This is a genomic window from Ralstonia pickettii (assembly GCF_016466415.2).
GTDB classification, from domain to species: domain Bacteria; phylum Pseudomonadota; class Gammaproteobacteria; order Burkholderiales; family Burkholderiaceae; genus Ralstonia; species Ralstonia pickettii.
Map to the genome: position 1 here is coordinate 452,214 of NZ_CP066771.1, position 56,221 is coordinate 508,434.

The following is a 56,221-nucleotide window of genomic DNA, read 5'->3' on the forward strand; positions in this document are numbered from 1 at the left end:
CGACGTTAAATGTTGTCACGACTGCGCCCGCTGCACGTTTCGCAAGGCACCATGCGATCCACGTGTGCCGGACCAGTACGTCTGACCCTCCATGACGTCACCCCCGTAAGCGTTGCAGTGCTTCCCCCCGGTGCGCTGCGATGTGTCTGGCACATGCGACCCTTGGGTGTTTCTGATCCCGTCACACTGTTGTGGGAAGCACCGCCGCCCGGACATCATCGTCCGGGCTTTTTTTTTTGCCGATTCACGAATGCTTGTCGCACGGTGTTTAACGGCCTTCACAAATTAGGACTCTTCTCATGGTTCGTAGCAAACCTCGCCATGAAAATTGCTGCCACGTAACACATGCAACGGAATGCGCCGAACGCGCTTGAATAAGCGCCATCAATTCCGCACCCGCCGCGACGCATGTGCGAATTTTCATGGAGTCGAACATGCGTATCGCCTTGCTTGAAGACGATCCCTTCCAAAGCGAAGTCATCGTCCAGATCCTGTCCCAGTCCGGCCACGACGTGGTGACCTACACCGACGGTGCGACCTTGCTGCGCATGCTGGGCCGATCGTCGTACGACATGCTGATCCTCGACTGGCATACGCCTGGCATGCTCGGGATCGACGTACTGAGCGTCGTGCGCAGCCGCCATAAAGAAGTATTGCCGGTGCTCTTTGTCACGGCCGAAGAAGGCGAGAAAAGCCTTGTGCGCGCCCTCACGCACGGCGCGGATGACTACATCGCCAAGCCGTTCCGCATTGCCGAGCTGCGTGCGCGCGTCGACGCGCTGCTGCGCCGTGCCTATCCCATTCCGTATGGTCGTCTGCCATTCGCCGTAGGGCCGTACCACTTCAACACGCAGCGCCAACAGATCACCCTGCACGGCGAACCCGTTACGCTGACGGGCATCGAGTTCCAGCTGGCGCTGCTGTTGTTCTCGAACGTGGGCCGCACGCTGTCGCGCGACCACATCTTCGGGCAGGTGTGGGGCCGCAATTCATCGGAATACACGCGCACGATCGATAGCCATGTGTCGCGCATCCGCATGAAACTGAATATCGAGCCGGTGAACGAGGTGCGCCTGGTGGCGGTGTACAAGCACGGCTATCGCGTCGACCATCTCAAACCGGCGGACGACATGAATGCGCTGTCCGAGATGGATATCGCATCGTATGACGCTTAAGCCCGAGCCCATCGGCGCGCAGTGAGGGTGCCCCTCCAGCAATGGAATGGGGCGCCCTTATTGTTATTCATCGGCTGTTATGCTCGGGGTTTCTCTTTCTCTGGGCGAGGCCGGCGTGCCGTTTTTCAATCTCAATGCAGAGGCCGAAGCGCTGCCGCGCGCATGGTCGTCTCGCGTGCTGGAGCGTTTTGGTAGCGCCAATTTCAAGGTGCTGCGCATGGATGGCACGTCGTATCCCAACGAGGTGCACGACTATGCCGAAGGGCTGCTGGTCATCGATGGGCAACTGCGCCTGCGCACCGGCGACGAAGCGGTGACGGTCTCGCGCGGCGAGCTGTATGTGGTGCCTGCCGGCGTGCCGCACAGCGTAGATGCCGGCAGCGCCGGCACGCTGGTTATTCTGGACGTGTAAGCGGAGCGTCTTCCGCCTCTGCAAGCTGCTTGATCCGCTGCAGCATCATCCGGCATCGCGCGCGGGCGGCTCTGCCAAGCTCCGTTTCATCAGCCAGGCGACACCGGGTATGCGCAAGCCGGTGGCAAACACCACGTCTCGCATCCAACCGCTGTATTGCGCCTGGAAGCATGGCGTGAGCGCTCGGCTCAGTGTCTGATAGGCCTGCACGGTGCGCAGGCGACGGGCGTGGTAGGCGAGCGCGCCATCGGCGGCACCATGGACTTGCACGCATGCCGCTAGTGCGAGTGCATCTTGCGCGGCCAGCGTGGTCCCCAGGCCGAGTTGCGGGCTCATGGCGTGCGCGGCATCGCCGATGATGCAGTAGGGCGGTTTGGCCAACGCGCGCGGCCATGTGTGTCGATAGACGGCAAACGGCATATCGTCGTGCGAGCCGATCTGCTCGACCATGGGCGCGGCTTGCGGCCATAGGCTGAGGACATGCGCCTTCCACTGTGTGATGTCGGTCTGGCGCCAGGCATCGACGGCATCGCTGGGCAGGCTCCAGAACATCGATAGGCGCGTGCGGCTGCCATCCACGTCGGTGGGTAGCAGGCCCATCATCTCGCGCGTGCCGCGAAAGCGCTGCTGCAGCACGCGCGGGTTCCAGCCCTCCACCCATCCTTGGAACCACAGCGTGCCCCATCGATAGGTACTTGACGGGCCGGCCAGGCCTGCGGACTCACGCAGGGCTGACGCCGCGCCATCGGCAATTACAAACAGATCGAAGACTGATTCGCCCTGCGTGTGCACGACTTGCGCGCGTGGTCCATCAACAAGCAACTGCTGGATCGCGCAACCAAAGTGGAATGTTGCGCCCGCATGCAAGGCGGCGTCGTACAGCATGGACGACAGCGCATGCCGCGTGACGGCGCGGCCGGGCGTCTCGGCGTAGTCAATGTCGAGCAGACGCCAGCCGCGATGGCTCAGGCCGATCAGTCGATCGATCGGCGCGCCGATGCCCTCAAGCTCGCGGCCCACACCGAGCGCTTCCAGCGCGCGGATGCCCTGCGGCTGGATCAGCAGGCCCGCGCCCATGGCGGTCAACTGCGGGTGCTTTTCGAAAACGTGCACGTCGTGCCCCTGGCGGGCAAACGCGATGGCGGCGGCGAGGCCGGCGTTACCGGCGCCGGCAATGCCGATGGACAGCGGGCGGGGTGCGGTCATGAAGGCGTGGCGGATCCTTTGCTCAAGATGATAACGATACGGCACGCACGTGAAGGCTGTTCGCGCAGGCTGCGGAGATAATGCGCAGACCTCCCGCCCACCCCACAAGACCGGACGCGCCATGCAGATCAAATGGCTGGAAGACTTCAAGGAACTGGCCAAGACGCGCAGCTTCAGCCGCGCCGCCGAGAACCGCAACGTCACGCACCCCGCATTCGGCCGCCGGATCAAGGCACTGGAGGAATGGGTGGGCACCGCACTGGTCGAGCGCAGCGAGCATCCCGTCACGCTTACCGCGGCAGGGCGCTTGTTTCTGGATGCGGCCGCCAATGCCGTCGACGGCCTGAACGATGCGCGCTTGCTGCTGCGGGAGGCGCAACTGCCCGTGGCGCTCAGGATCGGCACCGGGCGCACGCTGGCGCGCACGTTCGTCCCCGGCTGGTACGAAACGCTGGCGCGTCAGCGCGGTGTGTTTCCGCTTAGCGTGACGACGGGTGGCACGCAGGAAGGCGTGCTGGCCCTTGCCGATGGCACGGTCGATTTGCTGATCGCCTACGCCAGCCCACAGGCCGATGCGCTGCTCGATCCGCGCAAGTACGACCATTGCCTGCTGGGCAGCGAGACGCTCGTGCCGGTGAGTGCGCCCGACAAGCGCGGCCGCCCGCGCTTCACGCTGCCGGGCTCGGCTGCCGCACCGCTTCCATGGCTGGCCTTTGCGCGTGGGCTGACATTGCGGCAGATGCTCGACAGCCATCTGGCTGCCGCCGATCGGAAGGCGCATCTGCAGCCCGTGTTCCAGGCGGATTTTTACGAAGCGGTGGAAGAGATGGCCCTGCGCGGATTCGGCATGGCGTGGCTGCCGTATCGCCTGGCCAGGCCGCACCTGAACGCGGGTGAACTGCGCCCCGCTGGTGACGACGCCTGGCACATCCACGTCAACATCCGCATGATGCGCGTGCGCAGCAACCAGAGCGCGCTGCTCGACGAGGTGTGGCAACGGGCGGTCGACAACGCCAGCGGTAACGGCCGTAACGATCTCACCTGAGGCGCGTCGCAAAAAGCCCAACCTTGTGCCGAAACGGCACAAGCCGCCTCGGCGCGGCACCTAGACTCCTCCGCAACCTTCGCCCGCCAGCGCCGTTCGGCAAAACAGGCGGATCGGCACAGACCACGGGGAGACAACCATGCCAGCCCACACCCTCAACGCGAGCAGCGCAGGCGCGCGCGCCGCCGACGCACATCGACATCCCGCACCCTGGCGAGCCGTTCTGGCCGCCAGCGTCGGTAACGCGCTCGAATACTACGATTTGCTGATCTACGGCTATTTCGCCATCACCATCGGCAAGCTGTTCTTCCCCACGGGCGATGCGTGGAGTTCGCTGATGCTCTCCGTCGGGACGTTTGGCGTGTCGTTCATCATGCGCCCGCTCGGCTCGATGGTGCTTGGCAGTTATGCAGACCGCGTGGGGCGCAAGGCCGCGCTGACCTGGTCGATCCTGCTGATGATGCTGGGCACGGCGATGATCGCGTTTGCACCGACCTACGCGTCGATCGGTCTGTGGTCGCCGGCCATCGTGATCGTGGCGCGACTGCTGCAGGGCTTTTCGGCCGGCGGAGAATTTGGGTCGGCCACGGCGTTCATGATCGAACACGCCAACGGCAAGCGCATGGGCTACAACGCGAGCTGGCAGGCCGCCACGCAGGGTCTTGCCACATTGCTGGCAGCGGGCTTGAGCGCGTGGATCACCTACGCGCTGCCCACCGCGCAGGTGGAGTCATGGGGCTGGCGCGTGGCGTTTCTGTTCGGCTTGCTGATCGGCCCGATTGGCGTCTACATCCGCCGCCATACGCCTGAAACGCCGGAGTTTTTAACCATGCAGGCGGAAGCGCCGGCTGCGCTGCAAGCGCGCTCGCCGCTGCGTGACACGCTCACGCAAGGTTTGCCAGGGCTGCTGCTGGGCGCGGGCGTGGTCGTGGCTGTCACCGCATTCAACTACGTGCAGAAGGTCTATATGCCGACCTATGCCATCAATCAACTCCACATCGCGACCAGTGCGTCGCTTGTCTGCCCGATGATCACGGGCGCGATGCTGATGGTGATGGCACCGGCGTTCGGCCTGATGGCGGATCGTTTCGGCAGCATCCGCGTGGTGTCGATTGCGATGGTGGTGATTGCGCTGTCGACGTATCCGATGTTTGCCACGCTGGTCGCACAACCGACGTTCTGGACGTTGCTGGTCATGCAGGCGATTGTGGGCGTGCTGTTGGCCGCCATCCTGGCGCCGCTGCCTGCGCTGCTCGCCGATATCTTTCCGACGCGTACGCGCGGCACGGGCCTGGCGCTGAGCTACAACCTGTCGGTGACGATCTTCGGCGGTTTCTCACCGCTGATCGTCACCTGGCTGATCGGTGTCACGCACATCAAGACGTCGCCAAGTTTCTATGTGTTTGCGACCACGCTGATCAGCCTGGCCTCGCTGTGGATGCTGCGCGGGCACGCGCGAGCGCACTTAACCTGAACAGACTTCTCGTCACACCGAAGGATTTCGCATGATGACCCTGGAGGCGCTGCGCGCCACGCTGCCGGTCTACCCGATCGAGTTGCACAAGCCTGATATCCGCCGTTGGAAGACCGGCACACACGGCATTGACTACGTCCATACGTCCGACAGCGGCGTGCCGGGCCCGCACGTCATGATCAACGCGCTCACGCATGGCAATGAGCTGTGCGGCGCGATTGCGGTGGATGCGCTGCTGGCGGCCGGCGTGCGCCCGGCACGTGGCCGGCTCACGCTGTCATTTGCCAACGTCGAGGCGTATGAGCGCTTCGATATCAACGACCCGGATGCCACGCGCTTCATCGACGAAGACCTGAATCGCGTGTGGTCTGCAGACAAGCTTGGTAGCCCCGGCAACTCGCTGGAACTGCGCCGCGCGCGTGAGCTGCGGCCAGTGATCGACACGGTCGATTACCTGCTCGATATTCACTCGATGCATGAGAAGGCCGAGCCGCTGATGCTGACCGGACCGCACGCCAAAGGCGTCGCATTGGGCCGCCTCGTTGGTGCGGCTTCGCATCTGATGATCGATGCCGGCCATGCTGCCGGTCGCCGCTTGCGCGACTACGGCGGCTTCGGCGATGCCGCCAGCCCGAAGAACGCGCTGCTGATCGAATGCGGTCAGCACTTCGAGCGCGTGAGCCGCGATGTGGCGCTGGATGCGTGTGCGCGATTTCTACTGGCGCTGGGTACCGTCGATGCATCCGCAGTATCGGACTGGCTGGCCATGGCGCCTGCGCTGGACGTGCGTTGCATTCGCGTGACGGACCCTGTGGTCGCCCGATCCACGGCGTTCCGTTTTGCGGACGACTATCGCGGCATGGAGATCATCGCGCGCGCCGGCACCGTCATCGCCACCGATGGAGCGCTGCAAATCGTCACGCCGTACGACAACTGCGTGCTGCTGCAGCCATCGCTGCGGCATCTGGCCCCCGGCGTGACCGTGGTTCGACTGGGCAGGCTGGAAGGATCGGCCTAATCGCCCAGCATGGCGCGCAACGTGCCGAGCACGACTTGCCGGCAGTTGCGCACCATTTTCTCTTCAGGATCTCGATAGCCGGTCAGAAGCCACGCCGCCCCCACGTTGGTCAGGGCACCCACGAGTGCCAACCCGAGGATGCGTTGGTCGGCGCGCAGTTCGGCGTCGTCCTCAAGGGGGGCGCCGGGCAGTTCGGCATTCGCCATGATCTGCTTGCCGAACTCCAGCAGGTTGCGCTGGTAGGTCGCGTCGGTCTCCGGGCTCACGCCCATCACTTCCAGCAGCAGTACGCGCGCCGCGCACGGGTCACGCAAGAACGCGAAAAACGCGTGCAGGCCGGCGTCGACACGCGCTTCCAGCGTATTGCCAGCGGCGGCGGTGGCCTCTGAAACCTGCGCGCGCAAGTCTTCGGCATGTTGCTGGTAGGTCGCGCGGAGCAGGGCTTCGGTGCTGTCGAACGCGGCGTAAAAGTACCGGTCGTTGAGCTTCGCTTCCTGACAGATCGCGCGCACGGTGGCCTTGCGAAAGCCCACCGTGCCGAACACGCGCGTCCCAGCGCGAATGAGTGCATCGCGGCGTTCTGCCGCGCGTGCCTCCGGCGCCACACCGCCATACGGGCGGCCTTTCTTCGCGGGCGCGTGTGCTGTTTCAAGTGTTTTCTCCATTTCGCTATTTGACGTCAGGACGCTCGAAAATTAAAGTGGTGACGAATCACACCACATTTAATGCGAAATTTGCCGATCCCGCCCCCGGGGCTGCAACCAGGAGACCGCATGGACACGACGATGGAGCGAAGCGCCAACCCGGGCGTGCCCCGCAATCGGGCAGCCGCACCGGATACCGACGTCGACGTGCTGATCGTCGGTGCGGGCCTCTCGGGCATTGGCGCGGCGTATCACCTGCGCGAGCGCTGCCCGTCGGCGCGTTTCACCATCCTCGAAGGGCGCGAAGCCATCGGCGGCACGTGGGACTTGTTCCGCTATCCGGGCATCCGCTCCGATTCCGACATGTTCACGCTCGGCTACAGCTTCCGACCGTGGCACAGCAGCAAGGCCATCTCCGACGGTCAGACGATCCTCGATTACATCCGAGACACCGCGCGGGTGTTCGGCATCGACAAATCCATCCGTTTCCGCCACAAGGTGACAGGTGCGAGCTGGGATTCCGCCGCCGCGCGCTGGACCGTGCAGGCGCTGCGCAGCGATGGCACGCGCGAGGAACCGGTGCAGTTCACCTGCAAGTTCCTCTACATGTGCAGCGGCTATTACGACTACGAAGAGGGCCACGCCCCGACGTGGCCCGAGATGGACAGGTTCCAGGGCCGCATCGTCCATCCGCAGCATTGGCCGAACGATCTTTCGTATGCGGGAAAGCGTGTGGTGGTGATCGGTAGCGGGGCCACGGCCGTCACGCTTGTGCCCGCGATGGCGGGGGCCGCGCAGCACGTGACGATGCTGCAGCGCTCGCCTACGTACATCGTCTCGCGGCCGGAACGGGATGCCGTGGCCAACACGTTGCGTCGCTGGCTGCCGTCCGGTCTCGCTCACCGGCTGGTGCGCACGAAGAACGTGCTGCTGACGATGTACTTCTACAGCCTCGCGCGTCGCAAGCCGAAGGCATTCAAAGACTTCATCATCCGCATGGCCGGCAAGCAGATCGGCCCCGGGTTCGACGTGCGCAAACACCTCACGCCGCGCTATAACCCGTGGGACCAGCGCCTGTGCCTCGTGCCGGACGGCGATCTGTTCAAGACGATCCGCGCGGGCAAGGCGTCGATTGCGACCGACGAAATCGAACGCTTCACCGCCACCGGCCTGCAGCTCAAGAGCGGCGAGCATCTTGATGCCGACGTGATCGTCACGGCCACGGGGCTCAAGCTGAAGGTATTGGGCGGGGCGGCCATCACCGTCGACGGACGTGCCGTGAATCTGGCAGAAACCGTGTCGTACAAGGGGATGATGTACAGCGGCGTGCCGAACCTGGCGTCGTCATTCGGCTATACGAATGCATCGTGGACGCTCAAGGCTGAGTTGATCGCGCAGTACGTCTGCCGGCTGCTCAACCACATGCAGTCCAACGGCTTCGATACCTGCGTGCCGCGTCTCGATGACGAAGCCATGAGCCGCGAGCCCGCCGTCGATCTGACGTCAGGCTACATCCAGCGCGCGTCGGCCATCCTGCCCAAGCAGGGCGACAAGCAGCCGTGGAAGTCATATCAGAACTACGCGCGCGATCTGATGATGCTCAAGTTCGGCACACTGGCCGACAGTGCCATGCAGTTCGAACGCCGTGCCCAGCCGATCGGCGCGGCGCAGCCCACCTAACCGCCTCCCGCTTTGGGGACACTATGACCAGCATCGTTCTTGGCGTCATCGCGCTTGCCATCCTCGCGCCTGTTGCGTTCACGTTTTTCATCGCTCGCCGCGTCACCAAGGGGTTCCCGCCCGAAGGTCAGTTCATTGATATCGGCGGCGATCGCCTGCACTACATCGATCGGGGCCAAGGCCCTGCCATCGTATTTGTGCACGGCCTGTGCGGAAATCTGCGCAACTTTGCGTACCTGGATATGGACCGGCTGGCGCGCTCGCACCGCGTGATCGTGATCGACCGACCGGGGGCAGGGCGATCCGTGCGCGCTGCGGATTCGCCGGCTAACATCTACGCGCAGGCCCACACGGTCGCGCAGTGCATCGAGCAGCTTGGGCTCGACAAGCCCGTGCTGGTGGGACATTCGCTTGGTGGGGCGATTTCGCTTGCGGTGGGGCTGAACCATCCGCACGTTATCCGCCGGCTCGCGTTGATTGCGCCGCTCACGCACGCAGAAAGCACGCCGCCGGGTGCGTTCAGGGGCTTGGTGTTGACGTCGCCGCTGGTTCGCAGGCTGGTGTCATGGACACTGGCGATCCCGCTGTCGATCATCAATTCCCGCAAGGCCATCGCTGCGGTGTTCGCGCCCGAGGCCATGCCGAAGGATTTCCCGTTCAAGGGAGGCGGCTTGCTGGGGCTGCGTCCGCACGTGTTCTATGCGGCATCGTCGGATCTCGTCGCTGCGCCGGAAGATCTGCCCGACATGGAGCGCCGCTATGCCTCGATGACGGTGCCTGTCGATGTGTTGTACGGCCGCGGAGACCGCATCCTGAACGTCAAGCGCCAGGGCGAAGCGCTCAAGCAGAAGCTCGACCGAGTGAACCTGCGCATCATCGACGGCGGCCATATGCTGCCCGTGACGCAACCGGCGTTGACGACCGATTGGGTGTTGGCGGTGGCCGCTGCGGCGCCGGCGCAAGCAGAATTGCTTGCGTAACGCGACTGCCCTGGCGATGGGCGGGGCGCAGCAGAAAAGCAAAAAGCCCTGCCGAAGCAGGGCTTTTTGGTATTTGGTGGCGAATCAGGGACTCGAACCCCGGACCTGCGGATTATGATTCCGTCGCTCTAACCGACTGAGCTAATTCGCCGAAGAAGCGGGATTCTACCGTCTTCGGCGAATATGTCAACCCCCTGCGTCAGTCGTTGCGATAAATATCCACATCCTTGGTTTCGCGCACGAAGAGCACTCCGATCACGAAGGTGATGGCCGCGATCCAGATCGGGTACCACAAACCGTGATAGATATTGCCGTTCTGGGCCACGAGGGCGAACGAAATGGTCGGCAGCAGGCCCCCAAACCAGCCGTTGCCGATGTGATACGGCAGCGACATCGACGAGTACCGGATGCGCGTCGGGAACATCTCCACCAGCATTGCCGCGATCGGGCCGTAGACCATGGTCACGTAGATCACCAGGATCACCAGGATCACCAGCACCATGATCGTGTTCATCTGGGCGGGATCGGCCTTGGCCGGGTAGTTGGCCGCCTTGAGCGACTCGCTCACCTGCTTCTTGAAGTCGGCGATCTTGGCCTTGCTGTCGGCGTCGAAGTTCTGGCCGTCTGCCGTGCGGGTGGCGTTGAGCGAGGTGATCTGCTTACCCGCGATCGACACCGATGCGACCGTGCCGGCCGGGCCTTCGACCGTCTCGTAGCTGGCCGACGACTGCGCCAGCGTGCGCTTGGCGATGTCGCAAGACGAGCGGAAGTCCACCTCGCGGGCGATCGGGCTGCCCTGGAACGAGCACTCCTTCGGATCGACCGTGATGGTGATCTGCGCGGTCTGCTGGGCGCGTTCCAGCGCCGGGTTGGCGTAGTGCGTGAGCGCCTTGAACAGCGGGAAGTAGGTCACCACCGCCAGCAGGCAGCCGGCCATGATGATCTTCTTGCGACCGATGCGGTCAGAGAGCGAGCCGAAGAACACGAAGAACGGCGTACCGATGGCAAGCGCTACCGCAATCAGCACGTTGGCCGTGAATGCGTCGACCTTCAGCACCTGCGTGAGGAAGAACAGTGCGTAGAACTGGCCCGTGTACCACACCACAGCCTGGCCGGCGGTCAGGCCGAGCAGCGCCAGGATGACGATCTTCAGGTTGCGCCATTGGCCGAACGCTTCTGTCAACGGGGCCTTGGAGGTCTTGCCCTCGGCCTTCATCTTCTGGAATGCCGGCGATTCGCTCATCGACAGGCGGATGTACACCGACGTGGCGAGCAGCAGGATCGAGACCAGGAACGGGATGCGCCAGCCCCAGTCGTCGAACGCCTTGCCGGTCAGTTCGCGCACGGCCAGGATGACGACCAGCGAGAGGAACAGGCCCAACGTAGCCGTCGTCTGGATCCACGATGTGTAGGCACCGCGGCGGCCGTGCGGGGCGTGCTCGGCGACATACGTGGCGGCGCCGCCGTACTCACCGCCCAGCGCCAGACCTTGCAGCATGCGCAGGGCGATCAGGATGACCGGCGCAGCAACGCCAATCGTGCCATACGACGGAAGCAGGCCGACGATGAACGTCGACGTACCCATGATGACGATGGTCACCAGGAACGTGTACTTGCGCCCGATCATGTCGCCCAGGCGGCCGAACACCAGCGCGCCGAACGGGCGCACCAGGAAGCCGGCGGCAAAGGCCAGCAGGGCAAAGATGAAGCCCGCCGTGGGGTCCAGACCCGAGAAGAACTGCTTGGCGATGATGGCCGCCAACGAGCCGTAAAGATAAAAGTCGTACCACTCGAACACCGTCCCCAGCGACGAGGCAAAGATGACCTTCTTCTCCTCCCTCGTCATGGGCGCGGGCTGTACACGCCCGACGGGCGCGTTCGGTGCACTCTGCACGGTTGCCATGTTGTCTCCTGTTTTTTTCGTAGGTCGTCCCGCTGGGCACCGACATGACAACGCAAACGCTTTTCGCCCGCGGAAGTGTCAACAATTGTGGAAGCCGAAACTTACGGCGTTCTGACAGGCATGTGCCTTCCGATGCACGCGATTGGCGGTGACGATTTCAACGAAATCAAGCCCTTGGGTGCGCGCGGGCTGGCGCGCGGCGCATTGATTCGGCCGTCGCCGGGCTGCGTGCGCTGCATCATCCAACCGCCCGTTTGTATATGCAGTGCCAGACGGCATGCGCACCTTCTGCGAATGTGCATACGCACAAGAGGCACGCGGTTACCGACGTCGTTTTGGGCGATGGCTGTCGCTCCACGGCCGATTTGCCGCTGGATGTCGCGCACCGTTTCTTACGTTGTTGTGCGGCGCTAGGGAAAACCACTATCGCAGTAAACCGCCGCGGACGGCCTCAGTAAGAGTTCAGTCAGTTTCGCTATCCAGAATCGCCGCACACATTCCAAGAGCAAACCAGGAGACAGGCGATGCAGGATGGATTGGTAGGAAAAATCGAAGCGCATCCGAAATATGCGCAGCTCAAACAGAGACGCAACAGGCTTGGCCTCGTTCTGACAGTGCTGATGCTGGCCGTGTACTACGGCTACATTGCGCTGATCGCCTTCGATAAGGCATTTCTTGCCAAGCCCGTGGGTACAGGCGTGATGAGCGTGGGCATGCCCGTCGGTATGGCGGTCATCATCTTCACCGTCGTCATTACCGGCATCTACGTGCGCCGCGCCAACAGCGAATACGATCAACTGACGCAGGACATCCTGAAGGACGTCGCCAAATGAAGAAGATGCTTTCGATCCTGCTGGTGGCGCTACTGGCCGCTGGCGCCTGCGGAGCGGCTCTGGCTGCCGGCGGCGATGTCGGACAGACCGCCAAGCAGGAAACCAACACCACGGCCATCGTTCTGTTTGCTCTGTTTGTGGCCGGCACGCTGTGGATCACGAAGTGGGCGGCCAAGCGTACGCGCTCCGCGGCCGATTTCTACACGGCGGGCGGCGGCATCACCGGCTTTCAGAATGGCCTGGCCATTTCGGGCGACTACATGTCGGCAGCGTCCTTCCTCGGTATTTCCGCGGCCGTGATGACCTCCGGCTACGACGGCCTGATCTACTCCATCGGCTTTCTGGTCGGCTGGCCGATCATCACGTTTCTGATGGCCGAGCGGCTGCGCAATCTTGGCAAGTTCACCTTTGCAGACGTGGCAGGCTACCGGTTCGAGCAAGGCCCGATCCGCAGCTTTGCCGCCGTTGGCACGCTGGTGGTGGTGGCGTTCTATCTGATCGCTCAGATGGTGGGTGCAGGCCAGCTCATCAAACTGCTGTTCGGGCTGGATTACTGGATCGCGGTGGTCATCGTCGGTGCGTTGATGATGGTCTACGTGCTCTTCGGCGGTATGACCGCAACCACCTGGGTGCAGATCATCAAGGCGTGCATGCTGCTGGCTGGCGTGACGTTCATGGCCATCATGGTGCTGGCGCAGTACGGTTTCAGTCTGGAGGCGTTGTTCGCCAAGGCTGTGCAGGTCAAGACCGCCATTGCAGCCAATGCCGGCAAATCGCCCGATGAGGCCGCCAAGATCGGTCTGTCGGTGATGGCGCCGGGTGGCTTCATCAAGGATCCGATCTCGGCCATCTCGTTCGGCATGGCGCTGATGTTCGGCACCGCCGGTCTGCCTCACATCCTGATGCGTTTCTTCACGGTGCCCGATGCCAAGGAAGCACGCAAATCGGTCTTCTGGGCAACTACCTGGATCGGCTACTTCTACATCCTGATCTTTATCATCGGCTTTGGTGCGATCACGCTGGTGTTGACGAACCCCGAACTGTCCGACGTGGCCAAGGGTGTCATCAAGGGCGGCGCGGGCACGGCCAACATGGCTGCGGTACTGGTGGCCAAGACGGTGGGCGGCGACGTGTTCTACGGCTTCATCTCGGCCGTGGCGTTTGCCACGATTCTCGCGGTGGTAGCAGGGCTCACGCTGTCGGGTGCATCGGCGGTGTCGCATGACCTTTACGCCACGGTTTTCAAGCACGGCAAGGCCAACAGCGCCGACGAGCTGAAGGTCTCGCGCATCACCACGCTGGTGCTGGGCGTGATCGCCGTGCTGCTGGGCATCGCTTTCGAGAAGCAGAACATCGCGTTCATGGTGTCGCTGGCGTTTGCGGTGGCGGCATCGGCCAACTTTCCGGTGTTGTTCCTCTCGATGCTGTGGAAGGGCTGTACCACGCGTGGTGCGGTTATCGGCGGGTTCCTGGGGCTGATCTCGTCAGTGGGTCTGACGATCGTTTCGCCGTCGGTGTGGGAGGCCACGCTCGGCTATCCGAAGGGCTCGGCGTGGTTCCCGTACACGTCGCCCGCGCTGTTCTCGATGACGATCGGCTTCGTGGGCGTGTGGCTGTTCTCGGTGCTGGACAGCAGCGTTCGCGCCAAGAACGAAAAGGCGTCGTTTGCCGCGCAACAGGTCCGCTCGGAAACGGGCCTCGGTGCGGCTGGCGCATCGGGCCACTGATCGGCCACTGCCCACGCTGACCGGAGGCGGGTGACGCATTGCATCGCCCGCCTTCAGGCAACCATGCCCAGCGCTTTCAACTTCGCCGTCTGGCCGTTCGATTGCCTCAATCAGGACGAGCAGCGCCTGGTGCGCGACGCGGTCGACATCGGCTATTACCCAGAAGGGCAGACCATCCTCGACGCAGGTGCCGCACCGCTGCACCTGTTCGTGATCATCAAAGGCCGTGTCGGCCAGTACGACGGCGACGAGCTGATCGCTACCTTTGGCCCCGACGATTGCTTTGACGGCCGGGCGCTGGTGGCCGGCAAGGCAAGCAGCCGCTTCGTCGCTGCTGAAGAAGTGGTGGCTTATCAGGTGGCACGTCAGGCGGTGCGCGACCTTATTGCCGCCAACGCCACCTTCGGTGCGCTGCTTTTTTCCGATCTCGGCAGCAAGCTCAGCGCCATTGCTCAGCGGCAGAGCATGGAGACGATGCAGTCGCTGGCTGTCTCGCACGTGAGCGATGCCTTCATCCGGCCTGCCCATTTCGTTGATGCCGGCACAGACGTGGTCTCCGTGGTGAAGCTGTTTCAGGCACAGAACACCTCGAATGTGCTCGTGCGCGATGGCACCGCCAGCCCGCCGCGCGTGGGCATCTTCACACGCAGTTCGTTGCAGCGCGCCGTCCTGCAAGGCACTCCGCTGGATCGTCTGCCGGTTGGGCAGATGAGCCAATTCTCGCTGATCACCGTGCCGGCCTCTGCGCAGATCGGCGACGCGCTGACATTGATGCTGCGCCATCGCGTGCACCGGCTGGTCGTCACGCGCGGGGATGAGATTCTCGGTTTGCTCGAATCACTGGATGTGTTCAGCTTCCTGGCCAACCACTCGTATCTGCTGACAGTGCAGATCAACCTGGCCCAGAGTTTGGACGCGCTCGCGCAGGTGGCCGCCCAGATCACGCGGATGGTCACGCTGCTCACGCGTGGCGGCTCGCGCATTGACCACGTCGCCAGCCTCGTACGCGAAATCAACGCGCGCCTGTTCGAACGCGCTTGGCAGATGATCGCACCCCCGGAACTGGTGGAAAACAGTTGCCTGTTCGTCATGGGCAGCGAAGGGCGCGGCGAGCAACTGCTCAAGACCGATCAGGACAACGCGCTGGTGCTGCGCGATGGTTACGTGCCACCCGCGGACCTGCAGCGTATCGTCACGCGCTTCTCCGATGCGCTCGCCGCATTCGGCTACCCGCCTTGCCCCGGCGGCATCATGCTCAGCCGGCCCGAGTGGTGCATGACCGCGAGCGACTTCGCGCGGCGCATTCGCGAATGGCTAATTCTGCCGAGCCCCGAGGGCCTGATGCATCTGGCGATTTTCTTCGACGCCCATGCGGTGTGCGGCGATGTCGCCTTGCTCAAGCAACTGCGGCGCGCGCTGCTGGAATTGACGGTCGACAATGATGCCGTCCTCGGCCGCTTTGCCGCTGCTGTTGAAGCTTTCAGTGCCGCGCCGGGCTGGCGCGATCGCCTGCTCGGGTTTGGCGATTCCGACCCCGTACTCGACGTGAAGAAGGAGGGCATCTTCCCGATCGTTCACGGGGTGCGCAGCCTTGCGCTCGCCCACCGGATACTCGACGAGACAGGCACCGTGCCGCGCCTGGAAGCTCTGGTGCGCGCCGGGGCGCTCGACGCGCACATGGCCGCCGAGCTGGGCGATAGCCTGCACTTCCTGATGATGCTGCGGCTTAAGGCCGGGCTGGCGGAAATCGATGCGCATCAACCGGTGTCGAGCGACGTGCATCTGGCGCGCCTTTCGTCGCTGGAGCGCGATCTGCTCAAGGACGCGTTGAGCACTGTCAAACGGTTCAAAGCGCTGCTCCGGCAGCGCTGGCGGACCGAGTGGATGTGATCATGGGTGGGCGGCTTGCGAGCTGGCTGCAGGTTCTGCAAAGGCAGCGCCAGATGCGCAAGTTGCGCGATCCGGCGTTCCGCTTCCTGCTCGATGCACCGCCCCCAGGCGAGTGGGTCGCGCTTGATTGCGAGACCACCGGCCTGAACGTGCGCACCGACGAGATTGTCTCCATCGGTGCCGTCCGTATCGTCGGCAATCGCATTCTGACAAGCGAACCCCTGGAGTTGCTGATCCGGCCGCAAGGGGAGATGCGCCCAGAAAGCATCTGCGTGCATCGCCTGCGCAATCGCGACCTGGACAGCGGGGTGTCGATCGAGCAGGCCATTCATGCACTGCTGCACTTCATTGGCAGCAGGCCCTTGGTCGGCTATTACCTTGAGTTCGATGTGGCGATGCTCAATCGGGTGGTAGTGCCCATGCTCGGCATCGGCTTGCCGCAGCCCAAGATCGAAGTCTCGGCCCTTTACTACGACTATCAATTCGAGCAGCTGCCGCCGTATCGGCAGCAGGGCGACCCCGATCTCGACCTGCGCTTCGCCACCGTCATGAAGGAACTCGACTTGCCGACCTGGGATGCGCACGACGCGCTGAACGACGCGGTGATGGCTGCGTTGGCCTTTGTGAAGCTGCGCCAATTGGGAGCAGCGTAACGCGCGGTGTCAGATAGACGGCGGCTGGGTGGGTTCCGACGTATCGCGCTGCACCGCTTCTTCGTGTTCGGCGGCCGTATCTGCAGCGCGGTTGGTGCGCCATGCGTACAGCACGGTAATCAGCACATAGACGATGGGCGCACCTTGCGCGCCAACCCAGTACGCGAAGGTCCAGTCCGAGTTGAAGAGGTGCATCGACAGGTCGCGTGCAAAAAACGCGATCACAAACGTCACCACGAACCACACTGCGAGCAGCGCTGCGATCCAACGCATGTTGGCAATCCACCTGCGGCGCGCCGGTGTTCCGGGCGTGATGCTCATGCGGAGGCCTCCTCGCCAGCCGAGGCGCGATGCAGCGTGATGCGAAAGCGCGCGCCCGCCAGCCGCGGCGATGCCTGATACACGTTGTCGAGCACCTCGATGTCTCCGCCGTGCTGCTGCACGATCTCGCGCACGATGGCCAGGCCCAGCCCGCTGCCCTCGGCCTGCGTGCCGAGGATGCGGTAGAAGCGCTGCATCACGCGTTCGCGCTCGGCCACGGGGATGCCGGGGCCGGTGTCATCCACGTCGATGAAGACGAACGGCTCGAATGGCGCGGTGGTGACGCGCACGGTGACATGTCCGCCGTCGGGTGTGTAGCGGATCGCGTTGTCGAGCAGGTTGTTGAGCATCTCGGCGAGCATCGTCGCATTGCCCGAAATCGTGACGGGCGGCCCCGGCTCCTCGAAGCCGAGGTCGATCTGCTTGGCCCACGCCTTGGGCAGCCAGTCGGCCACTACTCGGCGCGACAGCGCGCAGATATCCAGCGGCACCATACCGTCGGTGGCGCCCATGTTTTCCATGCGTGCCAGCGAAAGCAACTGCTTGACGAGGTGCGCGGTGCGATCCGAGCTGTCGGCGATATGCGCGAGCGTGCGGCGCAGCTCGTCGGGCGACTGCTCGCGCTGTGCCAGCTCGGCCTGCATGCGCAGGCCGGCCAGCGGCGTTTTCATCTGATGCGCGGCATCCGCAATGAAGCGCTTCTGCGTGTGCACCGATTGCTCCAGCCGCCCGAGCAGATCATTGAACGATGCCACCAGCGGCGTCAGCTCCTGCGGCGCCGCGCCTTCGTCGATGGGGCTGGTGTCGCCCGGGTTGCGCGCGCGGATGCGTTCCTGAATCGCATTGAGCGGCGCCAGCCCGCGCGTGAGGCCAAACCACACCAGGATCACCGCCAACGGCAGGATCACGAACTGCGGCAGGATCACGCCCTTGATGATTTCGTTGGCGAGTTGTGCGCGCTTGTCGAGCGTCTCCGCCACTTGCACCAGCGCGGGTTTGCCGCCGGAGCCCGGCCGCTGCACGAAGGTATACGCAACACGGATCTCCGCGCCATGGATGTGGTCGTCGCGCAGTTGCACGAGGCCGCCGGCGTTGGCGTCTTCTTCGGGCGGCAGCGGGAGGTCGCGGTCCCCGGAGACAAACTCGCCGTTGGTACCGAGCACCTGGTAATAGATATTGTCGGTTTCGTCGGCACGCAAAATCTCACGCGCCGAGATTGGCAGCTGCAGCGTCACGCGGCCATTCACCTCGCGCAGTTGCTGGCTGAGCACGATCGCGCTCGATTCCAGCGCGCGGTCATATGGCGCATTCGCGATCGACTTGGCCACCAGGTACGTCACCGCAATGCTCATCGGCCACAGCAACAGCAGCGGCGCGAGCATCCAGTCGAGAATTTCGCCGAAGAGGGATCGGGCGACGGGCCGCGTGGCGTCGTCTTCGAGGTGGGGGAGGGTGTCGGCGAGGTTGCCGCCGCCATCGCCTCCGTCATCGCGGCCGTCTGCCCCTGGCGCCGTGCCGGCACGTTCGCGGAGCAACGCGCGATCCCGACGCCACGGCCAGGCCAGCCGATCACCCATGGGCGGCGGCGGTGGTCGTCGGGGTGGCCACGCGTTCCAGGCAGTAGCCGAGTCCGCGCACGGTAGCGATGCGGATGCCTTCCACCTCGATCTTCTTGCGCAGGCGGTGGATGTAGACCTCGATGGCGTTGTTGCTGACTTCTTCGCCCCAGCCGCACAGGTGGTCGACCAGTTGTTCTTTCGACACCAGGCGGCCGACGCGCGCCAGCAGAATCTCCAGCAACCCGATCTCGCGCGCCGACAGTTCCACCACCTGATCATGGATATAGGCAATGCGCCCGACCTGATCGAACGCCAGCGGCCCATGGCGCACGAGCGTGGCACCGCCGCCCGTGCCGCGCCGCACCAGCGCGCGCACACGCGCTTCCAGCTCGGACAGCGCGAACGGTTTGGCCATGTAATCGTCGGCGCCCAGGTCCAGGCCCTTGACGCGCTCTTCCACGCTGTCGGCGGCGGTCAGGATCAGCACCGGCAGCATGGCCCCGCGCGAGCGCAGGCGCTTGAGAACCTCCAGCCCCGACATGCGCGGCAGGCCCACGTCGAGAATCAGGAGGTCATAGGTCTGGGCCGTCTGTGCGGACAGCGCCGCGTCGGCAGTCGCCCCGTCGGAGGCTTGGTCGACGGCATAACCCGCCTGGCGCAGCGAGCGTGTGAGCCCGTCAGCCAGCGTGGCGTCGTCTTCGGCAATCAGGATGCGCATGCGTGTCTCCCCGCGATGCCGGGCAAGATATCTTGCCCATCCCGCCTGCTACATTGTTTTCGCGCGACAACTGTTCTGGAGACTTGTCAAAACCACTGGTTTTTTATACAGTACTCCGAATTCGCGGTGCTGTAGTCTTGGCGGCGCTAAAGTCATGGAATGGGTCGCGTCGGGGCAATCACCCAGCGGCCCGTTGTTGCAGGCAACCGCTGGAATCGCAAGCCCTTGCGGCCCATTTATACACCAATTTGCACGAAGGACGACCATGGAAGACGGTAAGAAGGCAGCCACGATGAGCGCAGAAAAGCAGAAGGCGCTGGCTGCCGCGCTCGCGCAGATCGAAAAGCAGTTCGGCAAGGGCTCCATCATGAAGATGGGCGACGCCGAGGTCGAGCCGGTCCAGGTCGTGTCGACGGGTTCACTCGGGTTGGACGTGGCGCTGGGTGTTGGCGGCCTGCCGCGCGGCCGCGTCATTGAAATCTACGGTCCTGAATCGTCGGGTAAGACCACGCTGACGCTGCAAGTGGTTGCCGAGATGCAGAAATTGGGCGGCACGTGCGCCTTCATCGACGCGGAACATGCGCTTGACGTCACTTACGCCGACAAGATTGGCGTGAGCGTGCCGGACCTGCTGATCTCCCAGCCGGACACGGGCGAACAGGCCCTGGAAATTGCCGATGCGCTGGTGCGCTCAGGCTCGGTCGACCTGATCGTCATCGATTCGGTGGCCGCACTGGTGCCGAAGGCTGAAATCGAAGGCGAAATGGGCGACGCGCTGCCCGGCCTGCAGGCCCGTCTGATGAGCCAGGCGCTGCGCAAGTTGACCGGCACCATCAAGAAGACCAATTGCATGGTCATCTTCATCAACCAGATCCGCATGAAGATCGGTGTGATGTTCGGCTCGCCGGAAACCACCACGGGCGGTAACGCGCTCAAGTTCTACGCTTCGGTGCGTCTGGACATCCGCCGTATCGGCTCGATCAAGCGGGGCGACGACGTGGTCGGCAACGAAACCAAGGTCAAGGTCGTCAAGAACAAGGTGGCGCCGCCGTTCCGCGAAGCTATCTTCGACATCCTCTACGGTCAGGGCGTATCGCGCGAGGGCGAGATCATCGACCTGGGCGTGGAAGCCAAGGTGGTCGAGAAGTCTGGCGCCTGGTACAGCTACGGCGGCGAACGCATCGGCCAGGGCCGCGACAACTGCCGCGAATACCTGCGCGAGAACCCCGACCTTGCCCGTGAGATCGAGAACAAGGTCCGCGAGCAACTGGGCGTGACGCCGATGGGCGCCGTCGCAGTGGCCGAGGAAGTCGGAGAAGAGTAATTGGGTTGGCCGTCGGCGCAGATCGATGGCTCTATCGAGCTTCATACGCCTGCCGTTCCCCAACGGTGGGCGTTTTTCTTTGGAACCCGCTTCTTGAACGTCAAATCCGCATGCCGTTGCCACGTCAACCGTTATCGCTGAAGGCACGTGCGCTGGGCTATCTGTCTCGGCGCGAGCACAGCCGCGTCGAATTGCGCCGTAAGTTGGTCCCGCACGCCGAGTCCGCCGAGGAGGTCGACGCGCTGCTGGATTGGCTGGAGGGCGAAAACTGGCTCTCCAACACGCGTTTTGCCGAAAGCATGGTGCACCGCCGCGCGGGCCGCTACGGTACAGCGCGCTTGATGCAGGAGTTGAAAACGCATCAGCTCGGCGAAGAGACGCTGGGCGAGGTCAAGGCGCAACTGCAAAGCACGGAAGCAGTCCGGGCGAAAGCCCTGTGGGAAAAACGCTTCGGCCGCCCACCGGCCGACCTGGCCGAACGGGCCAAGCAGGTGCGATACATGATGGCGCGCGGATTCTCCCGTTCCGTAGTGTCGCGCATCATCGCAGGGGCGGATGAGCTGCTGGAAGATGGCGACATGTCGGACTGAACATCGACGATCTCGCAACAATTCAGGCGGACAATCCTCTTGTGTGCAGATTACGTGGGTTGCACCTCATGCGATCGTTGCAACCACTTTCACACTGCATTGCAGCACGCGACCAGTCCGGTCGTGACGACGTGTTAAAATCCTGGCCTTTGATATCGCCCTCAATTTCGGTTGCAGGGCGGTAGTGTTCGTGTGTGGCGGCTGATGCGCTGCCGCATACGTCCCGTAGGCGATGCACGCGATCTGCGTGCGCCGCCTCCATCGGTCCTATCGGTCTGTCTGGTCCATGCCTCTGTCTGCTCCCCTCCCGCGCTCCATGCGCCACCGCCGTGCCATCACGGTCGAGGCCTATTTGCGGGAAGACGGCCTGTGGGACATTGAAGCGCGCCTGACCGACATCAAACCTCGCGATATCCCCCTGGCCAGCGGTGGCGTGCGCCCTGAAGGCGAGCCGCTGCATGACCTGTGGCTGCGCGTGACCATCGATACCCGCATGAACGTTGTGGATGCCGAAGCGTGTTCCGACTGGGTGCCGTATCCCACCCATTGCGACACGATTGGCCCGGCCTACCGAAAGCTCATCGGCCTGAACCTGATGAAGGGTTTTCGAAAGGCCTCGCGTGAGAGACTTGGCGGCGTGGCGGGCTGTACGCACCTGACCGAGCTCTGTGGTGTGCTGCCGACCGCTGCCATCCAGGCCTTCGCGGGCGACGTCTTTCCGGTGCGCGATAACTCCAACGACCTGCGTCCCATCGAGCCCGGCGAGAAGCCGCCGTACCAACTCCACGGCTGCCATGCCCTGCATCTCGAGGGTGAGGTGGTCCGCAAGCATTACCCGCGCTGGTTTGCATACCAGCCCGAAGCCAAGATCCAACCGCCACCCACCGAGCTGTCGCTTGAGCCCTCGTCCTGAAGGGCACCGCGCCGTTCGCGTTTTCAATACTCATCACACTCACTCTGCCTAGCAAAGGAAACACGCATGAATATCCATGAGTACCAAGGCAAGGAAATCCTGCGCAAATACAATGTGCCGGTTCCGCGCGGCATTCCGGCCTTCTCGGTCGACGAGGCCATCAAGGCTGCTGAAACCCTGGGCGGCCCGGTGTGGGTCGTGAAGGCACAGATTCACGCGGGTGGCCGTGGCAAGGGCGGCGGCGTGAAGGTTGCCAAGAGCATCGAGCAGGTCAAGGAATACGCCAGCAGCATCCTGGGCATGACGCTGGTGACGCACCAGACCGGTCCGGAAGGCAAGCTGGTCAAGCGCCTGCTGATTGAAGAAGGCGCGGACATCAAGAAGGAACTGTACGTGTCGCTGGTGGTGGACCGTGTGTCGCAGCAAGTGGCGCTGATGGCCTCGAGCGAAGGCGGCATGGACATCGAAGAAGTCGCCGAATCGCACCCGGAAAAGATCCACACGCTGCTGATCGATCCGCAAGCCGGTCTGCAAGACGCTCAGGCTGACGACATCGCCCGCAAGATCGGCGTGCCGGATGCTTCGATCGCGCAAGCCCGCCAGGCCCTGCAAGGCCTGTACAAGGCGTTCTGGGAAACCGACGCTTCGCAAGCTGAAATCAACCCGCTGATCCTGACCGGCGACGGCAAGGTCATCGCGCTGGACGCCAAGTTCAACTTCGACTCGAACGCGCTGTTCCGTCACCCGGAAATCGTGGCGTACCGCGATCTGGATGAAGAAGACCCGGCCGAAATCGAAGCCTCGAAGTTCGACCTGGCTTACATCTCGCTCGACGGCAACATCGGCTGCCTGGTGAATGGCGCTGGTCTGGCCATGGCGACGATGGACACCATCAAGCTGTTCGGCGGCGAGCCGGCCAACTTCCTCGACGTGGGCGGCGGTGCCACCACCGAGAAGGTGACCGAAGCCTTCAAGCTGATGCTGAAGAACCCGGACGTGAAGGCCATTCTGGTCAACATCTTCGGCGGCATCATGCGTTGCGACGTGATCGCCGAAGGCGTGATCGCTGCAGCCAAGGCTGTGTCGCTGTCGGTGCCGCTGGTGGTGCGCATGAAGGGTACCAACGAAGACCTCGGCAAGAAGATGCTGGCCGACTCGGGTCTGCCCATCATCGCCGCAGACACGATGGCAGAGGCCGCCGAGAAAGTCGTGGCCGCAGCCGCCGGCAAGTAAGCCGCCCGCTGACCCAACCATACGCGAACGCGAGTTGCGCCCGCTGCTGAGTACGTCGGCGCGGCTCGCTGCATAAAAGGATTACAGCATGTCGATTCTGATCAATAAAGACACCAAGGTCATCACCCAGGGGATCACCGGTAAGACCGGCCAATTCCACACCCGCGGCTGCCGCGACTACGCCAACGGCAAGAACTGCTTCGTCGCAGGCGTGAACCCGAAGAAGGCCGGCGAAGACTTCGAAGGTATTCCCATCTACGCGACCGTCAAGGACGCCAAGGCACAGACAGGCGCGACCGTGTCGGTGATCTACGTGCCGCCCGCAGGCGCCGCTGATGCAATCTGGGAAGCCGTTGAGGCCGAGCTGGATCTGGTGGTTTGCATCACCGAAGGCATCCCCGTGCGCGACATGATGATGGTCAAGGACAAGATGCGTAAGGCCGGTAGCAAGACGCTGCTGCTGGGCCCGAACTGCCCGGGCCTGATCACGCCGGACGAAATCAAGATCGGCATCATGCCGGGTCACATCCACCGCAAGGGCCGCATCGGCGTGGTGTCGCGCTCGGGCACGCTGACGTACGAAGCCGTGGGCCAGCTGACCGCGCTGGGCCTGGGCCAATCGTCGGCAGTCGGTATCGGCGGCGACCCGATCAACGGCCTGAAGCACATCGACGTGATGAAGATGTTCAACGACGATCCGGAAACGGACGCCGTGGTCATGATCGGTGAGATCGGCGGTCCGGACGAAGCCAACGCGGCTTACTGGATCAAGGACAACATGAAGAAGCCGGTGGTGGGCTTCATCGCTGGCGTGACCGCGCCTCCGGGCAAGCGCATGGGCCACGCCGGCGCGCTGATCTCGGGCGGTGCCGACACCGCGCAAGCCAAGCTGGACATCATGGAAGAATGCGGCATCAAGACCACCAAGAACCCGTCGGAAATGGCACGTCTGCTCAAGGCGATGCTGTAATCGACGAAGTTTGAGGTTGTGCGAGAACGGGGGCTTCGGCTCCCGTTTTTGTTTGATCGCGATGCAGCATGCGATCCAGGCACGACATGTGTATAAGCGGGCGAGAGGCTGCAAACCGAATCACCTTCCGCCAACCCCCAAGGACATCCTCGACAACACTATGGCGCTCACCTCAAGCGCATTCTGGTTCGCACTCGGCTCCATCATCCTGACCAACATCGTGCTGTCGGGCGACAACGCGGTCGTCATCGCGCTGGCCGCACGCAACCTGCCGAAGCGCCAGCAGAAGCAGGCCATTTTCTGGGGCAGCGCCGGCGCCATTGTGCTGCGCGTGGTGTTGACCGTGCTGGCCGTCAAGCTCCTTGCCTTGCCATATCTGAAAACGATTGGCGCGGTGCTGCTGGTCTACATCGGCGTGAAGCTGCTCACGGATGCCGAAGACGAAGCCGCCGATCGCCATCAGCGCGACGGCCTGTGGCCTGCCATCCAGACCATCCTGATCGCCGACTTTGTGATGTCGCTCGATAACGTCGTCGCCGTGGCCGCCGCGGCCGAGAAGGGGCCGCCGGGCACCACATTCCTGCTGCTGGTGCTGGGGCTTGGGTTGTCGGTGCCGCTGATCGTATTCGGCAGCACGTTGCTGGTGGGTGTCATGGCGCGCTTTCCCGTCATCATCACACTCGGGGCGGCACTGCTCGGCTATCTGGCGGGCGACATGCTCGTCACCGATCCCATTGATGCCGCGTGGTTTGAGCGCGCGGTGCCGTACGCGGATGTGGTGGTGGGGTGCGTTGGGGCGCTGCTTGTCGTGGGCGTCGGCCGGTGGCTGAGCCGGCGAACGTTGCGCCAGGCTTAGTCCGAACGAATCCCCCCGAAAGCAGGTGATGACGGGTTCTGTCCCAAACTCTGTCAAGAACGGTCAGACTTGCGCCGCAAATTTCGACAAAGCGCGCCAGTTTTTCCCCCGAAATATGGTATGTGCCTTGGCATAGTCCGTGCACGGTGGCGTCCCAACAACAAAATGCCTTTGGGGAGAGGTCATGAGCATCAAGCACAGCAAGGGACCAAGGAGTCAGGCGGGCGGTTTTACGCTGATCGAACTGATGATCGTGGTGGCGATCGTTGGGATTCTGGCGGCGGTTGCGCTGCCGGTTTACAACAACTACATGGTCAAGTCGAAGTTGACCGAAGCGACGACGACGTTGGATGCCGCACGGGTTGCAGTCAACGAGGCGTACTCGTCCAACAGTGGCATCTTTCCGAGTGCAAGTTCGCCGCCCATCATTACTCAGGCTGTGGCGAGCAACGCCCAGTATGTGACCGGAATCAAGTACAACAATCCCGGAACGAGTTCCGGCGTTGGCGTCGTCGTGACGCTGGGCAACACGGGTAACGCTCAAATCGATGGTCATTACCTGGGGATGTTCGGTACGGGCAAGGCTGACGGAACGGTGGTGTGGATCTGCGCGACCGCGCAAACAGCGAACGACTCTGCTTCGGGAGCCGCCGTGCAATCCATGTATCCATATTTGCCGGCGGCGTGCCAGAACTGACAGGATCAAGAGCGACGGCCCGCATGGGCTCATATGTGTGTTGGGGCGGGCAACGGGTGCGCAACTCGTTGCCCGCGTCGTTTTCGAGTCGAAGGCCATCGGGCGCCATCTGAGCGGCAGGGGGCGTTCAGAAACGAATCAATGCGCAAGCCATAATTGTGATTTATAAGGCATAAAACTAACGACTTCTGTCATGATGTGCCAATAATTGTCATTCAATATTGCCCACCGTTGTCCATGGTGGGCGCGTTTTACCGGCTAGAACGTAGATTTGGAGTTGGCACGATCCCTGCTCTAGTTCCGCCGCTTCACCTTTAACCAAATATCCGGGGGAATTTATGAAGTCGCTGCGTCTGAACAAGCGTGTCCAGAAGGGTTTCACGCTGATCGAACTGATGATCGTGGTTGCGATCGTCGGTATTCTGGCTGCCATTGCGCTGCCGGCTTACAACAACTACATGGTCAAGTCGAAGCTCACGGAGGCAACGACGCTGTTGGATTCTGCACGTGCCGCTATTTCTGAGGCTTATGCAAACGGGGGTAATACTTTCCCGTCCACGGCGAATGCGCCTATCCCCACGGCACCCGCTTCGAATGCGAAGTACGTGACGGCTGTCAACTACACTGCTTCCACTGCGGCTTCGCAAGTGGGCGTCGTGGTCACCCTGGGCAATACGGGTTCAAGCCAAATTGACGGTAAGCTGCTCGGTCTTTTCGGCGTTGGCGGGCCGGATGGTACCGTGAGCTGGACATGTGGTACCGCTACTTCAGCTACCGCTACTGCGTCAGGGGCTTCGCAAGTTGCGATGTATCCGTATCTGCCGGCAAACTGCCAACACTAAGGCTTGGCTTGTTGTGCTGTAGAAAGTTATATTTCTGTTGCACATGCATACGAGAAGGCGCCTTCGGGCGCCTTTCTCACTTTATGAGTTAGTCGTTGCTACGTTGTCTGAATGAGTGGCGCGTCTTCGGGCCTGCTCCGCAACACTCGCGGCGCCGGGGGGGGGGCGGCTTCCGCTGCAGCGCTAGCTCGCTACCCCTCCGGGATCTCGCAAATTTCACTAATGCTACGACTTCAAGTTCTGTCGGCGCTGCTCTGGTTCGCCATTGCCACATGTGGAGCAATTCCATATCTGGTGGCGTTGCACACGTTTCCGATCGCCACGTTTTATAGCGAATTCGCGACAGGTCTATGTTGGATAGCTGTAGCGGCCGCGACACTTCTCCTGACATTGGGTAATTGGACGGGGCTCCCGAAAATTGCGCTGGCCCCGCTGGGCTTGATCGCAGTGCTCTTTGTGCAACTGCAGGTGTCGGTTCCTCTAAATCCCTACCTGTCGTTGATGGCGGTGGTATTCCTTATCGCAGCAACTATGGCTATCGGGTTGGGCGCTCGTTGCCGCTCGTTGCCCGGCATGCTTGAGGCGTTCGCTGTCGGCTTGATCCTGGGAGGGGTACTTACGGTCGGGATCGAATTGATGCAGTTGTTTCGCATAGACGCAAAGCTTCCGCAAGAGGTGATCGGGATGATGCCTAGCGGAACGGGTCGGCGGATGTGGGCGAATATGAATCAGCCCAATCATGTTGCATCGTATCTTGGCTTCGGTCTCGCTGCTTGTGTATTTCTGGCGTCGAAATACAAACGCGCGCGGGCTCTATTAGGATCGACTATGCTCGCGTTTCTGTTGGGCATGTCATTAACCGTTTCCCGAATTACCTGGCTGCATATCGCTGTCGTCGGCATCCTTGCGGGATTGACCTGGACCACGCACATGCGAGGCTCGCGACGGTGGGTGATGATGTGCGTCCCGGTGGTCGGCTTACTGGTAATTTACCAGCTGTGCAACTGGTTAGTGACGTATGTTAATGCGCTTTACCATCTCGATTTGCCCACGTCACTGGCCGCACGTATGCAGGAAGGGGTGGGGTTGCGGCAGTTGCTATGGACGCATGCTTGGCACATGTTTGTGGGAAGCCCATGGTTGGGCGCGGGTTGGGGGGACTACGCCTGGAACCAGTATGTGCAAACTGATGTGTTAGGCAAGGTCGAAATGTCTATGAATGCACACAATCTTGTGCTGGACCTCTTGGCAAAGGTAGGTTTGGCAGGAGCGATTGCAGTCATTCTGCCTTTCCTTAGCCTTGTATGGAGCGTGCGAACCCGCCATTTGACCCCGGCACCAGCATTTATGTATGCGGTCATTTTTGTCACGGTAGGACACTCCATGCTGGAGTACCCCTTGCACTATCTCTTCTTTCTACTGCCGTTTGCGTTTGCGCTGGGTTATGTAGACGAACGAATCTTGCGGTTTCCCTCGGCAGGTATGTCGTGGGCTTTGATTGCTATTGCCTCCATCTGTGCCATAGCGATCATGGTGCCAATATGGGGCGACTATAAGGCGGTAGAGCGTCTGCACTACAGCCCGGAAGGGTTTGCAAAAGAGTTGGGCCGGTACTACGCGTATGGGGCGACGCCGCTCCTGCTGCCCTATGAAAACTTAGCGATGGCAGCGAATTGGACCGTCAGGCCTGCTATCGCGGGATCACTGGCGAAGCTGGAGCTTCAGGCTGTGCAATTCTTTCCGGCTTCAAGTGTCGTGCAGCGGTATGCACTGTCACTCGCTTATCTGGGTAAGACGGATGATGCTGTCGTGCAAGTCAGGCGTTTGCATAATCATTACTGGATGGATTACGCCAATCAATCGACTATCATTGCTCAAGCGTGCGGCCAGAAACAGGATGTGCTTAAGGCGTTCTGTTCAAGGTTGCGATCGGAAAATCTCCTTGCCAGTACAGACTGAGGAAGGCTATCGGTCCCGGCTACAGCGCTCTTTCGTTCCCTTGATACTTTATGAGGTGTATGTAAAAATTCGTTGTGAGTGAAATAAATCAGCGCGGCTTCCATTAATCTTGACTCGCTTCATCTCCTCCGGGCGAGATGAAATTCACCGATGATGGAGTATCGATGCGAGTCAAGTATCAGAAGGTTTCTCGGCGCCAACGTGGCTTTACGCTCATTGAGCTGATGATTGTGGTGGTGATTATCGGCATTCTGGCCGCTATTGCGGTCCCGCAATATCAAGACTACGTGACGCGTTCCAGGTGGGCGGATGTGTATGCGCAAATTCAACCGTTGAAGCTTGCAATTGCTGAATGTGCCCAAAAAAATAGTGGGACGATTGCGGGAACATGCGATACCGAGAACCTCCTAAAGGAGCAAACGGGCTACTCAACACTCCCGAAGCCGCCAAATGTAACGCTAACCCTGGGTGTCGGAGGCATCGTCACCATGGCAGGGACAGCCGTTATGGGAAGCTGCACGGTTACCGCCACTCCTGACAATACGACGAATCCGAACGTGATAACGTGGGCTCTTGCCGGCACAGGCCCCAAGCCGTGCAGCCCATCGTAAGCACCCGGTGAACCCGTCTTGCCAGCTAGGTGGCGCTGGGCGTCCAGCGATGCGGGAGCAGTTCGGCGATGTCGGCCGCCTTGTGGGTCGGCAGTCGCGTGAGGACGTCTTTCAGATAGGCGTAGGGATCGTGCCCGTTGAGCTTGGCCGATTGGATCAGGCTCATGACGGCAGCCGCGCGTTGACCGGCGCGCAGTGAGCCTGCAAACAACCAATTGGAGCGACCCAGGGCAACCGGCCGGATCTGTCGCTCGACGTGGTTGTTGTCGATGGGCACCGTCGGGTCGTCGAGGTAACGCACGAGAGCCGGCCACCGCTTGAGGCTGTAGTCAATGGCCCGCGCGATCGCCGAGCCGTCTGGGACGCGGCGTCGCTGTTCCTCGAGCCAGGCGTGCAGCCGCTCTAGAATCGGGCCAGCCCTTTGTTGCCGCGCTGCCAGGCGCTGGTCTGGCTCAGCATCCCGCACTTGCGCCTCGATCTCGTACAAGCTCACCATGTAGCGCAGTGCCTGGCCCGCCAATTCGCTCTTGTGCTTGTCGTGCAGTTCAAAGAACTTGCGCCGCGAATGGGCCATGCAACCGATCTCAGTGACGCCACCGTCGAAGCTGGCCTTGTAGCCGGCGAAGTCATCACATACCAGCTTGCCTTGCCACTGCCCCAGGAACGCGCGAGCGTGCTCGCCGCTGCGGCTGGGCGCAAACTGGTAAATCACCGCGCGCATCTTCTCGAACTCGCTCGGCGCATAGGCCCACAGGTAGGCGCGGTGCGTCTTGCCATTGCCGGGCGCGAGCATCTGCACTGGCGTTTCGTCGGCGTGCAGAACACCGTGGCTCAGAACCTCTTCTTGCAGGGCGTCCACCAGCGGTTGCAGACGCACGCCACAGATGCCCACCCACGCGCCCAGTGTCGATTGCGGGATGGCCAGACCGGCGCGCGCATAGATGCGCTCCTGCCGATACAGGGGAAGGTGGTCGCCGAACTTGGACACCAGCGTATGTGCCAGCAGTCCGGCCGTCGGGATGCCTTTGTCGATGACGTGGGGTGGCACCGGCGTCTGCACCAGCGTCTCACACTGATCGCACACCCATTTGCCGCGGATGTGACGCTCCACGGTGAACGTGCCCGGCGTGTAGTCCAGCTTCTCGCTGATGTCTTCGCCAATGCGCTTGAGCGCACACCCACAGGTGCAGGTCTCTGCGTCCGGCTCGTGGTGGATGTCGGTGCGCGGCAACTGCGGCGGCAATGCCTGGCGCTTGGGCTTGCTCTTGGCTTCAGATTTGGACGACGGCAGGAGCGCTTCCAGTTCGGTCTCAATCGCCTCGAGGTCTGCGTCAATGGCTTCGTCCAGCAGACTCGCCTGTTCAGATGTCAGTTGCTCGCTGCGCTTGCCGAACTTCCAGCGCTTGTGGATGGCCAGCTCGTGTGTGAGCTGGTCGATCTTGGCTTGCCGGTACCGCAACTCCCGGTCCTTCTCGCCGACCTGGGCCATCAACTGCGCAGCCAGTGTGCGCAGTTCGTCCGGGCTCAGGGCATCGAGGTTGGTGGGTAGGTTCATGCGGCGAGTCTGCCAGAACCCCAAGTCCTCTGGAAGGAAGCCAGTTTACGGCTTTGGGGGTATTACACGACCGTGATCGCGTGGTCGTGGGTGAGCGTCTGCCAAGGCAGCCCCGTCACCAGCGCACGCAATTGCTCGGGATTGAGCGCCGTGGCGATCGCCTGGTCGCCGTTCGTCCAGATGAAGCGCCCCTTGTTGAGGCGCCGCGCGGCCAGCCAGATGCCGAAGCCGTCGTAGACCAGCACCTTCATGCGCGTCGAACTCTTATTGGCAAACAGGTAGGCGTGGTGGGGGCGTGCCGCGCCGAACACCTTGACGACCCGCGCGAGGATCGTTTCGGTACCGGCGCGCATGTCCAGCGGCTCCACGGCCAACCAGATCGCGTCCACCCGAATCAACGCAACCACCCTTGCAGCCACTGGGCGCACTGCGCTGCGGCCGATCCCGGCCAGCGAAGACTGATCGTCGTCGCGCCACGGCGGACTTCGATCTGGATGTCCGGCACGGCAGTGGTCGGCTCGCCGATCCGCAACGGGATGAACTCGCCTTGCGGCACCCTCATCAACTCGCGGTCCTCAGGCGCGCCATTCTTTGCTTCCTGCTCGGCGACCCAGCGCCGCAGCAGATTCGCATTGAGGCGATGGTGCAGGGCTATCGCCGCGATCGAAACACCCGGCTGCATGCACTCCTGCACTGCCTTGGCCTTGAACTCGGCGCTATGCCGACGTCGGCGCCGTATTGGCGCGCTCTCTTCGATAGTGTCCACGTGTCCACCTAGAACTAGATGGACACGATGCTCCTTGCTACGCGGGTCCCCTTCAAGACGGGTTCACCGGGTGCTTACAGCCCATCGAAGACTGGCGTACCGGCTAAGGAAAATATCGAGACTTAACGCGATGAAAAAAAAGCGCTGGCCAGGCGCTCTTTTTTTTGTGTGTCAGTCCGCCACCCAATCCCCCGATTTCCCCCCATGCTTTTCCAATAGCCGCACATCCCCAATCACCATCCCCCGATCCACAGCCTTACACATGTCGTAGATCGTCAGCAGCCCCACCTGCACCGCAGTCAACGCTTCCATCTCCACCCCGGTCTGCCCACGCGTCTCCGCCCGAACCGTACAGCGGACGGTGTGTGATGCCTCATCCAAGGAAAACTCCACCGCCACCTTCGTCAACGCCAACGGATGACACAACGGAATCAAATCCGAAGTCCGCTTGGAGCCTTGAATCGCCGCAACGCGCGCAATCCCCAGCACATCGCCTTTCTTGGCGTTGCCATCGCGCACCAGCGCAAAGGTCTCGGGCAGCATGCGGATCGTGCCGGTGGCGACGGCCACGCGGTGCGTGACGGCCTTGTCGCCGACGTCGACCATATGGGCTTGTCCGGCGGAATCGAAGTGCGTGAGTTGCGACATGAGTGACAGCGCGTTTTGCGGGGCAGGGTAAGAAGCGTTTTATGATAGCAAGCACCCGGCTTGCGGCGATGTGGCCGCGCTGATTCCGCTCTCCGTGCTTTCCGTATGACGCTTTCCCTTTTTCGGCCGCGCGTCCGCAAGCTGACGGCCGCTGTGTTGTTGTCGACGTGGCTGGCGCCCTTGCCGTTGCCTGTGCTGGCGCAGGCGGTGGCCTCTTCCCCGCCGGCCTCCGTCAACCCGGGGTTGGGTTCCGCCGCGGCAGCGGATCAGGTGCAGAGCAACCTGAACCGCAGCGTGCAGATCGGCCGGCAGTCGCCGTATTTGCCGAAGGAGCCGACCGTCATCGACGCGCCGACGTACGAGTTGCCCGATATGGGCGATCCGTCGACGGCGTCGCTGTCGCCCGAGATGGAGCGACGCCTGGGTGACCGCGTGATGCGCCAGATCCGGCGCGATCCGGATTTCGTGCCCGATCCGCTGATCACCGACTACCTCAATACCATCGGCTACAAGCTGATCGAAGCGGCGCGCCGTCAGCATGTGGCGGGCAGTACCTCCGCGTCGAGCTTTGAGTTGTTTGCGGTGCGGGACCCGGGCATCAACGCGTTTGCGTTGCCGGGCGGCTACATCGGCGTGAACACGGGTACGTTGGTCGCAACCGAGAGCGAATCGGAGCTGGCCTCGGTGCTCGGCCACGAAATCGGCCACGTGCTGCAGCGGCATATTGCACGCGGCATCGATAAATCCGGCGAGTCGATGTGGATTGCGCTGGCGTCGATTCTGCTGGCCGGTCTGGCGGCCACGAAGAGCGGGGACGCCGCGCAGGCGCTGGCGATGGGCGGGCAGGCCGCCGCGGTGTCGAACCAGCTCGCGTTCTCGCGTGGCGCGGAGCGCGAGGCCGACCGCGTCGGTTTCACGCTGCTCACGGGCGCCGGCTACAACCCGGACGGCATGCCGGACTTTTTCCGTCGTCTGCAGCGCGTCACGAACATTGCCGATACGGGCGTGATTCCCGGCTATGCGCGCACCCACCCGCTGACCGGCGAACGCATCGCCGACATGGAAGACCGCGCGCGTGGCCTGCCGCATCCGCGCCAGCCGCGTCGCCCGGAATTTGGTTTTGCGAAGGTGCGTGCGCGCGTGCTGCAGGAAACGTCGACGAGCGGCTACATCGACGTGCGCAACGCGATGCGCTCGCAATTGTCGTCGGCGCCGGACGCGCCGGTGGAGAAGCGCGCGGCCCTGTGGTACGGCGTAGCAGTTGCCAATCAGATGGCGGGGCGGCTGGATGAGGCCGAGCAAGCTCTGCAGGAAGCGCGACGCCTGTACGGCAACATTCCCGGCATCACGTCGGGCAGCGTCGAGCTGGACGTCACGGCCATCGAACTGGCACGCGCGCGTAACCGTGCGCCCGAGGCGCTGACGTTGGCACGCGCGGCGCTGGCTGCGTATCCGCTGTCGCGCGCGGTGGGCATTACCTATGCGCAAACGCTGCTCTCGGCCGGCCGGACCGACGACGCGATCCCGTATCTGAAAGACAAGACCCGTGAAGACACTGCCCAGCCGATCTGGTGGGAGATGCTCGCCCGTGCCTACGCCGACAAGGGCAAGCGCGTTGAGCAGCATCGCGCGCTGGCGGAGAAATATGCGCGGGATGGGGCGTGGGGGTCGGCAGTGGAGCAGCTCAAGCTCGCCCGCGATGCGGGGGATGCGGATTTCTACACGCTATCCGAAGTCGATGCGCGCTTGCACCAGATGGAGCGTCAATACCGGGAAGAGAAGGCGGAAGACAAGGCGCTGCCGAAGTAGGGCCGGTGGGCCTATCGAGGCTATTCCGCTGGCCGTGCAACGAAGCCATAGCGCTTTGCCACTTCTGCGCGCGCAATCGGCTCAATGTCGAATGTCCGGTCACCCCACGTCAGCGTTCCCAGCGCGGCTCCGCACGCCTCTGCGTGCCAATTGGCCAAGGAAGAAAACGGCTCCAGGTCGTGGTCGTGCAGCACGGCGATGGTTTCCTCTGCTTCGAATCCGCCCACGTAACCCGAGAGCAGCACGCTGCCTTGCTCGTCGAGAAAACAGCCGCTGGGCGAGAACGCTGCGCCCGTGGTCGTCGTGAACGCACGCGGCGCGCCATCGGCTGACAGCCGCGCCACCCAGGGCGTGTAATCGAGTTCGACAAACACGCGCTGTGGCCCGTTCTGGAAGAACCAGCGCCCGGCATCGTCATGCGCGTAGTTGCGCACGATGAAATCGATGAGCGCCGTGTGGCGAATCGGCTCGCCGGACAGTTTGTTGGCCTGCGCATATTCGTTGCGCATGCGCCATTGGCCGCGCCGATCCAACGCCAGCCAGCCAAAGCAGTTCGGCACGTTCGGCCACTTGGCCATCGCTTGGCGCACGATGTCATCCATGGGCGTCTCCGGCCTGTTCTGGGCGGGCGAGCACATCATCGAAAAAGCGCAGGACGCGTGCGGGCATCCAATCGACGCGGCCGGTCTTGCCATGGCGCAGCAGGAAGCCGACATGGCCGCCGTGCAGCGGCTGGTCCAGCGTGATGTCGGGCGACACCTCGGCCGCGCCGGGCAGATGCTGTCCGGGCAGGAACGGATCGTTGCGTGCGTTCAGCACCAGCGCCGGCACACGCACTTCCCGAAGCACGGGCTTGGATGAGGCGCGCGTCCAGTAATCGAGCACGTCGCGAAAACCGTGCAGCGGCGCGGTGACGAGGTTGTCGAACTGCCCCAGCGTGCGCGTTGCCATCATGGCGGCGCGGTCGTACAGGCCGGGATGCTGGTCGAGCTTCGCATTGGCCTTGGCTTTGAGCGTGCGCAGGAACATGCGCGTGTAGACCATGTTGAAGCCCTTGGATAGCGCTGCGCCGCCGGCCCGCATGTCCAGCGGTGCGGAGACCGTCGCAGCCGCGGTCACGTAGCGGGCATCGGTGCCGTGTTCGCCCAGGTAGCGCAGCAACGCGTTGCCGCCCAGCGAGATGCCGACAACCAGCAATTTGCGGCCTTGCGGCACGCAAACCGTTCGATACAGGCGTTCGAGGATCCACGCGATCTCGGCGCCATCGCCGCAGTGGTACATACGCGGCGCGAGGTTCATCTCGCCCGAACACCCGCGAAAGTGCGGAATGACGCCCAGCCAGCGGCGGCCGCGCAGCGCGTCCATCAGCAGCCGCGCGTAATGGCTGCGTGAATCGCCCTCCAGACCGTGGAACATGACGACGAGCGGCGCGTGCGCGTCGGTCTCGTGCGTGGTCCAATCCAGGTCGATGAAGTCGTGGTCGGGCGTGTCCCAGCGTTCGCGCCGATACGCAATGCGCGGAAAGCGCCATAGGCGCGCGGGCACGATCGTCTGTGCATTGCCGCCGATCAGCCACCACGGCGAACGGAACGCGTGCGGCTCGAACGGCCCTGCAAGCAGGGCGTTCAGATTGAGTTCAAGGGAGGTGGCGTGGCGAGACGGGTGGGTCATCGAAAGAGACGGCTGCCACGCCCAGCGCGGCAGCTTAGTGCAGAGAGTGCGTAACGCTGGCGATGGAGGCGGCCACGCGTTCTTCAGCGGCCTGGCTGGAATGGACGTGGGCGATGCGCCAGCCTTCGTGGTTCTGCATCAGCACGTAGGTCGTGTGAACGTACAGATCGGCCTCGGTGGCGGTGGCCGAAAAGCGCAGCGCTTCCGTGGCTTCGAAGATCGACACCCCCAGCGACGAATGCACCTGTTGCGAGAGGCATTCGATCCAGACCGGATTCTTCTCGACCAGCGCATCGAGGCAGCCGCGCAGCTGCTCGTGGCCGTGCAGGCGCTGGCCGTCGGGCAGGATGAAGCTCACCGAATCCTCGTCGAGCCACAGCTTGAGCGCGCCATCGGCATCGCGGCGCTTGAGCGCATCGCGATAGGCTTCGAGGATGTCCTCGGCGGCTTCGAACAGGCGGGCAAATCGTGGCATGGCGGTGGATGTTAAGGAGAGCGTATTACTGCGGCTGCAGCAGCCGGCGCAATTCATGAAACACCATCTCGGGGCCGATGTCGCGCAGGCAGCGCAAGTGGCCCAGCGGGCATTCGCGCGCAAAGCACGGGCTGCACTCCAGATGGAGCCACATGATACTCGCAGCGGGCGACAGCGGCGGCGTGTGGCGGGGGTCGCTGGAACCGAATACGGCCACCTGCGGGCGTCCCAGGGCAGCCGCCACGTGCATCAGGCCAGAGTCGTTGCAGATGGCGGCCTCGGCGCGGGCGAGCAGTTCGATCGCCTCATCCAGCGAGGTCTCGCCGCACAGGTTGCGCACGAACGGTGCGCGCTCGACGATGGCGTTGGCCATCTCGCGGTCCTTGCCCGAACCCAGCGCAACGATCTGCGCGTACGGGAACGAGCGGCGCAGCATCTGCGCCAGCTCTGCGAAATGCTCGGCCGGCCAGCGCTTGGCCGGGCCGTATTCCGCCCCGGGGCAGAAGGCAATCAGCCGCGCGTTGCCCGGAATGCTGAACTTCGCCGATGTGGCGGCCACGCGCTGCACATCAACGTCCAGCTTCGGATCGGGCAGGGTGTCGGGCAGCTTGGCGTGGGGCTTGAAAGCCAGCGCCGCGTAGTGCTGCACCATCGGCGGACGCGCGTTCTTGGGCGGATTCGGGTAGCGCACGTTCAGCACGCCCAGGCGCGACTCGCCCTTGTAGCCGATGCGCAGTGGAATGCCTGCCAGCCACGGGATCAGCGCGCTCTTGAACGAATTCGGCAGCACGTACGCTGCATCGAAGGTTTCGCCCTTGAGCTGCTGCGCAAACATCGTGCGGCTGCCGAGCTGCAGCTTGCCGTGGGCGAGATCAGTCGGCAGCACGCGTGCGATTTCCGGCATGCGCGCGAGCACGGGCGCCACCCATTTCGGGGCGATCGCGTGAATCTGCGCGCGCGGGTGCCGCGCCTTGAGCTGCGCGAACAGCGGTTGCGCCATCAGCGCATCACCGATCCAGTTGGGGGCGACGACGAGGATTTTGCGCATCATCGAATCGCCAGGCGCGTGCGGCGACCGGGGTACTGCAGGTGAATCGGGCTCAATGGTGGCCCTTCAGTTCAACGCCGGGAGCCAGCTTGTAGACGGTGCCGCAGTACGGGCACTTGGCTTCGCCGGTGTCGGCGATGTCGAGGAACACGCGCGGGTGATAGTTCCAGGCCGGCGTTTTGGCGGTCGGGCAATGCAGCGGCAGGTCGTCTGCGCCGATTTCGATCGAGGTTGCGGTTTGCGTGGTCATGGTCAGTGAGGAGTGCCGGCGCGGTCTGAACGGGTCAGCCGCGCCCTGATATGGGCTGCAGGTTCAAAAACCGACAAAGGCGAAATTGTAAGGGGTGGGCGCAGGCGCGCCAACGCCGATTGTTGCAGTGCGTGGCGCCCGGCATGAATCACGCAATCGCTGGGGCCGGGGCGCATGGCCGTTAAGCGAACGCTTAACATCAAAAGTATAATCGTCTGTTTCCTACGAGCCACCCATGTCGCCCCCGACGTTCCTGCGCGCCCGCGCTGCCGGCTGCCCTTGCCCGGCTCATCAAATAGAAGCTTATTCGCCACTTTTGGGGGCGCCATGGCGCTAGTCCGCTGGGCGGCGGCATTGCAGCGTCGCTGGGAGGCGATCGATCCGGCCGAACGTGCGGGTTTCTTTGCCGGCGTGCGTGCCTACATGCCGTCGATGCCGCCGGTGCTGGCCTGGGGTTTGGTGACCGGCGTGGCGATGAGCAAATCGGTGCTGACCATCCCGCAGGCCATCGGCATGACGATCTTTGTGTATGCGGGATCGTCGCAACTGGCGGTGCTGCCGCTGCTGGCAGCGGGCTTGCCGATCTGGACGGTGCTGCTGACGGCGTTCATCGTGAATGTGCGCTTCATCATCTTCAGCGCCGGGCTCATGCAGCATTTCGGGCACCTGCCGTTCATGCGCCGCGTGGTCCTGGGCGTGTTCAACGGTGATCTGCCGTTCGTGCTGTTTACCCAGCAGTACCCTTCGGCGGCCCCGCAGGCGGGCAAGGAAGGCTACTACTGGGGCATGGTCCTGCTGAGCTTCGTTGGCTGGCAGGTGTCGTCCATCCTGGGCATCGTCGCGGCGAGCCTGTTTCCCGATGCGTGGGGCTTGGCGCTGGCCGGGACGCTTGCGCTGATTCCCGTCATGGTGTCGACCATTCGTAGCCGGGCCACGCTCATGGCGGTGGCTGTGGCGGCGGTGCTGGCGCTGGTTGCCTTCAAGCTGCCGTATCGATTGAGCCTCGTGCTTGCCGTCACTGGCGCGATGGCCGCCGGTCTGGCTGCAGACGAAGCTGCGGCGCGTTTGCAGTGGCAGCGCCGCCGCGCCTCCCAGCCTGCAACTGACGAGGACGATGCATGAGCGCGCTCGAAATCTGGCTGGTCATTGCCGGCATGACGGTGGTGACGATCGTCACGCGCTCGTTGTTCCTGATCGTGGGCGATCGCATGACGCTGCCCACCCGCGTACAGCACGCGTTGCGCTTCGCGCCGGCTGCCGCACTCGTCGCCATCGTCTTGCCCGATCTGCTCTGGAACCAGGGCCACTTCGATGCAAGCTGGACCAACCCGCGCCTGATGGCCGGTATTGCTGCCACCGCGTTTTACGTTGCCACGCGGCGCATGCTCGGCATGATCTTCGTCGGCATGGGCGTTTTTACCGTGCTGCGTCTCTGGGGATGAACATGTCGGGTTCCAACCGCAACGGCGTGATCTTCGCGTTTCTGGCCTACACCATGTGGGGCCTGTTTCCGCTGTACTTCAAGCTGCTCAAGGCGGTGTCGCCGATCGAGATTCTCTCGCACCGGGTGATCTGGTCATTGGCGGTGATGGTGGTGATCCTGCTCGTGAAGCGGCACGGCGCCTGGTTGTGGGCGCTGCGCAAGCAACCGCGGGTGGTGGGGCGCTATGCCGCCAGCACCAGCCTGTTGGCCGCCAACTGGCTGACCTACATCTGGGCCGTCAACCACGACCATGTGCTCGAAGCCAGCCTGGGCTATTTCATTAACCCGCTCGTGGTGGTGATGCTCGCCGCGCTGGTGCTGGGCGAGCGGCTGCGGCCGGTGCAGTGGGTGTCGGTGGCGCTGGCGGCAGCCGGCGTGGCGTGGCTGACCTGGCAGGCCGGCACGCTGCCGTGGATTGCCCTGGCGCTGGCGTTCTCATTCGGGCTCTACGGCCTGCTGCGCAAGACCTCGCCGCTGGGCGCGCTGGAAGGGCTGACGCTGGAGACGTTGCTGCTGTTCCCGCTGGCGCTGGCCTATCTCGGCTGGCTGGCTTCGCAGCATCAGAACGCCTTCCTGGCCGCGTCGCCGGGCACGCAGTGGCTGCTGGCGCTGGCCGGCCCGCTGACGGCGCTGCCGCTGCTGCTGTTTGGCGCCGGCGCGCGGCGGATTCCGCTGTCGCTGCTGGGTTTGCTGCAATACGTGAGCCCAACGCTGCAACTGCTGCTGGGCGTATGGCTCTACAACGAGCCGTTTGCGGGGCCCAAGGTGGCGGGCTATGTGCTGATCTGGGCGGGTCTTGCCGTGTATTCGGCCGAAAGCTGGATGCGCCTGCGGCGTCGTACGCCGGTGCCGGCATAGTCCCCGCCAATCGGCCTCGGCAAGACGACCGAGGCCGGAGGACTCCGCCGAGAAACGCACGTTTTGACCAGGCGCATCGGGTAAAATCGCGGTTTTCTGCGATTTCTTCCGAAGCTGCCATGCCTCACGTCCTGCGTCTGTCCGATCTCATCTCCGAAGGAAAGCTTGCCGGTAAGCGCGTGTTCATCCGCGCCGACCTCAACGTGCCGCAAGACGGTGCCGGCAACATCACCGAAGACACGCGCATCCGTGCTTCCGTGCCGGCCGTCAAAGCCGCGCTGGACGCCGGTGCCGCCGTCATGGTGACCTCACACCTGGGCCGCCCCACCGAGGGCGAATTCAAGCCGGAAGACTCGCTCGCGCCGGTGGCCAAGCGTCTGTCCGAACTGTTGGGCCGTGACGTCAAGCTCGTCCAGAACTGGGTGGATGGCGTGGATGTCGCGCCCGGCCAGGTCGTGCTGCTGGAAAACTGCCGCGTGAACAAGGGCGAGAAGAAGAACAGCGACGAACTGGCCCAGAAAATGGCCAAGCTGTGCGACGTCTACGTCAACGACGCCTTCGGCACCGCCCACCGCGCGGAAGCCACCACACACGGCATCGCCAAGTTCGCACCCATCGCCTGCGCCGGCCCGCTGCTGGCCGCCGAGCTGGATGCGCTGGGCAAGGCGCTGGGCCAGCCGGCACGTCCGCTGGTGGCCATTGTGGCCGGCTCGAAGGTGTCGACCAAGCTGACCATCCTGAAGTCGCTGGCTGACAAGGTGGACAACCTGATCGTCGGTGGCGGCATTGCCAACACGTTCATGCTGGCTGCCGGCCTGAAGATCGGCAAATCGCTGGCGGAAGCCGACCTCGTGGGCGATGCCAAGGCCATCATCGAGATGCTGGCGGCGCGCGGCGCGTCGGTGCCCATTCCCGTCGACGTGGTGTGCGCCAAGGAATTCAGCGCCACCGCGGCCGCTACCGTCAAGGACGTGGCCGATGTGGCCGACGACGACATGATCCTCGACATCGGCCCGAAGACGGCTGCACAACTGGCCGAACAACTGAAGAGTGCCGGCACCATCGTCTGGAACGGCCCGGTCGGCGTGTTCGAATTCGACCAGTTCGGCAATGGCACCAAGGTGCTGGCCGAGGCGATTGCTGCCTCGTCGGGTTTCTCGATTGCCGGCGGCGGCGACACGCTGGCTGCCATCGCCAAGTACAACATCGCCGACAAGGTGGGCTATATCTCCACCGGCGGCGGTGCGTTCCTCGAATTCCTGGAAGGCAAGACACTGCCGGCTGTCGAAATCCTGGAGCAACGCGCGCAGAATCAGGCCGCTGTGGCCTGACCGCCAGCGCCGCCAACATCCCCACCACAACAACGAGACACCGCCGCCCATGACCCGCGCTACCAAGATCGTCGCAACGCTCGGCCCCGCGTCCAGCACGCAGGAAGTCCTGACCCGCATGATTGCCGCGGGGGTCGATGTGGTGCGGCTGAACTTCTCGCACGGCGCGGCGCAGGATCACATCGATCGTGCGCAGCTCGTGCGCGAAGTGGCGCGTTCGGTCGGCCGCGAGGTGGCCATCATGGCCGACCTGCAGGGCCCGAAGATCCGCGTTGGCAAGTTCGAGAACGGCAAGATCACGCTCGAGCCGGGTGATCGCTTCACGCTCGACGCCCGCTGCGAGCTGGGCAACCAGGAGCGCGTCGGCCTCGACTACAAGGAACTGCCGCGCGACGTTGGCCCGGGCGATCTGCTGCTGCTCAACGATGGGCTGATCGTGTTGCAGGTCGAGCGCGTGGTGGGTGAAGAGATCGAGACCATCGTCAAGATCGGCGGCGATCTGTCCAACAACAAGGGCATCAACCGCCAGGGCGGCGGCTTGTCGGCGCCGGCGCTGACCGCCAAGGACATGGAAGACATCAAGACCGCGATGGCGCTGGGCGCCGATTACGTTGCGGTCAGCTTCCCCAAGAACGCGACCGACATGGAAATGGCGCGCCAGTTGGCCGCCGTGGCCGGCGCACCCCACAGCCACAAGACCCGCATGATCGCCAAGATCGAGCGTGCCGAGGCCATCCGCCCGGGCGTGCTCGAAGAGATCCTGGCCGCCTCCGACGGCATCATGGTCGCGCGTGGCGACCTGGCCGTGGAAGTGGGCAACGCGGCCGTGCCGGCGCTGCAGAAGCGCATGATCAAGCTTGCCCGCGAAAACAATAAGCTGGCCATCACCGCCACGCAGATGATGGAATCGATGATCGTCAATCCGGTGCCGACGCGCGCCGAGGTGTCGGACGTCGCCAACGCCGTGCTCGACGGTACCGATGCCGTGATGCTGTCGGCGGAAACCGCCGCCGGCCGCTACCCCGTCGAGACCATCGAAGCCATGGCTGCCATCTGCGTCGAAGCCGAGAAGTCGCAAACCGTGCATCTGGATGCAGACTTCCTCGACCAGACCTTCAGCCGTATCGACCAGTCGATTGCCATGGGCGCGCTGTTCACGGCGCACCACCTGCAGGTCAAGGCGATTGCCGCGCTCACCGATTCCGGCGCGACGGCGCTGTGGATGAGCCGCCACGGCATCAACATCCCCATTTATGCGATGACGCCCAACGTGGCCTCGCAACGCAAGATGGCCCTGTACCGCAACGTGCAGTCGCTGCCGCTGGCCAACAGCACCGACCGCGACGAAGCCCTGCACCAGGCCGAAGAACTGCTGGTCGCGCGCGGCGTCGTGCAGCGTGGCGACTTCATCGTCCTTACCGTCGGCGAGCCGATGGGCCAGGCCGGCGGCACCAATACGCTCAAGATTGTTCGCGTCGGCATGCACTGACGCCCACGACGGAACGCCGTTTGCTACGTATTTCAGATGCCCACGCGTTCCTGAGACCGAATACAGATCGATCCATAGGAGAAAACCATGCCACTCGTCTCGATGCGCCAACTGCTGGACCACGCCGCTGAAAACGGCTACGGCCTGCCGGCATTCAACGTGAACAACCTGGAACAAGTCCAGGCCGTGATGGAAGCCGCCAAGGAAGCCGGCGCACCCGTCATCCTGCAAGCCAGCGCAGGCGCCCGCAAATACGCCGGCGAATCGTTCATCAAGCACCTGATCCAGGCCGCTGTCGAGGCTTATCCGGAGATCCCGCTGGTCATGCACCAGGATCACGGCCAAAGCCCGGCCATCTGCCAGGGCGCCATCGACCTGGGCTTCGGCTCGGTGATGATGGACGGCTCGCTGCGCGAAGACGGCAAGACGCCCGCCGATTTCGACTACAACGTCGACGTGACGCGCCGCGTTGTCGAGATGGCCCACAAGGTCGGCGTGACGGTTGAAGGCGAACTCGGCTGCCTGGGCTCCCTGGAAACCGGCATGGCCGGCGAGGAAGATGGGCACGGCGCGGAAGGCAAGCTTGACCACTCGTCGCTGCTGACCGACCCGGAAGAGGCTGCCCAGTTCGTCAAGGCGACCCAACTGGACGCCCTGGCCATCGCCATCGGCACCAGCCACGGCGCCTACAAGTTCACGCGCAAGCCCACGGGCGACATCCTGGCCATCAGCCGCGTGAAGGAAATCCACGCGCGTATCCCGAACACCCATCTGGTGATGCACGGCTCGTCGAGCGTGCCGCAAGAACTGCTGGCCATCATCAACCAGTACGGCGGCAAGATGAAGGAAACCTACGGCGTGCCCGTCGAGGAAATCCAGGAAGCCATCAAGTACGGCGTGCGCAAGATCAACATCGACACCGACATCCGCTTGGCAATGACGGGCGCGGTGCGCAAGTTCCTGGCCGAAAACCCGGACAAGTTCGACGCCCGCGAATGGCTCAAGCCGGCGCGCGAAGCCGCCAAGCAAATCTGCAAGGCGCGCTATATCCAGTTCGGCTGCGAAGGTCAGGCCGGCAAGATCAAGCCCATTAGCCTGTCCGTGATGGCGCAGAAGTACCAAAGCGGCGATCTGGCGCAAGTGGTGCAATAAGCATTTTGCGTCACATCTAGCAAACGGCTGGCACTGCGCCAGCCGTTTTGCATTGCATGGGCCATCTTATGGGCCACCCATGGGCCACGTATAATACTGGCCTTCCACGTTTTCTTATCTCCTCCCGGGTTCCGCCGTGTCCGCCACCCCTGCATCCTCCGCCCTTTACGAATCGTCGATCACCAGCCTGCCGTTGCTCGGCCGTGGCAAGGTGCGCGAGAACTACGCTGTCGGCGACGACAAGCTGCTGATGGTCACCACCGACCGCCTGTCGGCGTTTGACGTGATTCTCGGCCAGCCGATTCCGGACAAGGGCCGTGTGCTCGCGCAGATGTCGGATTTCTGGTTCAACAAGCTGCGCCACATCGTGCCGACGCACGAGACGGGCATCGCCCCGGAAACCGTGGTGGCCCCGGACGAAGTCGACCAGGTGCGCGGCCGCGCCATTGTGGTCAAGCGTCTGAAGCCGATCCTGGTGGAAGCCGTGGTGCGCGGTTACCTGGCCGGCAGCGGCTGGAAGGATTACCAGGCCACCGGCGCCGTCTGCGGTGTGCATCTGGCCCCCGGCCTGCAGAACGCGCAGAAGCTGCCCGAGCCGATCTTCACCCCCGCCGCCAAGGCCGAGATGGGCGAGCACGACGAGAACATCTCGTTCGATGAAGTCGAGCGCCGCATTGGCCCGGACCTCGCCGCGCAGATCCGCGACGTGAGCATCCGCCTGTACAAGGAAGCCTCCGACTTTGCCGCCACGCGCGGCATCATCATCGCCGACACCAAGTTCGAATTCGGTCTGGATGAGAACGGCACGCTCACGCTGATGGATGAAGCGCTCACCGCAGACTCGTCGCGCTTCTGGCCCGCCGATTCGTACCGGGTCGGCACCAACCCGCCGTCGTTCGACAAGCAGTTCGTGCGCGACTGGCTCGAAGCCGTGCGCATCGATGGCAAGCCGTGGCCGAAGACCGCGCCGGCGCCGCAGCTTCCTGCCGACGTCATCGAAAAAACCGCTGACAAATACCGCGAAGCGCTGGCCCGCCTGACCGGTGAATCCCTGCGTTAAACCGGAGCGATGACAATGACCGCACAGCAATCCGCTCCGCTCGTTGGCGTGGTGATGGGCTCCAGCTCCGACTGGGAAGTGATGCGCCACGCCGTCGACATGCTCACGCAGTTCGGCATTCCGTTCGAGGCGCAGGTTGTTTCGGCGCACCGCATGCCGGACGACATGTTTGGCTACGCTGAAGCCGCACGCGGCCGGGGTCTGCGCGCCATCATCGCTGGCGCCGGCGGGGCGGCGCACCTGCCGGGCATGATCGCCGCCAAGACGATCGTGCCGGTGTTCGGCGTGCCGGTGCCGTCCAAGTACCTGCGCGGCGAAGACTCGCTGCTCTCCATCGTGCAGATGCCCAAGGGCATTCCGGTGTCGACGTTCGCCATTGGCGAAGCCGGTGCCGCCAACGCAGCGCTGGCCGCCATCGCCACCATCGCCACCACCGATTCGGCGCTCGCCGACAAGCTCGAAGCCTTCCGCGCCCAGCAGACCGAAGTCGCACGCGGCATGACGCTCCCTGTGCACGGCGCCTAAGTAACCTACGACCCGATTCATGGCCGACGACCTGAACCCGCGCCTGGCGCAAGCCCACACCGCGGAATCCCGCGCGCTGAACGTTCCCAACGCGATCCTGCCCGATGCCTGGCTTGGCATGCTCGGCGGCGGCCAGCTCGGCCGCATGTTCACGCACGCCGCGCAGGCCATGGGCTACAAGGTCTGTGTGCTTGATCCGGACCCGAACAGCCCGGCCGGCACCATCGCTGAGCGCCATCTGTGCGCCGGCTATACCGACGAAGCCGCATTGGCTGAGATGGCTGCACTGTGCCCGGCCGTCACCACCGAATTCGAGAACGTGCCGGCGCAGGCGCTCGACCGTCTGGAGCAACTCGGCGCGTTCGTGGCGCCGCGTGCCAATTGTGTGTCGATCGCGCAGAACCGCATCGCCGAGAAAAAATTCTTCGCGCTGTGCGCCGCACGCACGGGCATCCACCCCGCACCGAGCTGGGTGATCGAGCATGAAGCCGACATCGAACAACTGCCCGCCGACCTGCTGCCCGGCATCCTGAAGATTGCCCGCATGGGCTACGACGGCAAGGGCCAGGCGCGTGTTTCGACGGTTGAAGAGCTGCGGGCCGCCTGGGGCGCCATGCAGCACGTGCCGTGCGTGCTGGAGAAGATGCTGCCGTTGGCCTACGAAGTCTCTGTATTGGCCGCCCGTGGTGCAGATGGCAGCACGGCCACCTGGCCGCTTGCAGAAAACGTGCACCGTGACGGCATCCTGTTTTCGACGATCATGCCGTCGCGCAGCGTGTCGGACGACATTGCCACGCGCACCCGCGCCGCTGCCGCGATGATCGCAGAAGAGATGGGCTACGTCGGCGTGCTGTGCATCGAGTTCTTCGTGCTGCAGGACGGCTCGCTGGTCGCCAACGAAATGGCGCCGCGCCCGCACAACTCCGGTCATATCACCATGGATGTGTGCGAGACGAGCCAGTTCGAGCAACAGGTGCGCGCCATGGCCCGCCTGCCGCTGGGCAGCACGCGGCAGCACTCGCCGGGGCGCATGCTGAATGTGCTGGGCGACGTGTGGTTTGAATACGGCCTGGAACGTACGCCCGCGTGGCACGAAGTGATGGGCCACAGCGGTGCGAAGGTCCACCTGTATGGCAAGGCCGATGCGCGGCCGGGCCGCAAGATGGGCCACGTGAACTGCGTGGGCACTTCTGCTGAAGTGGTGGACGAAGCGTTCCGCCATGCCGCGCACGTGCTGGGCCTGCAGCCGGAATAAAGCGAGTCGCCCATGCCGCATCGGACCAAAACGCCCTACACCATGCCTTCTGCCGAGCGCCTCGATGAGGCCGCGCGCAGGCTGGAGGCAGGCGAGCTGGTCGCCTTTCCGACCGAGACCGTGTATGGGCTGGGCGCCGATGCCGAAAACCCGCAGGCCATCGCCAAGATCTACGCGGCCAAGGGCCGGCCCTCCAATCACCCCGTGATCGTGCATGTGGTGGATGGCGCCGACATTTCGTATTGGACCGACGAGGTGCCCGGCATCGCGCTGCAACTCATCGAAGCCTTCTGGCCAGGGCCGCTGACGCTGATCCTGAAACGTGCGCCGCACATTCCGGCCGCCGTGGCAGGCGGGCAGGACAGCATCGGGCTGCGTTGCCCGTCGCACCCGGTGGCGCAGGCGTTGCTCTCGCGCTTCAAGCGCGGACGGGGCGGCATTGCGGCGCCGTCGGCCAACAAGTTCGGCCAGGTCAGCCCGACCACCGCGCAGCACGTGCGGGACGAATTCGGTGATGCCGTCTTCGTGCTCGAAGGTGACGGCGTGGACGTGGGCATCGAATCGACCATCATCGATCTCTCGCGGCTGGATCAGGGCATTGGCCCCGTGCTGCTGCGCCCGGGCGCTATCACGCCTGATGACATCGAGCGCGTGACCGGCGAACTGCCGGCGGCTCCCGATGCCGCTGCGCCGCGCGCTTCGGGCACGCTGAAGGCGCATTACGCGCCGCGCACGCCGTTGTATCTGCTGTCGGCCGCCGATGTGCCTGCACGCCTGGCTGCACTGCCTGCAGACAAACGCATCGTGTGGCTCGGTACCCCCGTGGCACTGCGTGACGGCTGCGACCAGCGCGTCGCCCCCGCCACGCCCGGCGCCTATGCCAACGCGCTCTACGCGCTGTTGCGCGAACTCGACCGCGGCGGTTATGACGCCATCTGGGTGGAAACCCTAGCCGATACGCCCGCCTGGGCGGCTGTCAACGACCGCCTGCGTCGCGCGGCCGCCGCGTTCGAGACGGACCTCTAATTCTTACGGGCCGCGCGTTCGCCGTGTGCCCGGCAACCTCGCTACACTTGGGCGTTGTGTCGTTCCGCGTGCTTCAAACGCGCACGGCGAGGTTACGCACCGCGGCACCACTGACCATAAAAATTCCACACGGGAGACAGACATCATGAAGTTGCGTCAATGGATGGGCGTCGTCGCATCGGCGACCCTGGCCTTGGGCCTGGCCGCTTGCGGCGGCGAAAGCGATCAGAGCGGCAACCCCAACGTCGCCAAAGTGCAGCGCATGGTGGTGTTCGGCGACAGCCTGAGCGATGCCGGCACCTACACGCCGGCAGCGGCTGCCGTGGGCGGCGGCAAGTTCACCACCAACCCCGGCCCGGTCTGGGCGGAAACGGTGGCGGCGCAACTCGGTGTGGCCCTTACGCCGGCCGTGATGGGTTATGCCAACTCGGTGCAGAACTGCCCGAAACCTGGTTGCTTCGACTACGCGCAAGGCGGTTCGCGCGTGACCGACCCGAACGGTATCGGCCACAACGGCGGCGCCGGGGCGCTCACGTATCCGGTCAAGCAGCAGCTCGCCAACTTCTACTCGGCCAGCAACAACACGTTCAACGGCAACAACGACGTGGTGTTCGTCTTTGGCGGCAACAACGACATCTTCTATTGGGCAGCCGCCGTGGCGACACCCAACTCGGGTGTGACGCCTGCCATCGCCACCGCTCAAGTTCAGCAGGCGGCGACTGATCTGGTCGGTTACGTCAAGGACATGATCAGCAAGAACGCGACGCAGCTCTACGTGTTCAACCTGCCCGACAGCAGCCTGACGCCGCAGGGCGTGGCGGGCGGTGCGGCAGGCCAGGCATTGCTGCATGCGCTGGTGGGCGCGTTCAACACCACGCTGCAGGCTGGGCTTGCCGGTACCGGTGCCCGTGTGATCGACTTCAATTCGCAATTGACGGCCGTGATTCAGAACGGTGCGACGTTCGGTTTCAGCAATACCAGCGTGCCGGCTTGCGATGCGACCAAGATCAACACGCTCGTCCCGGGTGCTGGCGGCAGCTCGCTGTTCTGCTCCGCCAACACGTTGGTGACTGCAGGTGCAGACACGTCCTACCTGTTCGCCGACGGGGTGCACCCCACCACGGGCGGCCATCGCCTGATCTCCAGCAACGTGCTGCAACGGCTGCTGGCGGACGGTGTGACGCACTGATCGAACCTCACCGAGCAATAACGCCCGCGCGGAGCGGGCGTTTTTGTTTGTAGCGATGGCGTCGACTTGCCGTTAGCCGGTGGCAAGGTCACTGCCAGGCGATAGCGGACGTCGGACGTCGCGCACCGGGTCGCAGGGTCGACGCGCACGAACTGGCGCACCCGCGCGCTGCGCCCAAGCGCGCATTCGGGGCGACAGAATCGCGCTTAGCGACTGGCAGCGCCGAAAAAAATGCCGCGCCAAGCAGCGCGGCCGATAGACGGGACAGCATGTTGTTGGGAGGGGGCTGGCGAAAAACTGGATTGCCCCATCATAGCCAATCCGCCTTGCTGAGATGTTAAGAGTGCTTCATATGACCGACTTGGCCAGTTGCTGTACGGCAAACCGGTACACCGCATCGACGTCATTCAGATCCAGCACGGCCACGCCTTCGGGTGGTTGCACGGCATCGGGCAAATCGGTGGCCACCGCCACCACGCCACCAATCGCTGGCCACAGCGGCGGGCGGCCGAGCGAAGGGCGGAAGACTTCGATTTTTGGGAAGGTGCTGCGCTTGTAGCCTTCAACGATAACGAGGTCGGTGGCGGGCGAGAGCAGCGCCAGCACGTCGTCCAGTTCGGGCTCCAGCGCGTTGGCGTATTCGCGCATCAGCACAAGTCGTTCACCGCCCACGAGCACGACTTCGGCACTGCCGGCTTCGCGCATGCGGTGCGAATCCTTGCCGGGCGAATCGAGATCAAAGCCGTGATGCGTGTGCTTGATGGATGCCACGCGGCGCCCGTCGTGCACGAAACGGGCGATGAGTTGCTCGACGAGCGTGGTCTTGCCGCTGCCCGACGTGCCGGTGATGCCCAGCAGTGACTTGCGTGAACTCATCGCGGCGCGCCCTGGTAGATCCATTGCAGCAGTGCATCGTGCGCGGCTTGGCCGCCGCTGGCGTTCGGGTGGTTGATCATGCTGACCACCACGAAGCGCTGGCCGTCTTCGCCTTCCACATACCCGGCGATGGCGCGCACGCCGTTGAGTGTGCCGGTCTTGATCTCGGCATTGCCGGCCACCCCGGCCCGTGTCAGGCGATTACGCATGGTGCCGTCCACGCCGACGACAGGCAGCGCATCGCGCAGCACGCCGCCGTTCGGATTGGCATCAGCTTGCTGCAGCAGACGCCCCATGTTGCGCGCGCTGATGCGCTCGATCCGCGACAGGCCCGAGCCATTCTCCAGCACCAACTCCGGCATCGTCAGGTTCTGTTTGGCGAGCCATCGGTTAATGACCTCGGTCGATTGCCGCACCGATGCGGGCTTGCGCCCGATTTCCGCGCCGATGGTGAGGAAGAGCTGGCGCGCCATCACGTTGTTCGAATATTTGTCGATGTCGTGCACGACTTCCGACAGCGGCGGGCCGTAGTGCGTGGCCAGAAGAACAGCCTGACGCGGTACCTTGCCTTCGCGCAAGCCCGGCGTGAAACGCGTCGTGCCACCGGCCTGTTGCCATAGCGCCAGGAAGCCACCCCAGATGAAGTCGGCATGCGTGAGCGCGGCGATATTGATGACGCGTTCGCCGCACGCCGCGGCATAGCGGCCGCCGAAGCTGGCTATGACATGGCCGTCGGTCTGCGTGGAGATGTTGGCGCCGGAGGCGGTCTGCCAGTCGCCGCAGCCTCCGCGCGTGGTGCGCAACTGGTTGTCGATCTGCAACTGCGCCAGCGGCGGCGATACATCGATGTTGACCGCGCCGTTGCCGGCATCCGGCGAGAGCGTGAACGTGAGCGTCTTGAAGGAATACAGCAGCGCGTCGGGCGCGACGTTGTAGGCACGCGCGCTGTCGCCGTCCAGCGGCGGAGCTTCCGACAGGCCGCCCTCGAAGTAGGTGCGATCCAGCACGATGTTGCCGGCCAGTTCATCCACGCCTGCACGGCGCACGTCGCTCACCAGTTTGACGAGTTCTTCGGGAATCAGCTTCGGATCGCCCTGGCCACGCAGGTACAGGTTGCCGTTGAGCGTGCCGTTGACGGGAGCGCTGTCGGCATAGGCCGTTGTCTTCCAGCGAAAATCCGGGCCGAGCAGGTCCAGCCCCGCGAAGGTCGTCAGCAGTTTCATGGTCGACGCCGGGTTCATTCCGGTGTCGGCGTTCCATTGCAGGATGGGCGTGGCGGTGCCGGTGCGGATCACGAACACGCTCACCGCATCCAGCGGGATATGCGCGCGCGCAAAGGCCAGCGCCACGTTGGCAGGCAAGCCAGCGGGGTTGTGCGCCGCCTGGCGTGCCTGTGCGGCGGTGGTGCGCGGTGCCGCGTGAGCCTTGGCCTTCTTGGCATGGGCCAGCGGCGACGCACCAAGGGTCAGGAGCAAGGCGCAGGCGAGCGCGCTGCGCGACAGGTTGAGCAAACGGGTCGGACGAATTCGGGCCATCGGCGGGGGGCAGAGTGGGGCGCACACGCGTGCGCCAAGTGCAGACGCAGGCATGTTAACGCAGCGACCCCACACTTCGGCCGACAAGCAATGGGGCGTTCACCGCCCAATTCTTTGGGAGTCCCGCAGGTGTGACGGCTCAGTCATTGGCACCGACGCGCTTTCGCATGTCGGCTGTCACCGATTGGCGCGTGCCAGCATAGTCGGCCCATGGGTCGCCCTTGAGCTTGGCGAGCCGATCCGGCAGCGTACGCAACGTCCACTGCGCAGACGACTGCAGCCCTTCGAGTTCGTCATGGCGGATCGGCACCGACACCGGCAACCCCGTCCGCGCGCGCACCGAATAGGCGGCCACGGTGCTCGCCCCGCGGTTGTTGCGCAGATAGTCGATGAAGATTTTCCCCACGCGGTTCTGCGGACCCATCTTGGCAACAAAGCGGTCGGGGAACGTCGCGGCCATATGCTGCACCACGGCCTGCGCGAAGGCCTTGAGCGTGTCCCAGCCGGAAGCCTCACGGCGCGTGAGCGGCACGACCACATGCATGCCGTGGCCGCCGCTGGTTTTCAGGAAGGCCTTCAGGCCCAGTTCATCGAGCATGGCCAGCATGAGCTGCGTGGCCTCGATCACGCGCGCGAAGGGCAGCGCTGGGTCTGGGTCGATATCGAAGACGATGCGGTCGGGCTGTTCGATGCGGTCGGCAAGGGCATTCCACGTGTGGAATTCCACCGTGCCCATCTGCACCGCCCCGACCAGGGCCTCGGCCGAGTTGATCGCAAGCAGCGACGGATGCCCCGGGTCGAGCGATGGGTCCAGCTGCGTGATGCCCTGCAGCTTGAGCGCGGCGGAATGCTTCTGGAAGAAGCGCTCCCGGTCGATGCCGTCGGGCGCGCGCACCAGCGATGTCGGGCGGTTGTGCAGATGCGGCAGCATCCATTCGGCCACCCCGGCGTAATAGCGCGCAAGGTCCGCCTTGGTGGTGCCACTGGCTTTCTCGATCACGCGATCCGGATGCGTGACGTCCACATCGGCGATGCGTTCGGCACCGGGGCGCACCTTGCGTTCGGCAGCATGCACGGCGCGGGTCTCCTTGCGGGCGGCGGCACTGGGCGGCTTGGCTTGTTCACGCACGATGTTGCGCGCGGGTTTGTCGTCGCGCAAACCTTGAAACACCGCCTGCCGCACGATGCCTTCGCGCGTCCATTCGGCGAAGGCGATTTCCGCCACGCGTTCGGGCTTCACCCATTGCACGTCGCGCGCATCGCTGCCGGTGGGCGGATTGGCGAAGGGCGGCGTGTCGACGGTCAGACCCGTCAGCTCGTGGTGCAAAGCGTGCAGACTCGTCTCGTTGAAGCCCGTGCCGACACGGCCCGCATAGCGCAGCTTGCCCGCGTCGTCATAGACGCCGAGCAGCAGCGCGCCGAAGCCGCTGCGGCTGCCCTTGGGCGCGCTGTAGCCGCCGATCACGAATTCCTGCCGCTGCCCGCATTTGAGCTTGATCCAGGCAGGGCTGCGGCCGGCCCGGTACGCCGCATCGGCGCGCTTGCCGATCACCCCTTCGAGCGACATGCTGCACGCGGAAGACAGCAAGTCTTCGGGTGCCGCGTGAAATGTCCCTGAGAAGAGCACCGCTTCGCGGTCCAGGTCGCCCGGGGCGGCATTGAGAATGCGCTCAAGCAGCGCTCGCCGCTCCCGCAACGGCACGCCGCGCAAGTCCATACCGTTGCAGAACGGAATGTCGAACAGGTAGTAGGCAATGTGTTCGGCATGTGCCGTTTCAAAGGCGTTCTGCAGCGCCTGGAAGTCGGGCACGCCGCGCTCGCCCATCACCACGACTTCGCCGTCGAGCCACGCCTCGCGCAGGCCCAGCGCCTGCAGTGTGCGCGCCTGACGGGGCAGTTTGGCCGTCCAGTCGCGGCCGTTGCGGCTGAACAGGCGCACTGTGTCGCCGTCGATGCGTGCAAGGATGCGGTAGCCGTCGAACTTGACTTCGTAGTCCCATTCGCCTTGGGCGGGCGGATCATCGACGAGCGTGGCGAGTTGGGGCTCCAGCGTTCTGGGCAACGGGGCGGGCACGGCACCGGCGGGCGGTTGGACTTGCGCCGGTTCGGAGCGCCCAGTCTTGCCGTCACTGGACTTGGCCTTTGCTTTGCCCCGGGGTTTGGAGCCGACGTTCTCGCCGGTAATCACGCTCGCGGGCAGTGCCTCCGTCACGTCGTAGTCGCTGGACGCGCGCACCTGGTCGTCCCGTTCCTTGATCAGCAACCACTGTTCTTTCGGATGTCTGCCCGTGCCGTGCAAGTGCGTGCGCACCAGCGCCCATGCACCATGCAGCTTCTCGCCATGGAGGTCGAATTTGAGCTTGCCGTCGCGATAGGCCTTGCGCGGATCGCCATGCGGGCGCCATGTCCCGCGGTCCCAGACGATCACGTCGCCGCCGCCGTATTGGCCTTCGGGGATATGGCCTTCGAAATCGGCATAGTCCAGCGGATGGTCTTCAACGTGTACCGCGAGGCGCTTGTCGGCGGGGTCCAGGCTCGGGCCCTTGGGGACGGCCCAGCTCTTGAGCGTGCCGTCGAGTTCCAGCCGGAAGTCGTAGTGCAGTCGCGTTGCGTCGTGCTTCTGGATCACGAAGTGCAGGGCGCCATGGTCACGCTGTTCGTCGGCTTTGCGGCGCGCGCCGGCGGGTTCCTGGGTCTGCGTGAAATCGCGCTTGCTGCGGTAGTCGGCGAGATGGCGCGGCATGGCGTCGGCTCCGTCGTGTTAGGCGCGCTTGCGCGTGGCCGTCTTGCGCGCCGCCTTCGTGGCGGCTTTGCGCGGTGCACGCTTGCGCGGGGCGGGTTCTTCTTCAGCTTCTTTGGCTGACTCGCCTTTGCCCTTGCCCCGCTTGGCGAGGCTCTGGCGCAGCAGGTCGGTCAGGTCGATCACATTGCCGCTGCGCGGTGCAGCGGTTTCGGTCTCCATCGGTTCGACGGATTCCGTGCGGCCTTCGCGCACTTTGCGATCGACCAACCCGAGGATGTCGTCGCGGAACGTGTCGTGGTACTCGGCAGGGTCCCACTTGCCGCTCATGTCGTCGATCAGCTTTTCGGCCATGTCGATTTCCTTCGCCGTGAGCTTGGCCGCCTTGGCACCTTCTTCCGGCAAGTCGAGTTCGGACCAGTCGCGCACCTCGTTGGACCAGCGCAGCGTATGCAGCACAAGCACGGGCCCCATGGGAATCAAAGCCGCCAGATGCTGCTTGGTGTGCAGCACCACGTTGGCAACACCGATCTTCTGCGAGCGCGTCAATGCCTCGCGCAGCAGCGCGTAGACCTTTTCGCCGCGCCGGTCGGGCGCAAGAAAGTACGGCGTATCGAGATAGAGGAACGGAATCTCCGCCGCATCCACGAAGGTCAGCAAATCGACCGTTTGCGTCGAGGCCGGGTTCGCGGCGCGGATGTCTTCGTCGGTGAGGATCACATAGCGGTCTTTCTCGTAGGCATAGCCGCGCACGATCTGCTCGCGCGGTACCTCTTTGCCGGTGGTCTTGTTGATGCGCTTGTAGCCGACGCGGTCCATGGTGCGACGGTCGAGCCAGTCGAAGTCGAGGTCGTCGCTGCGGGTGGCCGGATACAGCGCAACGGGAATATGGACGAGGCCGAAGCTCACGGCGCCCTTCCAGATCACGCGGGGCATGGCAGGTCTCCCGATGCGGTGGATTCGAGCGTGGTGACGCAAGCGGCATACCTGCGTGGTGCGGGGCGGCGTCATACGTTCATCAGCAGAGCGCGGTAGCATGAGGCCTTTGCGGCGCGACCCGCTCGCGCTGCGCGTTTTTCCCAGCTGTCCTTCATGTCTTCCGAATACATCCAATCTGCTGGCGCGCTGCGGCCCCGCCGGCTTCCCTTGTCGGCCCGCGCGGCGACGATGGCGCTCTTTTTCGCCAATGGTGCAACGTTTGCGACGTGGGGCATTCACATTCCGACGGTGAAGGCGCGCTTCGGGCTGTCGGAGGCGTCGCTGTCGTTGGCGATGTTCATGGTGGCCGCCGGCGCCATCGTCGCGATGAAGTTTGCGGGTCAGTGGGCGGCGCGCGTCGGCACGCGGCGCGCGAGCGTGCAGGGCGGCGTGGCATTTGGTGTCATGACCGGGCTCCTCATGTTTATGCCGAGCTACCCGGCGCTGCTGGCCGTGCTGCTGCTGTTCGGCATCACCAACGCGGGTTTCGACGTGGCCATCAATGCGCAGGCCGCCACGGTCGAGGCTAATCATCACAAGCCGATCATTTCCTCGCTGCACGGCATGTTCAGCCTGGGCGGCATGGTGGGCGCGGCGGTGGGTGGCGTGCTGCTGGAACTGGGCGTGCCGCCGGCCGTGCATTGCGGCGGCATGGCGCTCGTCACCATGGCGGCGGCGCTGTGTGCCGGCCCGTTCATGCTGCCCGATCACATGCACGCAGAAGGCGAATCGGCACATCCGACCACGGGGCGCACACTGTTCCTGCTGGGCGTGCTGGCCTTCCTGGGGCTGGTAGGCGAAGGCGCGATGTACGACTGGACGACCGTATACATGCGCGAGATCGCGCAATCGCCCGAAGCCATTGCCAGCGCCGGGTACGCCGCGTTTTCGGGCGGGATGGCGCTGGCGCGTTTTGGCGGCGATTTCGCACGCGGGCGCTGGGGAAACATGCGTGTGCTTGGCGCCAGTGGCGTGCTGGCAACGGGTGGGATCCTGCTTGCCCTGTTGTGGCCCGCGCCGATGGCTGTCTTGACAGGCTTTGCGTTGATGGGCGTGGGCGCCGCCAACATGGTGCCGATCTTTTTCATCACGGCGTCCCGCCTGCCGGGTGTGCCGGCAGCCGAAGGCATCGCCGCCGTAGCACGCTTTGCCTACGTGGGCTTGCTGATCGGTCCGGTCATCATCGGGTTGATTGCGCATCGCTCCGACCTGCGCTGGGGGCTGTCGGTGGTGGCGCTCACCATGGCGTTGATCGCGTTGGCGGGGCCC

Annotated in this window: 53 protein-coding genes and 1 tRNA gene (1 of these 54 running past the window's edge); 34 read left to right on the forward strand and 20 right to left on the reverse strand. The window is 63.8% G+C overall.

Going from position 1 to position 56,221, the window contains the following annotated elements:
* The first annotated feature begins 434 nt into the window (after positions 1-434).
* Positions 435-1,175: a response regulator transcription factor gene (locus tag RP6297_RS02130; protein WP_037028727.1), complete on the forward strand. Its 741-nt coding sequence runs from the start codon at positions 435-437 to the stop codon at positions 1,173-1,175.
* Positions 1,176-1,254: 79 nt separating this feature from the next.
* Positions 1,255-1,587, forward strand: a complete 333-nt coding sequence (locus RP6297_RS02135; RefSeq protein WP_012761230.1) for a cupin domain-containing protein — start codon at positions 1,255-1,257, stop codon at positions 1,585-1,587.
* A gap of 45 nt (positions 1,588-1,632) precedes the next feature.
* Here RP6297_RS02135 and RP6297_RS02140 read toward each other — a convergent pair whose 3' ends face one another.
* Positions 1,633-2,793 (reverse strand): FAD-dependent oxidoreductase, encoded by a 1,161-nt coding sequence (locus RP6297_RS02140; protein ID WP_037027500.1) that lies wholly within the window; start codon positions 2,791-2,793, stop codon positions 1,633-1,635.
* Between the two features lie 121 nt (positions 2,794-2,914).
* Between RP6297_RS02140 and RP6297_RS02145 the strand changes: the two genes are divergently transcribed.
* The 3 genes from RP6297_RS02145 to RP6297_RS02155 all read left to right on the forward strand — a co-directional run bounded on the left by RP6297_RS02145 (position 2,915) and on the right by RP6297_RS02155 (position 6,330).
* Positions 2,915-3,838: a LysR family transcriptional regulator gene (locus RP6297_RS02145; RefSeq protein WP_004635471.1), complete on the forward strand. Its 924-nt coding sequence runs from the start codon at positions 2,915-2,917 to the stop codon at positions 3,836-3,838.
* Positions 3,839-3,977: 139 nt separating this feature from the next.
* Positions 3,978-5,312, forward strand: coding sequence for an MFS transporter (locus RP6297_RS02150; protein WP_037027498.1), 1,335 nt, complete (start codon positions 3,978-3,980; stop codon positions 5,310-5,312).
* Between the two features lie 31 nt (positions 5,313-5,343).
* Positions 5,344-6,330 carry a M14 family metallopeptidase gene (locus RP6297_RS02155; RefSeq protein ID WP_037027497.1) on the forward strand — a complete coding sequence of 329 codons (987 nt, stop codon included), beginning with the start codon at positions 5,344-5,346 and terminating at the stop codon, positions 6,328-6,330.
* Here RP6297_RS02155 and RP6297_RS02160 read toward each other — a convergent pair.
* On the reverse strand, positions 6,327-6,995 hold the full coding sequence (locus tag RP6297_RS02160) for a TetR/AcrR family transcriptional regulator (RefSeq protein WP_009239080.1): 669 nt from the start codon (positions 6,993-6,995) through the stop codon (positions 6,327-6,329). The two genes, RP6297_RS02155 and RP6297_RS02160, sit on opposite strands and share 4 nt — an antisense overlap.
* A 108-nt stretch (positions 6,996-7,103) precedes the next feature.
* On the opposite strand from RP6297_RS02160, the gene RP6297_RS02165 reads away from it, so the two are divergent.
* Together RP6297_RS02165 and RP6297_RS02170 are read left to right on the forward strand one after the other, a co-directional pair.
* Complete coding sequence (locus RP6297_RS02165) at positions 7,104-8,654, forward strand: flavin-containing monooxygenase (RefSeq protein WP_037027496.1); 1,551 nt, start codon at positions 7,104-7,106, stop codon at positions 8,652-8,654.
* A gap of 23 nt (positions 8,655-8,677) precedes the next feature.
* Positions 8,678-9,634: an alpha/beta fold hydrolase gene (locus RP6297_RS02170; RefSeq protein WP_037027495.1), complete on the forward strand. Its 957-nt coding sequence runs from the start codon at positions 8,678-8,680 to the stop codon at positions 9,632-9,634.
* Between the two features lie 74 nt (positions 9,635-9,708).
* On the opposite strand, the gene RP6297_RS02175 is transcribed toward RP6297_RS02170, so the two are convergent.
* Together RP6297_RS02175 and RP6297_RS02180 are read right to left on the reverse strand one after the other, a co-directional pair.
* Positions 9,709-9,785 (reverse strand) — tRNA-Met (locus RP6297_RS02175).
* A gap of 48 nt (positions 9,786-9,833) precedes the next feature.
* Complete coding sequence (locus tag RP6297_RS02180) at positions 9,834-11,537, reverse strand: MFS transporter (protein ID WP_009239059.1); 1,704 nt, start codon at positions 11,535-11,537, stop codon at positions 9,834-9,836.
* Between the two features lie 524 nt (positions 11,538-12,061).
* On the opposite strand from RP6297_RS02180, the gene RP6297_RS02185 reads away from it, so the two are divergent.
* From RP6297_RS02185 to RP6297_RS02200, 4 genes are all read left to right on the forward strand, one after another.
* Positions 12,062-12,370, forward strand: coding sequence for a DUF485 domain-containing protein (locus RP6297_RS02185; protein WP_004635419.1), 309 nt, complete (start codon positions 12,062-12,064; stop codon positions 12,368-12,370).
* Positions 12,367-14,097, forward strand: coding sequence for a cation acetate symporter (locus RP6297_RS02190; RefSeq protein ID WP_004635416.1), 1,731 nt, complete (start codon positions 12,367-12,369; stop codon positions 14,095-14,097). Before RP6297_RS02185 ends, RP6297_RS02190 begins: the two co-directional genes overlap by 4 nt.
* 63 nt (positions 14,098-14,160) lie before the next feature.
* Positions 14,161-15,987 (forward strand): DUF294 nucleotidyltransferase-like domain-containing protein, encoded by a 1,827-nt coding sequence (locus tag RP6297_RS02195; protein ID WP_009239058.1) that lies wholly within the window; start codon positions 14,161-14,163, stop codon positions 15,985-15,987.
* A gap of 2 nt (positions 15,988-15,989) precedes the next feature.
* Positions 15,990-16,640 carry a 3'-5' exonuclease gene (locus RP6297_RS02200; RefSeq protein WP_009239057.1) on the forward strand — a complete coding sequence of 217 codons (651 nt, stop codon included), beginning with the start codon at positions 15,990-15,992 and terminating at the stop codon, positions 16,638-16,640.
* A gap of 9 nt (positions 16,641-16,649) precedes the next feature.
* Here RP6297_RS02200 and RP6297_RS02205 read toward each other — a convergent pair whose 3' ends face one another.
* Genes RP6297_RS02205 through RP6297_RS02215 form a run of 3 tightly spaced genes read right to left on the reverse strand, consistent with a single transcriptional unit; the run spans position 16,650 to position 19,238 of the window.
* Entirely contained in the window at positions 16,650-16,961 is a 312-nt protein-coding gene (locus RP6297_RS02205) for a DUF4212 domain-containing protein (RefSeq protein WP_009239056.1), read from the reverse strand.
* A complete protein-coding gene (locus tag RP6297_RS02210; RefSeq protein ID WP_037027494.1) occupies positions 16,958-18,538 on the reverse strand; it encodes a sensor histidine kinase in 1,581 nt (526 codons plus the stop codon). Before RP6297_RS02210 ends, RP6297_RS02205 begins: the two co-directional genes overlap by 4 nt.
* Complete coding sequence (locus RP6297_RS02215; RefSeq protein WP_009239054.1) at positions 18,531-19,238, reverse strand: response regulator; 708 nt, start codon at positions 19,236-19,238, stop codon at positions 18,531-18,533. The genes RP6297_RS02210 and RP6297_RS02215 overlap by 8 nt, the downstream gene beginning before the upstream one ends.
* A 265-nt stretch (positions 19,239-19,503) precedes the next feature.
* Here RP6297_RS02215 and recA point away from each other — a divergent pair, with 265 nt between their 5' ends.
* The 10 genes from recA (at position 19,504) to RP6297_RS02265 (ending at position 29,233) form a co-directional block, all read left to right on the forward strand.
* A complete protein-coding gene (gene recA, locus RP6297_RS02220; RefSeq protein WP_004635402.1) occupies positions 19,504-20,562 on the forward strand; it encodes a recombinase RecA in 1,059 nt (352 codons plus the stop codon).
* 110 nt (positions 20,563-20,672) lie between these two features.
* Positions 20,673-21,152, forward strand: coding sequence for a recombination regulator RecX (gene recX, locus RP6297_RS02225; RefSeq protein ID WP_004635401.1), 480 nt, complete (start codon positions 20,673-20,675; stop codon positions 21,150-21,152).
* Positions 21,153-21,438: 286 nt separating this feature from the next.
* A complete protein-coding gene (locus RP6297_RS02230; RefSeq protein ID WP_012761244.1) occupies positions 21,439-22,065 on the forward strand; it encodes a DUF2889 domain-containing protein in 627 nt (208 codons plus the stop codon).
* Between the two features lie 66 nt (positions 22,066-22,131).
* Entirely contained in the window at positions 22,132-23,298 is a 1,167-nt protein-coding gene (sucC, locus tag RP6297_RS02235; RefSeq protein WP_004635396.1) for an ADP-forming succinate--CoA ligase subunit beta, read from the forward strand.
* A gap of 88 nt (positions 23,299-23,386) precedes the next feature.
* A complete protein-coding gene (gene sucD, locus RP6297_RS02240; protein WP_009239052.1) occupies positions 23,387-24,268 on the forward strand; it encodes a succinate--CoA ligase subunit alpha in 882 nt (293 codons plus the stop codon).
* A gap of 160 nt (positions 24,269-24,428) precedes the next feature.
* Positions 24,429-25,124: a TerC family protein gene (locus RP6297_RS02245; RefSeq protein WP_009239051.1), complete on the forward strand. Its 696-nt coding sequence runs from the start codon at positions 24,429-24,431 to the stop codon at positions 25,122-25,124.
* Positions 25,125-25,308: 184 nt separating this feature from the next.
* Positions 25,309-25,821, forward strand: a complete 513-nt coding sequence (locus RP6297_RS02250) for a pilin (RefSeq protein ID WP_009239050.1) — start codon at positions 25,309-25,311, stop codon at positions 25,819-25,821.
* Positions 25,822-26,159: 338 nt separating this feature from the next.
* Positions 26,160-26,663: a pilin gene (locus RP6297_RS02255; protein WP_009239049.1), complete on the forward strand. Its 504-nt coding sequence runs from the start codon at positions 26,160-26,162 to the stop codon at positions 26,661-26,663.
* Positions 26,664-26,885: 222 nt separating this feature from the next.
* Positions 26,886-28,622 (forward strand): PglL family O-oligosaccharyltransferase, encoded by a 1,737-nt coding sequence (locus RP6297_RS02260; protein ID WP_009239048.1) that lies wholly within the window; start codon positions 26,886-26,888, stop codon positions 28,620-28,622.
* A 164-nt stretch (positions 28,623-28,786) separates the two neighbouring features.
* Positions 28,787-29,233 (forward strand): pilin, encoded by a 447-nt coding sequence (locus RP6297_RS02265; RefSeq protein ID WP_009239047.1) that lies wholly within the window; start codon positions 28,787-28,789, stop codon positions 29,231-29,233.
* Positions 29,234-29,258: 25 nt separating this feature from the next.
* Here RP6297_RS02265 and tnpC read toward each other — a convergent pair whose 3' ends face one another.
* The 4 genes from tnpC to moaC form a co-directional block, all read right to left on the reverse strand.
* Positions 29,259-30,788 (reverse strand): IS66 family transposase, encoded by a 1,530-nt coding sequence (tnpC, locus tag RP6297_RS02270; protein WP_009238807.1) that lies wholly within the window; start codon positions 30,786-30,788, stop codon positions 29,259-29,261.
* A gap of 62 nt (positions 30,789-30,850) precedes the next feature.
* A complete protein-coding gene (gene tnpB, locus RP6297_RS02275) occupies positions 30,851-31,141 on the reverse strand; it encodes an IS66 family insertion sequence element accessory protein TnpB (RefSeq protein ID WP_004633551.1) in 291 nt (96 codons plus the stop codon).
* Between the two features lie 41 nt (positions 31,142-31,182).
* Complete coding sequence (locus RP6297_RS02280; protein WP_012435592.1) at positions 31,183-31,470, reverse strand: helix-turn-helix domain-containing protein; 288 nt, start codon at positions 31,468-31,470, stop codon at positions 31,183-31,185.
* 255 nt (positions 31,471-31,725) lie between these two features.
* Positions 31,726-32,202 (reverse strand): cyclic pyranopterin monophosphate synthase MoaC, encoded by a 477-nt coding sequence (gene moaC / locus RP6297_RS02285; protein ID WP_009239046.1) that lies wholly within the window; start codon positions 32,200-32,202, stop codon positions 31,726-31,728.
* Between the two features lie 105 nt (positions 32,203-32,307).
* Here moaC and RP6297_RS02290 point away from each other — a divergent pair, with 105 nt between their 5' ends.
* Positions 32,308-34,011 (forward strand): beta-barrel assembly-enhancing protease, encoded by a 1,704-nt coding sequence (locus RP6297_RS02290; RefSeq protein WP_009239045.1) that lies wholly within the window; start codon positions 32,308-32,310, stop codon positions 34,009-34,011.
* Positions 34,012-34,031: 20 nt separating this feature from the next.
* Here the strand turns inward: RP6297_RS02290 and RP6297_RS02295 are convergent, their stop codons facing one another.
* From RP6297_RS02295 to RP6297_RS02315, 5 genes are read right to left on the reverse strand one after another with little or no spacing between them, the layout of a single operon-like run.
* Entirely contained in the window at positions 34,032-34,613 is a 582-nt protein-coding gene (locus RP6297_RS02295; RefSeq protein ID WP_009239044.1) for a DUF2946 family protein, read from the reverse strand.
* Complete coding sequence (locus RP6297_RS02300; RefSeq protein ID WP_009239043.1) at positions 34,606-35,682, reverse strand: YheT family hydrolase; 1,077 nt, start codon at positions 35,680-35,682, stop codon at positions 34,606-34,608. Before RP6297_RS02300 ends, RP6297_RS02295 begins: the two co-directional genes overlap by 8 nt.
* A 34-nt stretch (positions 35,683-35,716) precedes the next feature.
* Positions 35,717-36,157 carry a YybH family protein gene (locus RP6297_RS02305; protein WP_009239042.1) on the reverse strand — a complete coding sequence of 147 codons (441 nt, stop codon included), beginning with the start codon at positions 36,155-36,157 and terminating at the stop codon, positions 35,717-35,719.
* Positions 36,158-36,182: 25 nt separating this feature from the next.
* Positions 36,183-37,208: a lipopolysaccharide heptosyltransferase II gene (gene waaF, locus RP6297_RS02310; protein WP_009239041.1), complete on the reverse strand. Its 1,026-nt coding sequence runs from the start codon at positions 37,206-37,208 to the stop codon at positions 36,183-36,185.
* Between the two features lie 49 nt (positions 37,209-37,257).
* Positions 37,258-37,455: a zinc-finger domain-containing protein gene (locus RP6297_RS02315; protein ID WP_009239040.1), complete on the reverse strand. Its 198-nt coding sequence runs from the start codon at positions 37,453-37,455 to the stop codon at positions 37,258-37,260.
* Between the two features lie 327 nt (positions 37,456-37,782).
* Between RP6297_RS02315 and RP6297_RS02320 the strand changes: the two genes are divergently transcribed.
* The 11 genes from RP6297_RS02320 to RP6297_RS02370 all read left to right on the forward strand — a co-directional run bounded on the left by RP6297_RS02320 (position 37,783) and on the right by RP6297_RS02370 (position 48,823).
* Positions 37,783-38,577 (forward strand): AzlC family ABC transporter permease, encoded by a 795-nt coding sequence (locus tag RP6297_RS02320; protein ID WP_009239039.1) that lies wholly within the window; start codon positions 37,783-37,785, stop codon positions 38,575-38,577.
* Positions 38,574-38,897 carry an AzlD domain-containing protein gene (locus RP6297_RS02325; protein ID WP_009239038.1) on the forward strand — a complete coding sequence of 108 codons (324 nt, stop codon included), beginning with the start codon at positions 38,574-38,576 and terminating at the stop codon, positions 38,895-38,897. Before RP6297_RS02320 ends, RP6297_RS02325 begins: the two co-directional genes overlap by 4 nt.
* Before the next feature lie 2 nt (positions 38,898-38,899).
* Positions 38,900-39,796 carry an EamA family transporter RarD gene (rarD, locus tag RP6297_RS02330; protein ID WP_009239037.1) on the forward strand — a complete coding sequence of 299 codons (897 nt, stop codon included), beginning with the start codon at positions 38,900-38,902 and terminating at the stop codon, positions 39,794-39,796.
* A 119-nt stretch (positions 39,797-39,915) separates the two neighbouring features.
* Positions 39,916-41,127 carry a phosphoglycerate kinase gene (locus RP6297_RS02335; protein ID WP_009239036.1) on the forward strand — a complete coding sequence of 404 codons (1,212 nt, stop codon included), beginning with the start codon at positions 39,916-39,918 and terminating at the stop codon, positions 41,125-41,127.
* Between the two features lie 49 nt (positions 41,128-41,176).
* Positions 41,177-42,616, forward strand: coding sequence for a pyruvate kinase (gene pyk, locus RP6297_RS02340; RefSeq protein ID WP_009239035.1), 1,440 nt, complete (start codon positions 41,177-41,179; stop codon positions 42,614-42,616).
* A gap of 87 nt (positions 42,617-42,703) precedes the next feature.
* Positions 42,704-43,768 carry a class II fructose-bisphosphate aldolase gene (fba, locus tag RP6297_RS02345; protein WP_009239034.1) on the forward strand — a complete coding sequence of 355 codons (1,065 nt, stop codon included), beginning with the start codon at positions 42,704-42,706 and terminating at the stop codon, positions 43,766-43,768.
* A gap of 136 nt (positions 43,769-43,904) precedes the next feature.
* On the forward strand, positions 43,905-44,828 hold the full coding sequence (locus tag RP6297_RS02350) for a phosphoribosylaminoimidazolesuccinocarboxamide synthase (RefSeq protein WP_009239033.1): 924 nt from the start codon (positions 43,905-43,907) through the stop codon (positions 44,826-44,828).
* Between the two features lie 15 nt (positions 44,829-44,843).
* Complete coding sequence (purE, locus tag RP6297_RS02355; RefSeq protein WP_009239032.1) at positions 44,844-45,353, forward strand: 5-(carboxyamino)imidazole ribonucleotide mutase; 510 nt, start codon at positions 44,844-44,846, stop codon at positions 45,351-45,353.
* A gap of 19 nt (positions 45,354-45,372) precedes the next feature.
* Positions 45,373-46,608, forward strand: coding sequence for a 5-(carboxyamino)imidazole ribonucleotide synthase (locus RP6297_RS02360; RefSeq protein ID WP_009239031.1), 1,236 nt, complete (start codon positions 45,373-45,375; stop codon positions 46,606-46,608).
* Between the two features lie 12 nt (positions 46,609-46,620).
* Positions 46,621-47,634 carry an L-threonylcarbamoyladenylate synthase gene (locus RP6297_RS02365; RefSeq protein WP_009239030.1) on the forward strand — a complete coding sequence of 338 codons (1,014 nt, stop codon included), beginning with the start codon at positions 46,621-46,623 and terminating at the stop codon, positions 47,632-47,634.
* 145 nt (positions 47,635-47,779) lie between these two features.
* Positions 47,780-48,823, forward strand: a complete 1,044-nt coding sequence (locus tag RP6297_RS02370) for an SGNH/GDSL hydrolase family protein (RefSeq protein ID WP_009239029.1) — start codon at positions 47,780-47,782, stop codon at positions 48,821-48,823.
* 348 nt (positions 48,824-49,171) lie between these two features.
* Here RP6297_RS02370 and mobB read toward each other — a convergent pair whose 3' ends face one another.
* The 4 genes from mobB to ku all read right to left on the reverse strand — a co-directional run bounded on the left by mobB (position 49,172) and on the right by ku (position 54,910).
* Positions 49,172-49,699, reverse strand: coding sequence for a molybdopterin-guanine dinucleotide biosynthesis protein B (gene mobB, locus RP6297_RS02375; RefSeq protein WP_009239028.1), 528 nt, complete (start codon positions 49,697-49,699; stop codon positions 49,172-49,174).
* Positions 49,696-51,234, reverse strand: coding sequence for a D-alanyl-D-alanine carboxypeptidase/D-alanyl-D-alanine endopeptidase (dacB, locus tag RP6297_RS02380; protein WP_009239027.1), 1,539 nt, complete (start codon positions 51,232-51,234; stop codon positions 49,696-49,698). The genes mobB and dacB overlap by 4 nt, the downstream gene beginning before the upstream one ends.
* A 139-nt stretch (positions 51,235-51,373) precedes the next feature.
* Positions 51,374-53,977, reverse strand: a complete 2,604-nt coding sequence (gene ligD, locus RP6297_RS02385; protein WP_009239026.1) for a DNA ligase D — start codon at positions 53,975-53,977, stop codon at positions 51,374-51,376.
* A gap of 18 nt (positions 53,978-53,995) precedes the next feature.
* Entirely contained in the window at positions 53,996-54,910 is a 915-nt protein-coding gene (gene ku, locus RP6297_RS02390) for a non-homologous end joining protein Ku (RefSeq protein WP_009239025.1), read from the reverse strand.
* Positions 54,911-55,066: 156 nt separating this feature from the next.
* Between ku and RP6297_RS02395 the strand changes: the two genes are divergently transcribed.
* On the forward strand, positions 55,067-56,221 hold the 5' portion of the coding sequence (locus RP6297_RS02395) for an MFS transporter (protein ID WP_009239024.1). The gene runs 30 nt beyond the window's last position; the window shows 1,155 of its 1,185 coding nt (coding positions 1-1,155); its start codon is at positions 55,067-55,069; its stop codon lies beyond the right edge, outside the window.

Coding starts and splice junctions, on each gene's coding strand:
- RP6297_RS02130 (WP_037028727.1), top strand. CDS start 435: ATGCGTATCGCCTTGCTTGAAGACGATCCCTTCCAAAGCGAAGTCATC.
- RP6297_RS02135 (WP_012761230.1), top strand. CDS start 1,255: ATGCTCGGGGTTTCTCTTTCTCTGGGCGAGGCCGGCGTGCCGTTTTTC.
- RP6297_RS02140 (WP_037027500.1), bottom strand. CDS start 2,793: ATGACCGCACCCCGCCCGCTGTCCATCGGCATTGCCGGCGCCGGTAAC.
- RP6297_RS02145 (WP_004635471.1), top strand. CDS start 2,915: ATGCAGATCAAATGGCTGGAAGACTTCAAGGAACTGGCCAAGACGCGC.
- RP6297_RS02150 (WP_037027498.1), top strand. CDS start 3,978: ATGCCAGCCCACACCCTCAACGCGAGCAGCGCAGGCGCGCGCGCCGCC.
- RP6297_RS02155 (WP_037027497.1), top strand. CDS start 5,344: ATGATGACCCTGGAGGCGCTGCGCGCCACGCTGCCGGTCTACCCGATC.
- RP6297_RS02160 (WP_009239080.1), bottom strand. CDS start 6,995: ATGGAGAAAACACTTGAAACAGCACACGCGCCCGCGAAGAAAGGCCGC.
- RP6297_RS02165 (WP_037027496.1), top strand. CDS start 7,104: ATGGACACGACGATGGAGCGAAGCGCCAACCCGGGCGTGCCCCGCAAT.
- RP6297_RS02170 (WP_037027495.1), top strand. CDS start 8,678: ATGACCAGCATCGTTCTTGGCGTCATCGCGCTTGCCATCCTCGCGCCT.
- RP6297_RS02180 (WP_009239059.1), bottom strand. CDS start 11,537: ATGGCAACCGTGCAGAGTGCACCGAACGCGCCCGTCGGGCGTGTACAG.
- RP6297_RS02185 (WP_004635419.1), top strand. CDS start 12,062: ATGCAGGATGGATTGGTAGGAAAAATCGAAGCGCATCCGAAATATGCG.
- RP6297_RS02190 (WP_004635416.1), top strand. CDS start 12,367: ATGAAGAAGATGCTTTCGATCCTGCTGGTGGCGCTACTGGCCGCTGGC.
- RP6297_RS02195 (WP_009239058.1), top strand. CDS start 14,161: ATGCCCAGCGCTTTCAACTTCGCCGTCTGGCCGTTCGATTGCCTCAAT.
- RP6297_RS02200 (WP_009239057.1), top strand. CDS start 15,990: ATGGGTGGGCGGCTTGCGAGCTGGCTGCAGGTTCTGCAAAGGCAGCGC.
- RP6297_RS02205 (WP_009239056.1), bottom strand. CDS start 16,961: ATGAGCATCACGCCCGGAACACCGGCGCGCCGCAGGTGGATTGCCAAC.
- RP6297_RS02210 (WP_037027494.1), bottom strand. CDS start 18,538: ATGGGTGATCGGCTGGCCTGGCCGTGGCGTCGGGATCGCGCGTTGCTC.
- RP6297_RS02215 (WP_009239054.1), bottom strand. CDS start 19,238: ATGCGCATCCTGATTGCCGAAGACGACGCCACGCTGGCTGACGGGCTC.
- recA (WP_004635402.1), top strand. CDS start 19,504: ATGGAAGACGGTAAGAAGGCAGCCACGATGAGCGCAGAAAAGCAGAAG.
- recX (WP_004635401.1), top strand. CDS start 20,673: ATGCCGTTGCCACGTCAACCGTTATCGCTGAAGGCACGTGCGCTGGGC.
- RP6297_RS02230 (WP_012761244.1), top strand. CDS start 21,439: ATGCCTCTGTCTGCTCCCCTCCCGCGCTCCATGCGCCACCGCCGTGCC.
- sucC (WP_004635396.1), top strand. CDS start 22,132: ATGAATATCCATGAGTACCAAGGCAAGGAAATCCTGCGCAAATACAAT.
- sucD (WP_009239052.1), top strand. CDS start 23,387: ATGTCGATTCTGATCAATAAAGACACCAAGGTCATCACCCAGGGGATC.
- RP6297_RS02245 (WP_009239051.1), top strand. CDS start 24,429: ATGGCGCTCACCTCAAGCGCATTCTGGTTCGCACTCGGCTCCATCATC.
- RP6297_RS02250 (WP_009239050.1), top strand. CDS start 25,309: ATGAGCATCAAGCACAGCAAGGGACCAAGGAGTCAGGCGGGCGGTTTT.
- RP6297_RS02255 (WP_009239049.1), top strand. CDS start 26,160: ATGAAGTCGCTGCGTCTGAACAAGCGTGTCCAGAAGGGTTTCACGCTG.
- RP6297_RS02260 (WP_009239048.1), top strand. CDS start 26,886: ATGCTACGACTTCAAGTTCTGTCGGCGCTGCTCTGGTTCGCCATTGCC.
- RP6297_RS02265 (WP_009239047.1), top strand. CDS start 28,787: ATGCGAGTCAAGTATCAGAAGGTTTCTCGGCGCCAACGTGGCTTTACG.
- tnpC (WP_009238807.1), bottom strand. CDS start 30,788: ATGAACCTACCCACCAACCTCGATGCCCTGAGCCCGGACGAACTGCGC.
- tnpB (WP_004633551.1), bottom strand. CDS start 31,141: ATGCGCGCCGGTACCGAAACGATCCTCGCGCGGGTCGTCAAGGTGTTC.
- RP6297_RS02280 (WP_012435592.1), bottom strand. CDS start 31,470: ATGCAGCCGGGTGTTTCGATCGCGGCGATAGCCCTGCACCATCGCCTC.
- moaC (WP_009239046.1), bottom strand. CDS start 32,202: ATGTCGCAACTCACGCACTTCGATTCCGCCGGACAAGCCCATATGGTC.
- RP6297_RS02290 (WP_009239045.1), top strand. CDS start 32,308: ATGACGCTTTCCCTTTTTCGGCCGCGCGTCCGCAAGCTGACGGCCGCT.
- RP6297_RS02295 (WP_009239044.1), bottom strand. CDS start 34,613: ATGGATGACATCGTGCGCCAAGCGATGGCCAAGTGGCCGAACGTGCCG.
- RP6297_RS02300 (WP_009239043.1), bottom strand. CDS start 35,682: ATGACCCACCCGTCTCGCCACGCCACCTCCCTTGAACTCAATCTGAAC.
- RP6297_RS02305 (WP_009239042.1), bottom strand. CDS start 36,157: ATGCCACGATTTGCCCGCCTGTTCGAAGCCGCCGAGGACATCCTCGAA.
- waaF (WP_009239041.1), bottom strand. CDS start 37,208: ATGATGCGCAAAATCCTCGTCGTCGCCCCCAACTGGATCGGTGATGCG.
- RP6297_RS02315 (WP_009239040.1), bottom strand. CDS start 37,455: ATGACCACGCAAACCGCAACCTCGATCGAAATCGGCGCAGACGACCTG.
- RP6297_RS02320 (WP_009239039.1), top strand. CDS start 37,783: ATGGCGCTAGTCCGCTGGGCGGCGGCATTGCAGCGTCGCTGGGAGGCG.
- RP6297_RS02325 (WP_009239038.1), top strand. CDS start 38,574: ATGAGCGCGCTCGAAATCTGGCTGGTCATTGCCGGCATGACGGTGGTG.
- rarD (WP_009239037.1), top strand. CDS start 38,900: ATGTCGGGTTCCAACCGCAACGGCGTGATCTTCGCGTTTCTGGCCTAC.
- RP6297_RS02335 (WP_009239036.1), top strand. CDS start 39,916: ATGCCTCACGTCCTGCGTCTGTCCGATCTCATCTCCGAAGGAAAGCTT.
- pyk (WP_009239035.1), top strand. CDS start 41,177: ATGACCCGCGCTACCAAGATCGTCGCAACGCTCGGCCCCGCGTCCAGC.
- fba (WP_009239034.1), top strand. CDS start 42,704: ATGCCACTCGTCTCGATGCGCCAACTGCTGGACCACGCCGCTGAAAAC.
- purE (WP_009239032.1), top strand. CDS start 44,844: ATGACCGCACAGCAATCCGCTCCGCTCGTTGGCGTGGTGATGGGCTCC.
- RP6297_RS02360 (WP_009239031.1), top strand. CDS start 45,373: ATGGCCGACGACCTGAACCCGCGCCTGGCGCAAGCCCACACCGCGGAA.
- RP6297_RS02365 (WP_009239030.1), top strand. CDS start 46,621: ATGCCGCATCGGACCAAAACGCCCTACACCATGCCTTCTGCCGAGCGC.
- RP6297_RS02370 (WP_009239029.1), top strand. CDS start 47,780: ATGAAGTTGCGTCAATGGATGGGCGTCGTCGCATCGGCGACCCTGGCC.
- mobB (WP_009239028.1), bottom strand. CDS start 49,699: ATGAGTTCACGCAAGTCACTGCTGGGCATCACCGGCACGTCGGGCAGC.
- dacB (WP_009239027.1), bottom strand. CDS start 51,234: ATGGCCCGAATTCGTCCGACCCGTTTGCTCAACCTGTCGCGCAGCGCG.
- ligD (WP_009239026.1), bottom strand. CDS start 53,977: ATGCCGCGCCATCTCGCCGACTACCGCAGCAAGCGCGATTTCACGCAG.
- ku (WP_009239025.1), bottom strand. CDS start 54,910: ATGCCCCGCGTGATCTGGAAGGGCGCCGTGAGCTTCGGCCTCGTCCAT.